The following is a 57,671-nucleotide window of genomic DNA, read 5'->3' as shown; positions in this document are numbered from 1 at the left end:
CCGGGTTGAGCGACCGGGCGAACGTGGTGAGGCCGAGGACGGTGTGCCGTGCCCGCATCGGTGCGGCGATGAGCGAGTGCAGCCCGAACTCGCGGAGCCGTTCCGCCCGCTCGGGTTCCCGGGACACCCACAGGGCGTCGGACGGATCGAGGGCCGGGATGAGCAGCGGATCGCCGTCGATGAGCAGGTTCACGTCGTGGGGCGGCGGGACGAAGTCGACACTGTCGCCGATCCCGGCCACGGCCTCGGGACAGCCTTCCCGCACCGAGCGCAGCGCGGCGCGGCGCATCAGCAGCCGGGCGGGCGTGGGTCCCCCATCGGTCGGCCACACCCCGTGCTCCTCGGTGCTGAGCACCGGTTCCAGCAGGTCGACGATGACGAAGTCCGCGAAGCGGGGAACGGCGAAGTCGGCGAGTTCCTGAGCCGTCCGCATGACGTCCAGCGTCCTGCCGATGTTGGTGCCCGCCTCGTTGACCAGCGACAGCAGCTGCCGGGCGTTCCAGCGCTCGGTGACGTCCAGGACCATGTAGCAGACGCCGGTGATGGTGTCGTCGGCGTCCACGAGAGGGAAGAACGACGTCGAGTAGGCGTGCTGGCGGTGCGGGTCGGCCCAGCTCCACCCCACGTACTCGTAGTCGGTCACCGGTACTCCGGTGGCGAGCACCTTGCGCATCAACCCCTCCAGGGTCTCCGCCTGCAGGCCGGGCAGCAGCTCGCTCAGCCGCCGCCCCAGCCGCTGCTCACGGGGAACCCCACCGAACCGCTCAAGGGTGTCGTTCAGCCAGACGTAACGCAGCTGGGGGTCCAGGACGGCCATGCCGACGGGCGAGCGGGTCAGGAACCCGTCGAGGACGGACTGGCCCATCGTCCACCACGGCTTCTGTTCACGTGCCGACACCAGGAAGCACTCGTCCTCGCCGATGCGGAAGGACGCCGAGACCCGCAGATGGACCTCGATGCGGCGGCCGTCACGGTGTCGTACGGTGATCAGCCCGCTCCAGCCGTTCCCGGCACGGCACCGCTCCGCGATGCCCGCGACCCTCATCGGATCGTCGGACATGGCCGGCAGACGCGCGACGGAGCCGCCGACGACCTCCGAGGCCGGATAGCCGAACAGTGCTTCGGCGCCACGGGTCCAGCCGACCACGACGCCGTCTCCCGACACCACCGCGGCCGCGTCGGTGGACGCGTCGAAGAAATCACCCGGCCCCTCGGACGGGGATGCGGCGGTACCGTTGCGCGCAGATTCCATCAGCTCCACCCATACACCACTATGGGCCCGATAGGGCTTATGTTCCTGATGTACATGTTCCTCATGTGCGGGCTCCGATGTTGTGCCTGATGCGGGCGTGGCTGACGTGCGGTGTGCCGAGGGCAGCGCCGGGTTGGGTCGGCGCAGCGACGGAGGGAGCATGGAGGGACCGGTCCTCAGCACGCAGACGCGCGGCCAGGGCGACGTCGACCCGCGAGGTAGGCCGACCGGCCGGTGGAGGTGGATCCGGGATGGCAGTGGACTCCTTCGAGACCGGCCATGACGGGAAGCGGCCCGAGCTGCCCCGGCCGACCGGCCTGCTGGACGTGCTCAGCGTGGCCGCGGTGGCCCTGGACACCCGTGGGCGTGTGGTCTTCTGGTCCCCGCAGGCCGAGGAACTCTTCGGCTACTCCGCCGAGGAGGCCCTCGGCAAGCACGCGGCACGCCTGCTCGTCCACCCCGAACACCTACAGGCCGTGATGAGCCTGTTCGAGGAGGTGCTGGAGACCGGCCGTGGCTGGGCCGGTGCGTTTCCCGTGCGGCACAAGGACGGCAGCAGCCGCCTGACGGAGTTCCGCACCATGCGGCTGCTGGACGACCTCGGGGACGTCTACGCCCTGGGCATCGCCGCCGACCACACCTTGCTCCAGCGCGTCGAGACCGACCTGGCGCTGTGCGAGCGGCTCATCAACCAGTCCCCCATCGGTCTGGCCCTCATGGACCCCGACCTCAACTACCTGCTGGTCAACCCGGCACTGGAACGCATCGACGGCATCCCCGCCGAGGACCACATCGGCCACCACCTGAGGGAGACCCTGCCCTTCCCGGACGTGGACACCGTCGAGTCCGCCCTGCGCCAGGTGCTCACCACCGGCACGCCCCTCCTCGACCAGTACCACGTGGGCCGCCCCCCGGCCGATCCCGAACACGAGCACGCCTGGTCGCTGTCGTTCTACCGCCTGGAGGATCCCGGTGGCCGGACCCTGGGCGCGGCCGCCTCGGTGGTCGACGTCACCGAACGCCACCGCGCGGCGGGCGAGGCCGACCGGGCACGGCGGCGCCTGGCGCTCATCGCCGAGGCCTCCATGCGGGTCGGCACCACGTTGGACGTCCAGCAGACCGCCGACGAACTGGCCGAGATCACCGCCCCGGCGCTGGCCGATGTGGTGGCCGTGGACGTCCTCGACTCCGCGCTGGCCTGCCGTCGGCTGCGCACACCCGACAACGGCCCGGAGATCTTCCGGGCTCTCGCACTGAAAGCCGCCCACCCCACCGTCGCGCTGCGCGCCGCCGACCCGCCCGGAGACCTCGCGGCCTACGAGGGCGACCGCCTGGTCACCCTGTGCGTCCACACCGGCCGGCCGGTCATGGTCCGCCATGTCGGGGCACGCGATCTGCCGCGCATCGCCCGGGACGCCGAGGCCGGCGCCCTGCTGGCCCGCGCCGGCGTCCACTCGTACCTCGTCGTGCCCTTGATCGCCCACGGCGAGGTGATCGGTGCGCTCGATCTCAAGCGCACCCGCAACCCGGCGCCGTTCGACGAGGACGACGTCATCCTGGCCGGCGAACTGGCCGGCCGTGCCGCCGTGGCCATCGACAACGCACGCTGGTTCCAGAGCGTCCGCAACACCGCGCTCACCCTCCAGCGCAGCCTGCTCCCCGACCACTCGCCGCACCACACGGGTCTCGAGGTCGCCTCCCGCTACCAGCCCGCGCAGGCCACCAGCGAGGTCGGCGGCGACTGGTACGACGTCATCCCGCTGGCCGACGACAAGACCGCCCTGGTGGTGGGTGATGTCATGGGCAACGGCATCGACGCCGCCGCCACGATGGGCCGGCTGCGCACCGCCACGTGCGCCTATGCCGAACTCGACCTCGCGCCCGGCGAGGTGCTCCAGCACCTGGACAAGGTCACCTGCGATCTGGAGCACTACATCGTCACCTGCCTGTACGCCGTGTACGACCCGCGCACCAGGCGGTGCACCATCGCCAACGCGGGACACATGCCGCCCGCCCTGGCGCGCCCCGGCAGCGCGGCCACTCTCCTCCAACTACCCACCGGGGCCCCGCTGGGCGTCGGCGGCATCCGGTTCGACGCCACGACGGTCGAACTGCACCCCGATGATCTGCTGGTCCTCTACACCGACGGCCTCGTCGAGACCCGTCAACACCCCATAGACGACCGCCTGAACGTCCTCCTCAGCTTCCTCGACGAACCCCACCGGCCGCTCGAGGAGACCTGTGACCTCCTGCTGCACGGCCTGCGCCATCCCGACGACCACGACGACGTGGCCCTGCTCATCGCACGGGCGCTGTAGGTGGACCCGTCACGGCACGAGGACAGAGCCTTGCGGGGTTGCGAAACGGAGGTGGCGTATCACGGCGCCCGGCCCGGGCAGTAGGCTCCCTTTCCGTGGTCGTGGACATGGGGCGGGACGGAAGACAGGACATGGTCGAGCTGGTCTACCGGCCGACGCGCGCCGACGTCCTCGCGGGCGTCCGGTTCCGTGAGCGCCGTCGGGGCCTCCACCTACTCCGGTGGGGCCTCACGGGGCTGTTCGGGGTCGGCGCCGTGCTGGCGGTGACCGCCCCGGAGATCTCCGCGCTGTCGTGCGTGACGGCCGTCTTCTGCGCCGTCCTGATCTGGTCGCTTCCGCGGCTCCAGGCCCACCACGCGCTGCGCACGGTCTCCTGGCAGGGCGAGTACCGCACGTCCGTGAGCGAGACGGGGATCACGGCCGAGACCGCGCACACGACGCTCGTACAGCGCTGGTCGGTCTTCCGCGGATACCGCGAGACCCGCGACCACGTGGTGCTGCTCAGCCGGGACCCCAACATCCTCCTCGTGGAGGTGCTGCCCAAGCGCGGGCTGCGCTCAGCGCCGGACGCGGAGCGGCTGCGGGCCCTTCTGAGCCAGCATCTCCCCCGCGTCTGACCCTTTCCGGGACGTGCGGGGCACGCCGTGCGCGGAGCCGGCGAGCCCACGGAGCCGTCCTGAAATGATGCGCCGCGATCTCTTGACGGCCCACCCCAACTCTCATACGTTGCCACCGCATCAATCGATTGAAACGTTTCAATTCAGCTCGGCCGTTCTACTTCGCCCGTTCCGTGTGAAGGAGTACTCCGTTGGCCCGTCAGACCACTCCCCCCACCCCCGACTCGCCCGCCCCGGACGACCGACACCCGCTCAGCCGACGCCACTTCCTCGGCGCGGGATCGGTGCTGGCCGCAGGTGCCCTCGCCACGGGAGCCGTCGGCGCGTTCTCCGGCCGTGCCCAAGCGGCCACCGGCACGCCGCACATCGAGCCCGTCGGTCTGTCCCCGGCCCACTGGATCTGGTACCCGGAGGGGAATCCGGGCCGCGACGCCCCCGCCGGACACCGCTACTTCCGCAGGAGATTCACCGTCGCCGAAGGCGAGGTGACGGACGCTCAGCTCGTCGTCACGGGCGACGACACGATCGACGTGTGGCTCAACGGGAAGCCCCTGGCGGCGTCCCCCAGGGTCGCCCACTCCTGGCGCAACGCCCTGTATGTGGACCTGCGGCCCGCCTTGCGGCCCGGCACCAACACCATCGCGCTGGCGAGCCGTAACCGGGGCGGCTCCGCGGGGGTCATCGGGCGGATACGAGTCCTGACCTCCGGCGGCACGACCGACGTGGTCACCGACGCCGGCTGGTCGGCGGGCAAGGCGGTGCCCGAGGGATGGGAGCAGCCCGCCTTCGGCGACGGCAGCTGGCCCGCCGCCCGGGACCTCGGCGCCTATGGGACCGCCCCCTGGCACACCGGGGTCCTCGCCCCCGACCTCGCGGCCGCCTCACCGCTGAGCGTGGCGGCCCGCACCGTGGAGCACCGCACCAGGCCGCTGGGGGTCGACGCCGCGCGGCCGCGGTTCGGCTGGAAACTCGACTCGACGGCGCCGCAGCAGCGGCAGGCCGCGTACCGGATCCAGGTGTCGTCAACGGCCGACGGCACCGGCGACCTGTGGGACAGCGGCCGTGTCCCGTCCGACCGGCAGATCGACATCGCCTACGGCGGCCGCCCCCTGGCGAGCCTGACCCGCTACTTCTGGCGGGTGCGTGTCTGGGACACCCAGGGCCGGGCCGCCTCGTGGAGCGCACCCGAATGGTTCGAGACCGGGCTGCTGGCGGCGGCCGACGAGTGGCGGGCCGCGTTCATCGGCCGGCCGCCGGGTCCGGACCTGTCGGGGGCCGGCTGGATCTGGTACCCCGAGGGTGATCCCGGGGCAGGGCGTCCCGTCGAGACCCGCTACTTCCGGCGCACCTTCACGCTGACCGGTGCGCCGGCCGCCGCGACCCTGGTCGTCACCGGGGACGACACCGCGGACGTCTGGGTCAACGGAACCCCGGTGAGCACCTCGCCACGGGTGACCGACTCGTGGAAGAGCGCCGCCGTGGTCGATGTCACCGCCCACCTCACGAGTGGCGGCAACACGATCGCGATCGCGAGCCGGAACTCGAGCCAGTCCCCGGCCGGAGTCATCGCCAAGCTGACGGTGACGGGTGGCCCGACCGTGGTCACCGACGCGTCGTGGAAGTCGTACCAGGACGCGCCGTCCGGCTGGCAGACCTCCGGGTTCGACGACGGGGACTGGCCCGCGGCGCGTGCGGTCGCCTCGTACGGCGGTGGCCCGTGGGGGTCCGGCGTGCGCGTCGTCGGGCCCGCGCCGCTCCTGCGCAAGAGCTTCTCGGTGCGCAAACCAGTGGCCTCCGCCCGGCTGCTGACGACCGCGCTCGGACTCCACGAGACCCGGCTCAACGGTGCGAAGGTCGGCGACGACGTGCTGGCTCCCGGCTGGACCGACTACACCAAACGCGTGCAGTACCAGGTCTTCGACGTCACCGCACGGATCCGGCAGGGAACGAACGCGCTCGGCGCCTGGCTGGGCAACGGCTGGTACTCCGGCAACCTCGGCTTCGCCGGCAGCCAGCGGTACGGCACCCAGCCGTGGTACGCCGCGCAGCTGCTCCTCACCTTCACCGACGGCACCACCCAGCTGGTGACGACGGACGGCAGCTGGAAGACGAGAACGGGCGCGATCACAGCGGACGACCTGTACCACGGCGAGACCTACGACGCGCGTCTGCACATCAGCGGCTGGGACGGCGCCGACTTCGACGACAGCGGCTGGGCCGCGGTGGCCGTCCGCGACGGGACCGCACCCCACCTCGTCGCCCAGGTCGACAACGGTGTCACCGTCCAGCACGAGTTCCGTGCCGTGTCGGTCACCCAGCCGCAGCCGGGGGTGTGGATCTTCGACCTGGGGCAGAACTTCACCGGCTGGAACCGCATCGCGCTCCGCGGCGACGCCGGCACCACGGTCAGCATCCGGCACGGGGAGGTCCTCAACCCCGACGGCACGCTCTACACGACCAACCTGCGGGCCGCCCAGGCCACCGACCGATTCACCCTCGCCGGCACCGGGGACATCGAGACGTACGAGCCCCGGTTCACCGTCCACGGCTACCGGTACGTCGAACTCACCGGCCTGCCGGCCGGCTTCAAGCCCGGCCACGGCACCGTCACCGGTCGCGCGGTGTGGACGGACGCCGCACAGCCGGGCACGTTCCACACCTCCGACGCGCTGGTCAACCGGCTCCAGCACAACATCGTGTGGGGCGAACGCAGCAACATGCTCTCCATCCCCACCGACTGCCCCCAGCGGGACGAACGGCTGGGCTGGACGGGCGACATCGCCGCCTTCTGCGCGACGTCCACCTTCAACCTGGACACCCACACCTTCCTCGCCAAGTTCGCCGACGACCTCACCGACGCCCAGCAGGCCGACGGCGCCTTCACCGACGTGGCGCCCGCGGTGATCAACGGTGCCGGCACGGCCGGCTGGGGCGACGCGGGAACGATCATCCCGTACACGCTGTGGCAGCGCTTCGGTGATCTCGCCGTCATCGACCGGCACTTCGCGGCGATGGCGAAGTGGGTCGACTACCTGCACAGCACCGCCGGAAGCGACCTGATACGCGATCAGCAGACCTTCGGCGACTGGCTCAACGTGAACGACAACACCGCGCAGGACCTCATCTGCACGGCCTACTTCGCCTGGTCGGCCCGTCTGGTCGCGCGCATGGCGGCGGCCACCGGCCGTACGGCCGAGGCCACGTCGTACGGGCGGCTCGCCGACCAGGTGGCAGCGGCCTTCACGGCCCGCTTCGTCACGGACGACGGCACCGTCCGCGGCAACACCCAGACCGGTTACGTCCTGGCCCTGGCCTTCGACCTGCTACCCGCGTCCCTGGTCCAGCCGGCCGCGGACAAGCTGGCCGCCAAGGTCGCCGCGACCGACGGGCACCTCAGCGTGGGCTTCCTCGGCGTCGAGAACCTGCTGCCCGTGCTGGCCGACCACGGCCACGCCGACACCGCGTACCAGATCCTGCTGCAGCGCGGCTTCCCCGGCTGGGGCTACATGATCGACCACGGTGCCACCACGATCTGGGAACGCTGGGACGGCATCCGTACGGACGGCTCCTTCAACGACCCGGGCATGAACTCGTTCAACCACTACGGTCTCGGCTCGGTCGGCGACTTCCTCTACCGTGAGGTCGGCGGACTCGGTCCCGCGAGCCCCGGCTACGCCTCCCTGCGCATCGCACCGCGTCCCGGCGGCGGGCTGACCTCCGCCGACAGCAGGTACGACACGCCCTTCGGCAGCGCGGCGAGCGCCTGGTCGATCTCCGGCACACGACTCACCCTGCACGTCACCGTGCCCGTCAGCACCTTCGCCACCGTCACCGTCCCCACCTCACGGCCGCAGTCGATCGTCGCCCCGGCCGAGGCCGTTCCGGCAGGTCCGGCGAGCTATCACCTGCCCGCCGGAAGCTACACCTTCAGCGCGCCGATCTGACGACGGCCGAGCGTCGGCCGCCCACGTCCCGGCAGCGCTCCGTGCCGCACGCGGCGGCGCCGGGGCCGAGTGGATGCCCGCGGGGTACGGTCACACGGCCGTGCCCCGCTCCGCGCCCGGTCAGGCCTGCTCGGGCAGCCCGAAGACCGCGCATGTGGTGGTGGCGTGGGCGTTGACCTTTGCGGCGGCGGTGCCGGTCACCCTGGCCCCGGCGGTCGCGGTGGCGCGGCCCGCCTGGAGCACGGTGCCCTCGCCGCGCAGGGTCGGGGCGGCCCACCGCGGCCGGGGCGCGCCCGTCGCCTGGGCCCGTACGGGCACCTTGCTGCTCGCGGGAGCCGGCATGGTTCATCCAGGACCTGCGCGTCGAACAGGCCACGAGATCGCCGACGACCGCGACCTGCCGGCCGAGGCCCGCGGAGCGTGAGCTGCTGGCACAGCTCAACCGCTGGCCGCGCCAGTCCGCGTCTGCCCCGAGGCGGTGCGCGAGATCGATGAGGTCGGCCAGTCGCAGCACCCGTCGGACGAACCGCCCCGAGGGCGCACCTCCGGCGTTGCGCGTCAAAGGTGCGCCGGCAGTCGGCTGCCGTTCCGCGAAGTCGCCTACACCGCGAGCCAGGCCGCGTGGTCGGGTGCCAGCAGGCCGTCCTCGACGGGTCCGCTCGACAGCAGGAGCGAGGTGTGGGCGGGCAGCCGGTACGCCTCGGCCGAGAGGTTGACCAGGCAGACGAAGCCGGGGTCGCGGCGGAAGGCCAGGACTCCCTCGGGGGCGTCCAGCCAGGTGAGGGTGCCGTCACCGAGCGCGGGATGCTCACGGCGCAGGCCCAGCGCCCTGCGGTACAGCGCCAGCATCGATGTCTCGTCCCCCTCCTGCGCCTCGACGCTCAACTGGCCCCACTCGGCGGGCTGCGGCAACCAGGGCGCGGCGGTGGCGTCCTCGGGGCTGAAGCCGTACGGCGCCGCCTCTCCGGACCACGGGATGGGCACGCGGCAGCCGTCGCGGCCCCGGTCGGTGTGCCCGGACCTCTCCCAGACGGAGTCCTGGAGCACGTCCTCGGGGAGGTCCTCGACCTCCGGCAGGCCCAACTCCTCACCCTGGTAGATGTAGGCGCCGCCGGGCAGGGCGAGCATGAGCAGGGCGGCCGCGCGGGCACGGCGCGTACCCAGTTCGAGGTCCGCGGGGCCCTCGGGACGGTACGGCTCGTTGGCCGTCCATCGCTTGACCGCCCTGCGGCCGTAGCGGCTCGGGTGACGCATGACGTCGTGGTTGGACAGCACCCAGGTGGCCGGCGCGCCCACCGCGCCCAGCATGGCGAGCGAGTCGTCGATGACCGCACGCAGGTCCTTGGCGTCCCAACCGGACATCAGGAAGTCGAAGTTGAAGGCAGTGTGCAGGCCGTCCCGGCGGACGTACGCGGCGAGCCGCTCAGGTGTGTCGGCCCAGGCCTCGGCGACGAACGAGCGGTCGCCGGGGAACTCGTCGGCCACCTTGCGCCAGGCGCGGTAGATGTCGTGGACCTCGTCACGGTCCCAGTGGGGGTGATCGATGTGCTGCCGGGGCCGCTCGTCCGCCGCGTCGCGGGAGAGCAGGGGGCCGAGCACCGCCGGTTCCTGGCGGGGCGGCAGGTCGGGCAGTTCGGGGTGCTTGACGAGTCCGTGGGCGACGTCGATGCGGAATCCGTCCACCCCCCGGCTGAACCAGAAGCGCAGGACCGACTCGAACTCGGCGCGCACGTCGGGGTGTTCCCAGTTGAGGTCGGGCTGCTGCGGTGCGAACAGGTGCAGGTACCACTCCCCGTCGGGCAGCCGGGTCCAGGCCGGCCCGCCGAAGCAGGAGACCCAGTCGTTGGGCGGTTCGGCGCCGTCGCTTCCACGGCCGGGCCGGAAGACGTACCGCTCGCGTTCCGGGCTGCCGGGACCGGCCGCCAGCGCGGCCTGGAACCAGGCGTGCTGGTCGGAGGTGTGGTTGGGCACGATGTCCGGGATGACGCGGATGCCGTGCCGGTGCGCCTCCTCGATGAGTTGCTCGGCCTCGGCCACGGTGCCGAAGAGCGGGTCGATCGCGCGGTAGTCCGCCACGTCGTAACCGTGGTCCGCCATCGGCGACTTGTACCACGGGTTGATCCAGACGGCGTCGACGCCGAGCGACTTGAGATACGGCAGACGGGAACGGATGCCGGCGATGTCGCCGACGCCGTCTCCGTCGGCGTCGGCGAAACTGCGGATGTAGACCTGGTAGATGACGGCGCTGCGCCACCACGGTGCGGTACGGGACATGGTGTGGAGTGAGTCCTTCGAGAGTCTGGGACGGTACGAGAGTCCGGAAGGGTGCGAGAGTCCGGGACGGTGCGAGGGTCCAGGACGCGCGGTGTCTATTTGGCGGCGCCGGCGGTGAGTCCGGCGACGATACGGCGCTGGAATAGCAGGACCATGACCACCAGGGGGACGGTGACCAGGACGCCGGCCGCCATCTGGCTGCCGAACGGGGTCTCGAACTGGGTGGCGCCGGAGAACTTGGAGATGGCGACCGGTGCCGTCTGCATGGCGGACTTGTTCGTCATCGACAGGGCGATGAGGAACTCGTTCCAGGCGGCGATGAAGGTGATGATCGCGGTGGTGAAGATGCCCGGTGCCGCGAGGGGGATGATGACCTTGCGGAACGCCTGGCCACGGGTACAGCCGTCGATCATGGCCGCGTGCTCCAGCTCGTCCGGCATCTGCCGGAAGAACGTGGTCAGGTTCCACACCGCCAGCGGCAGCGCGAACGACATGCTCGGCACGATCATGGCCTGGTAGGTGTTGATCCAGCCGATGTCCGTGAAGAGCTTCAGCAGCGGAACCACGATCGACACCACCGGGAACATCGACGTGGCGATGATCAGCGTGAGGATCAGCCGCTTGAACCGGAACTCCAGACGGGCCATCGCATACGCGGTGAACGTGGCCAGCGCCAGCGCCAGCACGGTCGTGACGCCCGCCACGATCAGGCTGTTGAGCAGCGCCCGCGTGAAGCCCTGGGAGGGGTCGAACACCGCCCGGTAGTTCTCGAACGACACCGGGGCGGGAAGCAGCGAGGTGTCGAAGATGTCGGAGGTGCGGCGCAGGCTGGAGACCAGCATCCAGTAGAAGGGGGCCAGGCAGTAGGCCACCACCGCGGCAACGCCCACGTACAGCAGCCGGCTGCGCCATTTCGCCGTCAGGGTCATGCCGCCGCCTCCGCTCGTCGCGGCGCCGGGATCCACCGGCGCCTGCTGGTGCACGCTTTCCTGCCGTCGCGGTCGCCGACGAGGTCCGCGCCGAGCAACCGGACGAAGGCGAGCGCGATGAGGAGGACGTAGAGGAAGAGGATCACGGCGTAGGCGGAGGCCGGTCCGAAGCGGACGTTGGATGCCTCGTTCTGCGCCAGCATGGACAGGGTTTCCACCGAGTTCTTCTGCGCGCCGACGAGGATGTAGGGCAGGTCGAACATCCGCAGCGCGTCCAGGCACCGGAACAGCACCGCCACCAGCAGTGCCGGTTTCACCAGGGGCAGGGTGATGTGCCAGAACTGGCGCAGGGCGCCGGCTCCGTCGATGCGGGCGGCCTCGTAGACCTCCTTGGGGATCACCTGCAGGCCGGCCAGGACCAGCAGCCCGATGAAGGGGGCGGTCTTCCACACCTCGGCGACGATGACGGCGATCTTGGCGTGGAAACCCTCGGTGGTCCACAGGATCTGGTGGCCGAGGACGGCGTTGGCGATGCCGTTGCTGTTGAAGATCCACCGCCACAGCAGGCCGGAGATGGCGGTGGGCACCGCCCAGGGGACGAGGATGCCGGCCCGGACCAGGGCCCTGCCCCGGAACGCCTTGTGCATGATCAGTGCCATCGCCACACCGATCACCGTCTCCAGCCCCACCGTGACGACCGTGAAGAAGGTGGTGTTCCAGAAGGCGTTCCAGAACCGCTCCCCGGCGGCGCCGAAGACGTCGGCGTAGTTCCGCAGCCCGACGAACGGTTCGCTGGTGCTGATGAAGCCGGTCTTCGCATCCAGCCCCTTCGGCCCGTACAGCGACTGCCGCAGCGCCATGAGGGTCGGATAGAGCACCACGATCGTCAGCACCAGCAGCGTCGGGGAGACCAGCAGGCCCGCCATCCGGCCCGACCCGGCGGTCGACCCGGTCCGGTGGCGCAGACGCACCGGTGTCGGTCGCCGCCCGGAAGCGGTGCCGGGTTCCCGCACCGGGGTGTCGGGCGGAATCGTCGTTTCGGCCATCGCTCCGCCCTCACTGCGCCGTGGACTTCTGCAGGGCGCCCTGCAGGTCCTTGAGCGCCTGCGCGCTGCTCTTGCCGCCGGTCAGCGCGGCGTAGGCCTCCTGCTGGACGGCCGAGGTCACATCGCCGTACTGCACGACCCGCGGACGCGGCACGGCACGCAGGACGGACTGCTTGAGGACGGGCAGGTACGGATACCGCTTCACCAGCGACGGCTCGTCGTACAACGCCGCGTACGGCGGGGCGAGGGAGGCGTCCTTCAGGAACGTGCTCGCGCTGTCCTCGCTGCTGAAGAACTTCATGAAGTCCAGTGCCGTGGCCTTGTTCTTCGCGGTGGACGACAGGGCGAGGTTGTGGCCGCCCAGGCTGGAGGAGCCGGGTCCGTTCAGGCCGGGCAGCGGAGCGACCGCGAACTTCCCCGCCAGTTGGCCCTTCTCGGCCAGGGCGTACACGTACGGCCAGTTGCGCAGGAATATCAGCTTGCCGAACTGGAAGGCCTGTCGGCCGTCCTCCTCCTGGTAGGTGACGGCCTCCTTGGGGATCGTCCCGTTCCTGACGGAACGAGCGAGGAAGTCCAGGCCCTTCCTGGCTTCGGGAGTGTCGACGTCCGGCTTGCCGTCGGCGTCGGTGACGACGCCGCCCGCGGAGTTCACGGCCTCGGCGAAGTTGACCGTCAGGCCCTCGTACTTCTGGAACTGACCGGCGTAGCAGGACATGCCCTCCGCCTCGGGCAGTTTCTTCACCTTGGCACAGTCGGCCGTCATCTCCGCCCAGGTGCCGGGAGGTTCGGCGATGCCGGCCTTCTTCAGCAGGTCGGTGCGGTAGTACAGCAGTCCGCCGTCCGAACTGGCCGGGGCCGCGTACAGATCGCCGCGGTACTTCGCCGTCTCCACCACGGGCTTGAGCATGCTGCGCAGCGGGAACTGCTTCTCGGGCAGGCGGTCGATCCACTGGTGGGCGGCGAACTCCGACGTCCACACGACGTCGAGGGAGAGCACCGTGTAGGCGTCGGACTTCGTCTCCGCGTTCTGGATCATCTGCTGCCGCTGCGAGTCCGCGTCCGTCGGCAGCTGCACGAAGGTGACCTTCTCCTCGGGGTGCAGCTTGTTCCAGCGGTCGATGACCTTCTGCACGACACCGGTGGCGTCCTTTCCGGCCACGTAGGTGATGGGTCCACGGCCCTCGAAGGACGTGCTCCCGGCCTGCTGCCCGGAGCCGCTGCCCCCGGTCGAGCCGCAGGCGGTGAGGAGCAGCCCGGCGGCGACGAGCGTCGCCGAGCACCGGAGGGCTCTGATGGTCCTGGTCTTCACTGTCTCTCTCCTGGTCGTGCGGAACCGAAGGCGCGGCTGGCTGCCTGTGCTGAGACTGTGCTGTCACGACGGCCTGCTGAACGAAAGTGCAGGTCAAAGCCTTGAGTGAGAGATCGGCGGTGACGACTTCCGCCCTGTCGAGACAACGCTTGCACGCTAGGAGTGCAACTAGGGGAAGTCAATCCGTAACTTGTCGGTAGCTCGAACAGAAATGGATGGCTGGTACAGCTCGTTTGCGGTCATAGAGGGGCCAATAAGCACATGCATGACGCTGTGATAGCGCTGTCATGAAAGCGTGGAGCTGAGACATGAGCCGTGCTAACTTCCCCTCATGTCACCCGCGCAACGGCACCCCACGATGGCCGACGTCGCCGAACGGGCCGGCGTCTCCCCGTCCACCGTCTCCCGCACCCTGCGCGGCCTGCCGACCGTCTCGCCGGAGGTCCGCGCCCGAGTCGAACAGGCCGCCCGTGAGCTGAACTTCGCGGTCTCGCGGCAGGCCGCGAGCCTCGTCACGGGAAAGACCGGGGTCGTGGCGGTGCTCGTCCCCACACTCAACTCGTGGTTCATGGGATCGGCGCTGTCCAGCCTGGGCCCCCTGCTGCGCGCGGCCGGCATGGAGCTGAACGTCTATGTCATCCCGGACCTGGCCGAGCGCACCTCGTTCTTCGAACGTCTCCCGGCCCGCCGGAACGCCGACGCGCTGCTGGTCTTCGGATTCGACCTCACCGCCGAGGAGACCGCACGGCTGGACGACCTCGGCATGCCGGTCATCTACGTCAGCCAGCACGCCGAGGGCCGACCGAGCGTGTACGTCGACGATGTCGCCGGAGCCTTGAAGGCCACGCGGCACCTGCTCAACCTCGGGCACCGCCGGATCGCGTTCGCGCCGACCACGGGGGCCAGTGGCTTCAGCTTCAGCTCGCGCGAGCGCCTGCTGGGCTACCGGCAGGCGCTCACCGAGGCGGGCATCCCGGTCGACGACGAGCTGGTGGTCACGATGGCGGCCGACGACAAGCGCGGCCTCGTCGCCGGAATCGGACAGCTGCTGAGTCTGCGGGAACCGCCCACCGCACTCTTCGCCGAACAGGACGAGCTGGCCGTGGCCGTCATCCACACCCTGCGCCAGGCGAGGATCCAGGTGCCGGAACGGATGTCCGTCATCGGCTTCGACGACCACCAGGTGGCCGAGTGGTTCGATCTGTCCACGGTGGCCCAGTCACCGTCGGACATGGGTCGGCTGGCCGGAGAACTGGCTCTGCAGCTCATCGACGACGCCGAGGCGGAGACCACGCGGCACGTCGTGCTGCCCACCCAGCTGATCCCGCGGGCCACCACCGCCCCGCGGGCCGCGGCCCGGGAGGACGAGGAGACCGCGCAGCCCTCGTAGAGACGTCTGCCTCCTGAACCCCCGTCGATGTCACAGGGCGCCGGGCTGTCTCGTCCAGATCCCGGAAACCGACTTCGGGATCAGGAAGGTGATGGTCATGCGGGTGTTCGTGGCAGGCGGGAGCGGGGTTCTGGGCCGGCGGCTGGTGTCGCAGCTGGTGGCCCGGGGCCACCAGGTGACGGCCACGACGACGAGTCCGGCCAAGGTGGAGCTGCTGACGCGACTGGGCGCCGAAGGGGTCGTGATGGACGGGCTGGATGCCGTCTCGGTCGGTGAGGCGGTGGCCGGGGCCCGGCCGGACACGATCGTGAACCAGATGACGGGCCTGTCCCAGGCACACGCCGGCAAGCCCGACCCGCGGAAGGCCCACCGCTTCTTCGCCGCCACCAACCGGCTCCGCACCGAAGGGATCGACCATCTGCTGGCCGCTGCCGAGGCGACCGGCGTCGACCACGTCGTCACGCAGAGCCACGCCAGCTTCAACGGGATCCGCGAGGGTGGGTGGGTCAAGACCGAGGAGGATCCGCTGGAGGTGGTGGAGGGGACCAAGGCGATCGGCCACCTCGAGGACGCCGTCGTCAGGGCCGGTGGTGCGGCCCTGCGCTACGGCGCGTTCTACGGGCCGGGTGCCGACGACGATCAGGTCACGATGGTGCGCAAGCGGATGTTCCCGCTCGTCGGGGGCGGCACCGGCTACACCTCCTGGGTGCACGTCGACGACGCGGCGAGCGCCACCGTCCTGGCCGTGGAGCAGAAGGCCAGGGGTGTGTTCAACATCGTCGACGACGAGCCGGCACCGGTCAGCGAGTGGCTTCCCTACCTCGCGCGGTGCGCCGGGGCCAAGCCGCCGCGCCGGCTCCCGGCGTGGCTCGCCCGGCTGCTGGCCGGCGAGATGGTGGTCGGCATGATGACCGAGGGGCGCGGCTTCTCCAACACCAAGGCCAGGCGGGAGCTGGGATGGGAACCGCGGTTCCCGTCGTGGCGCCAGGGGTTCCGCGCGGAGCTGGGCCGACCCGCCGCGACCGCCGTCGGGCAAGAGACCGACGCGGCCCGGCGACAGGGGACGCCCGGCCGTACGTGACCGTGTCGTGGCGTCCGGCACGGACGCGGCCGACTGCTCGGGCGGGGGGGGGGGGGGGGCCCGGGCCGCGGGGGCGGGGGGGGGGGGGGGGCCGGAAGGGTGAAGGGGGGACACCCCGCGGGCCCGCCCCCGGGGGTTACCCGCGCCCCCCGGCGCGGGCGCCGCGGCGCGGGACCGCGGGGTGGGGGGCGGGGCCGGGGGGGGGGGCCGGGGGCCCCGCCCGCCCCCCCCCCCCCCCCCCCCCCCCCCCCCCCCCCCCCGGCGCCGGGAGGAGCACTCCGGGATCGCGAGGCCACCCTGGTCGGCCCCCTGTCCAGTGAACGCGCCCCGGAAGGGCTGCTGCGGCAGATCGAGGACGCGAAGGCGGTGGGAGCACGGATCGTGCACGGGGGGTCACCGCGTCGACCGCCCCGGGATCTGCCGCGTCAGCGGCGAGTGCGCCACCTGGCGAGGAGCCGCTGAGCCTGGGCGCGGCGGCGCGGGTCGGACGCGGTGCGGCGCACCTGGTCGATCGTGCGCCGCCCCTGTGGGCTCCTCGCGAACTGCTTGATCCGCTCCAGTACTCCGGACACGGCACTCCTTCCCCTCCGGGCTGTCCCCGGCTCGCTGCCGGAACTCCGTCCTCCTCCGGCTACCCGGCGGCCGGGGGTTCAGACCGTGGTCCGCGCAACGCCCCGTCACCGGCTGACGCCAAGGTGCGCCTCCGTGATCGCCAGGGAGGCCGCCATGATGGTCAGCTGAGGGTTCACCTGCGGACAGCTGGGGAGTACCGAGGCGTCCGTGATCAGTACTCCGTGTACTCCGCGCAGACGTCCCAGCGGGTCGGTGGGGAAGTGCTGGGGGTTCGCGCCCGCGGCGACCGTCCCGGTGGGGTGGTAGGCCGACAGGTGGAGCTCTCGTGCGCGGGTGCGCGCGAGGACGGCCTCCAGTTCCGTGAGGCTGTGGACGCGGGGCGCGCGGGGGACGCCGGTGAGTACTTCCTCGGCGCCGGCGGCGAACAGCAACCGGCCCATGGCGCGGACCGCCCGCATCAGACGGCCTGCGTCACGGGGGTGCAACTGGTAGTGCGGCAGCGTGCGGTGGCGGCCCAGGACACGGCCCGAGGGCCGGTCGGCGATCATCGCGCCGAGTGTGGCGAGCCGGTCGGCGCTGTCCAGTTCGTGGCGCAGTTCGGCGCCGAGCCCGGGGAGGATGAAGGAGCCCATGCCGGGCGGGGTGGCGGTGGCCTCGATGAGGATCCCCTCGGCGTGGTGTTGCTCCACGCCGACGCTCTGCAGCACGCCCTCCCAGGCCGTGACCGGTGCGGCGAAGCGTCCGGCGACGCTCGTGGCCGGGTGGACGCTGAGGTTGCGGCCGAGGCGGGGGTGCCGGCCGAGGCCGGAGCGGCGCAGCAGGGGCGGGGACTGCAGGGCGCCCGCCGCGACCACGACCAGCGGCGCGAGGATCTCGAACCCGCCGTCCTCCTCCCGCCGTACGCGCACCCCCGCGGCGCGTGGTCCTCCGGGGCGGTCCGTGTCGACGATGATGCGCTCGACCCGGGCCTCGGTGACGATGCGGGCGCCGGCGGAGCAGGCGTCGGGCAGTACGGAGAGCTGAACGCTCTGCTTGGCGCCCGTGGGGCAGCCCACCACGCACTGGCAGGAACCTTGGCAGCCGGGCGCGTTGCGGCGCAGGGGTGCGGCCTGCCAGCCGAGCCGGCGGGCGCCGGTCAGCGCGATGCGGCCGTTGCTGCCGAGGACGTCCAGGGGTTGGGTGGCCACCCGCAGAATGCGTTCGGCCTCGTCCAGGTGACGGTCGAAGCCGTCGGCGCGGCCGGGCTCGCCACGCCAGCGGGGCGTGAGGAACGTGGCGGGCTCCTCCCGTCGCGGGAAGCGGAAACCGGCGAGGAACGGCAGGAGTTGCGTGCCGAGCGGAAAGCGCAGGGTGCCGGTGCCGATCCGCGCGCCGTCCTCGTAGAGGGTGTACGGCAGTACGGTCATCGAGGTGAGGGGCCTGCGCAGGGTGACGGACTTCCAGCCGTCGAGGGTGAGCCGACGGCCGTCGGCGGTGAACGTCACGCGGTAGCGGATACGGCGTCGGGCGAGTGGTGAGATCTCCAACTCGCCAGCGGCGGACGGATCGTCGGCCCATCCGGTGATCCGTACCCGTCCGGTGGCTCGGGCCTCGGTCGTGCCGAGCGGTCGTATGATGCGGTCGGCCGAGACCGTGAGATCGAGGCGGACCCGGCGGGTGCGGGGTTCGTCGTCCAGCCGCAGGGTGCCGAGCATCGTCTCGCCGAAGACGGTGCCGCGAGCGGATGAACCGCTGCCCGGGGCCGTGCGCGAGGTCGTCATCGCGCTCATGCCAGACCCTCCAGCATGATCCGTTCGGTCGCGGTCAGATACTGCTCGGCCGCCCGCCGGGCGCCGGCCTCGTCACCGGCCTCCACCGCGGCGACCACCGGCTCCAGGCGCTCCCGGGCCGCCTGAGCGTCCGTGAACGGTCCCCTGAGTGCGGCGCGCACGGGCAGGTAGGCGTTGAAGAGCGTGTTGGTCAGCAGGACGTAGACACGATTGCCGGTGGCGCGGGCCAGGGCCCGGTGCACCTCGATGTCCGCGAGCTGGACGGCATCGGCGTCCGCCGCGCCCCCCACGGCCGTCAACAGGCCGCGCAGCTCGGCGCGTTGCCGGTCGCTCGCCCGGGCCGCCGCGCGCTCGGCGATCAACGCTCCGATGCTGCGCCGGACTTCGAAGACCTCGCCGATCCAGTCGGGGCTGTGCCGTACCAGCATGGGCAGCAGGTCGGCACCGCCCAGGCGCAGGTAGTCCCGTACGCGGGTGCCGACGCCGTGGCGGGTCTCCAGCAGCCCGGCCTGCATGAGCCGCCCGAAAGCGTGTTTGAGGGTGGTGCGGGTGACGCCGTAGCCGTCGGCCAGTGTGCGTTCCGGTGGCAGGTAACTGCCCGCCGGGTGGCGCCCGGTGAGGATGTCCTCACGCAGACGGCCCTCCAGGACATCGACGATGGTTTCGCGGGGCAGTGCCTCCATACCGTCCCTCCAAGTGGCTCAGTGGATGAGCCACTCAACCAGCGTGCCGTCGCGGCGTCAACGGCCGGGGCGCGCACAGCGTGTCCCGGCTCGCTGCCGGCACCTCGGGAGGCGGGCCGGCAGCGAGTCGGTACGGGGACGAGACGGGTGCGGGGCTACGGCGTGACGCAACCGATCGAGCCGACCGGGAGGTTGTTGCCGGTCGAGGTGGCGGTGAAACCGAAGGTGACGCTGCCGTCGGCGGCTATGGTCCGGTTGTGGTCCACGTTGTGCACGGTGACCGTGCCGTCGGTGGCGGTGGACAGCGAACCGTTCCACACACTGTTGATCCTGGTGCCCGCCCCGGGCTTCCAGGCCACGGCCCAACCGTTGACCGGCGAGGTGCCGTGGTTCATGACCTCGACGGAGGCCTGGAATCCGCCGCTCCAGGAGTTCACCACGGAGTACACGGCCATGCAGGAACCGGTGTGCGGATCCGTCGGGGTCGGGGTGGGGGTCGGCGTCGGCGTGCTGCCGGAGTCGCGGATGCCGGTCACCTCACCATGACCGCCGTCGAAGACGATGTCGGAGCAGGAGAAGAAGTTCTCCTGGCTGTCGGAGCGCACCCACTGGATGAAGAGCAGGGCGTCACCGGAGCGACCGGAGGGAAGCTTCAGGTCCCAGTAGTAGTGGCCGCCGTCGGTGCCGGGCGAGCCCGCTTGCGGCGGATTCGTGACCGTCTGGATCAGGTCGAGGTCGCCCCAGGCCGGCGGTGAGGTGGGAGACCAGCCGGGCTTGGTGAGATAGACCCGGAAGTCCCCCGGGTGCGCCGCCCAGTTGCTGTACTGCGCCTGGATCGTGGCACCGCTGGTCAGATGGGTTCTCGGCCAGTCCGAGCGGGCCGCGTTGTAGGCGGAGAAGTCGTACGGCGACCGGTCGCCGGCGCTGCACAGGGTACCGTCCGGGACATAACCGGCCCCCCGCCCACCGGCGTTGGAGTCGAGGACGGCGAACCAGTTGTACAGGGCGCTCGGCCCGCTCTTGGCGAGCGCGTCCCGGCATGCCGGGTTGGTCGGGTCCAGCCCGCCGGTCGCGGTGCGGGCGTCCAGGTAACACAGGTAGGTGCGGGAACCGGGCAGCATCGCCACCCCATGGGCCTGTGCACTGCCCTGCCCCAGGAGGGCCAGACCGAGTGCCGTCAGCAGTGTGGCCAAGGCGGCCACCACCGACATGAGTGTGCTGCGTCGTGCCATGTGTACTCCCTTTCTGGTTCTTCCCTTTGGGCGCGAGGTCCTCTTCTTCCCTTTGGGCGCGAGCGGCGGGGCCGTGCGGGCAGGCGCCGTCGGTCGCGCACACCGCATCGGGTACGTCACGCGGTGGTGCAGGCGGTGCCGTTCAGGGTGAAACCGGCGGGCTTGGCGAAGGTGCCGCCGTAGCTGCCCTGGAACCCGAAGGACACGTGGCCGCCGGGCGCGATCCGCGCGTTGTAGCCCACGTCGCTCGCCGTGACCGCTCCCGAGGACGGAGTGATCCCCGCGCTCCAGGCGCTGGTGATCCGCTGGCCCGCCGGCAGGGTGAACGCGAGCTTCCAGCCGTCGACCGGGGTGGAACCGGTGTTGGCGACGGTGACGTCCGAGGTGAAGCCGCCCTGCCAGACGTTCGTCGTGTACGCCACCTGGCACGCCGTAGAACCGCCAGGACCGCCCGGGTCACCGTCGCCGGTGTCGACCGTGGAGAAGAAGGAGGTCACCGCGAGGCCCGTGCCGTTCTGCCAGGGTTCGAAGCCGGCCTGCACGCTCGTCAGGTACCAGTCGCGCTGGGCCAGTCCGCGGGAGACGGCCTGGTCGACGAAGTCCATGACGTCGAAGTTCCAGCTGGTGATGGCCGACGGGGCCACGAAGGACAGCACGTCGTTGGAGCCGTTGCTGCCGGACCACACCTGCCACTGGCGCCCGGCCACGGTGGCGGTGCCGACCTGCGAGCCCACCGGCTGGATGGAACCCACCCGGTTGAACCAGACCATGATCTCCGTACGGTTCACACCGTCGGTCCGGGGCGTGGGGTCGAGCCAGATGTCGTACGCGGCGTCGTACACCGCGTCGCCGACGTAGGAGTACGTGATGCCGGTCGGCGCACCGGCGACGGTGCTGAGCCGGGCCGGGAGGCTGGTGCCCGGCGAGCAGGTGGCGTAGTGGCAGCCGTTGTAGACGGACGGGTACGACTTCGGGGCCCCGTCGGTCGGTACCGACCCGTCGGCCCGGGTGATCCGGAAGCCGGAATCGGTGGCGGTGATGCACTGGGGGTCGCTGGTGCCCCAGCGGTTGTTCTGGACGACGTAGCGGTCCTGGATCGTCGTCGATCCGAAGGGTTCGCAGATCGTGGTGTCCGCCCGCGCCGCCGAGGCGGTGGACACAAGCGCGGCCAGTGCGGCGAGGGAGGTGAGCAGTGCGCCCAACAGACCACGGACACTGCGGGCATGGTGCTTTGACGGTCGCATGCGGGTCCTCTCCGGGGGAAGGACGGGGCAGTGCGGGAGCGCTCCCACGATCACGGATGGGAGCGCTCCCATCCATCGCGTTCGGCACGGACTGTAGGGATGGCTCATGTCCCTGACAAGACTGTGGACGCACATACGTCGAATCGGTTTCGAAGAGCCAGGTAAGGGGTGGGGGCGCTCGCCCGGTGCGGCTGGGCCTGCCGGGCGAGCGGGACGGCGCCGAAAAAGTTCACGTACATGAACAATGCACATGTGGGTGTACGCGATGGCGTCTGCCGTGCCAGACTCGCTCAACGTCCTTGCGGCACTGATGAGTTGGAGGACAATCATGAGCATTTCCCGGCGTACCGTGCTGGCCGTGACAGCTGGTGCCACGGCGACCGCGGCCTCACCGGCACGGGCTGCGGAGGCATCCGGGGACCACGACCCGGCGTCGGCCGCCCGGGTGCTCCGTGCGGCGGCCGACTACGCGGTGGAGAAGTTGCGCGCTGTCGCGCCGGGTGTGAGCGCCTTTCCGGTCGGGACGAAGTTCGAGAAGTGGGTCTACTCCCAGAACGGTGACTGGGTGGGGGGATTCTGGCCCGGCACGCTGTGGATGGCGTATCTCTACAGCAAGGACGAGGCCTTCCGGACACTGGCCCTGGACTCGGCCCGCAAACTCGCTCCGCGCCGGTACGACACCACCACCCACGACCTCGGTTTCCTCTTCTATCCGTCATGGGTCACCGCCTGGCGGCTGACGGGCGACGACAGCTGGCGCGCGGGCGCCGTGCAAGCGGCGCAGTCGCTGATCCAGCGATACAACCCGCGCGGCCGCTTCATCCGGGCATGGGGCGCACTCGACGACCCCCGCAACGCGGGCCGCGTCATCATGGACACGATGATGAACCTCGATCTGCTGGCCTTCGCCGGCCGGCAGACAGGTGACGAGAAGTACCTCCAGATCGCCGTGGAGCACGCCAGGACGGCACAACGGGTCTTTCCCCGCCCGGACGGCTCGACCCCCCACGTGTACGACTTCGACCCCGACACCGGCGTACCGATCGGGCCGAACACCGTGCAGGGCTACAGCCCCACCTCCTGCTGGTCCCGCGGGCAGGCCTGGGGCATCTACGGGTTCACCACGATCTACCGCCGGACCGGAGATCAGCAGTTCCTGTCCACAGCACGCAAACTCGCCGACTTCGCGGTGGGAGCACTGAGCGCGGACCACGTGCCCGTGTGGGACTACCGCGCACCGCAGCAACCGCACGACATCAAGGACGCGTCGGCGGGCGCCGTCATGGCCTGCGGCCTGCTCGACCTGGCCGCCGCGACCGGCAGGCGCGAATACCGCCGGACCGCGCTGCGGATCCTCACCGCGCTGTCGGAGACCTGCCTGACGAGGACATCGGCTCGCGCGGAGGCGGTCGTCGCCCGCTGCACCCGCAACCGGCCGGCCGAGGACGGGATCGAGATCTCCCTCCCCTACGCCGACTACTACTTGCTCGAAGGCATCCTGCGCGTGCTGCAGCCTCAGGACATCGACCGGGCCATCGACCTGTCGACGCTCTGACGAACGGCGCCGCGCAGGGTCGGTGCCACCGGGCGGACGACGGCTGTCGTCGAGCGTGAGGGCCCCTCGGGGCCTCGTCCGAGAATTTCGTCGGCGACGACACGGTGCGCGTCGCGTCCACACGTCACGAGGACTGGCTCCGGCATGACCGGGGCCCGTACTCGGACCGTGTCCGTGTCATCCCTGTGTCACGGGCGGCCGGTGAGCCTGCGGGCCGATCGCTCGTACGCCCTCAGCTTGTCGGGCGCCAGCACCCAGTAGAGCCCGTCGATACCGTCCGGTCCCACGGTGACGCTCACCAGGGCGACGGCGGCCCCGTCCTGCACGATCAGGAGGCTGGGCCGGCCGTTGGCCTCGACCACGCCGTACCCGGCCCCGGGGAAGAACTTGTGGGTGAAGGCGCTGATCCTGGCCACGCGCTCGGCCCCCACGACCTCCAGCCGTGCCACGCCGCGCATGCCGTTCCCGTCGGCGTAGGAGGCGACGTCGGCCGACAGCACGTTCTCGAGTGCGGCGACGTCCCCGTGCTGCGCGGCGGCGACGAAGGCTTCGAGCAGGCGTCGGTGCTGTGCCGCCTCGACGGGTTCACGGCGCTCGGAGGACAGGCGTTTGCGGGCCCGGCTGACGATCTGCCGCGTGTTGGCCCGGCGCAGTTGCAGCATGCTCGCGATCTCGTCGTACGAGTAGTCGAACGCCTCCCGCAGGACGTAGGCCGCCCGTTCCACGGGATTCAGCTTCTGCAGGACGAGGAGCACCGCAAGCTCCAGCGCCTCGCCGCGCTCCGCGCCGACCTGCGGATCGACGCTGGTGTCCACGGGCTCCGGCAGCCACGGCCCCACGTAGGCCTCGCGGCGGACGCGCGCCGACTGGGCCACGTTGATCGCCAGACGGGTGGTGATCTTCGCCAGGAACGCGCGGGGATCCAGCACCACGCTGCGGTCGGTGCCCTGCCATCGCACCCACGCGTCCTGCACCACGTCCTCGGCCTCGGACACGCTGCCCAGGACGCGGTAGGCGATGCCGAACAGCCGTGGACGCAGCCGCTGGAAGGTGTCCGCCGCCTCGTCCAGCGAGTCGTCGGTGAGCGGCTGTGGCTCGTCCATGGTGCCGATGCCTTTCACAGGTCGACCGTCGTGCCGTCGGACCGGCGTACCTCCGGCGCACGGACGGCCCGCCACCTGTGATCCTACGGCGGTCACGCCGGGAGGACCGGGTGTGCCCTGCCTCATGGCCGGCGCGGGTCACGTCCAGCGGGTGAGGTCGCGCAGGACGGCCTGTCCCGCCGCGCGGTGCTGAGCGGCCCCGGCCGGATCCGTCTCCTCCAGCACGGCCGCGATGCCTTCGTGGGCCAGCGCTTCCTCGTACCGGTTCCCCAGCCTCGGGGCCGGCTCGAGGGCCTGCCGGTGCAGTCGTAGGGCCTCGTCGGGAAGGCCGGCAAGCCGGCAGGTCTCACGGAGAGGCACCATGTGGCCGACGTCCTACGCCCTGAAGGAGCTGACCGCCGCCGACGAGGCGCGGATCGGGGCGCTCGTGAAGACGGCTGTGGGCTGAGCCCCGTGCGGTGCCGTTCGGGAGACAGGGGCTGAGGTCCGTCGGCCGGCCGGGCGCTCACGGCACCTCACCGGGTCAGCAGGACCGCGGCGCCCAGCATGACGAGCACGGAGGCGCCACAGAACACGAGATGTGAGCGCGGGTAGTCGTACCGCTCGCGCGTCACTCCCTTGTTGATCTCCTGCGCCCACACCGTGAACAGCTTGCGGGTCGGGTACATCCCGATCGTCAGCCCGAGGAGGGCGAACGAGCACAGGACGAGCATGTCTGCCCGGGCGAAGCCGCGCCATTCTCCGAACGCCACCGCTCCGGTGCCGCACAGGACCCAGATGAAGGGATACGCCCTCCAGAACTTCTGGACCGGTATCCATGTCGCCATGGCGGAGCAGTGGATCACGAGGGCCGCGACAGCCAGCAGCCACCACCACTCCGTGGCAACGGACGTGAGCACGAACTTCCCCCCAAAAGTCTTTGGTTCGCAGAGATTAGCAGCGGGTGAAGGCGTGATGCGCTGCCGTCCCCGCGCTGTCGCTTCGGCGGAGGCCGGCCCCCACCCCTTCGGGGAACGTCGTCCTTCCGACGTGAGGGACCGCCCTGACGTAAGGGACCGCCCGTCGCGGCCGGAGATCGTCCGGCGGGGCAGCGCTTCTTCCGTGATTCGAGACGGGCCATCCACGCTTCGGTACGCGAGGCCTCGAGACAGTGGGAGCGGCCGGTGGGTGATGTGGGGGTGCAGTGGCAAGGTTCGCAGGTCAGGCCGGTGCCGTCGCGGTCCGAGATGCTGGGTGGTCGAAGGGCGGCTAGCGTGTGAGGAAAGGGCCGCGTTCCGGGGGGTACGCCCGCCGCCGCAGGCGAGGGCCCTCTGCATCGGGTCCGACAGCCCGCGTAGGCGAGCCGTACTTCCCGAGACACGGCGACATCCGTGACCGTGTCTTCCCTGTGCGGCCCCGGCCATGCCCCTCGTCCCCTTACCCCCCACGAGGGGTGGAAAGAAGGTAGGCCCATGAAAGGTCAGCGCGTGAGGCGTCTCTTCGCCGCGTCCGCGGTCGGCGTTCTCATGGCCGGTGGCACCGCCATCGGTCTGGCAGGCACGGCCTCGGCAGCCACCCCGGCGAACGCCCCCACCAACAACGGCTGCTTCTATCGCGGTGGCTGGTGGAACGGCTACTGCGACGGCTTCGGCAACCGAGGCGACCGTGGGGACTTCTACCGCAGTGGCTTCCTCAACGGTGGCGTCGTGGTGATCGTGGTGGGCTGAGGGAAGTAGGAAGGAACAGCAGCGGCACCATGTCCGCCCTCGCCGGGCCGCACGGCCACTGCCGACCGGCCCGGCGGGGGCGGCGACCGCTGCGCTGACGCGAGCAACGGCTATTCTCAGCGGTTGTCGCCGAGCTCCTGGTGCAGCCGCGGCCGATGGTCCCGGGCCCGTCGAGGACACCCCCGCCCAGCGCGAGGCAGTTGCGAGAAGTCCAGGCCCGGTTTGAGTGTTCCGATGGTACGGAACCGTCCGTCGACCCCGTCGCCCCCCTGGTTGTCGATGAGGCCGGACACGAGCGTGTCGGCGGCCGGGTCGCCGGTCTGGCCCGCGGCCTCCGTCCCGGCTTCCGCGTTCCCAACTGTCAAGGCCACAGCGTCACACCGTCCCTACGCGATGAGGGTGGCCGCTCCACACCGATGATCTTCCCTGTCTCTCTGCCGGGGCGCCCGGCGGCGATGGGACGTGGCTGAATGCCACAAAGGGGACATCATGGGAGCACAGAGGTGTCCTGGGAGCAGGGAGTGCGGCATGACGGGCGGCAAGGCGCGGTTCGACGACATCTACCACCGGCCGGACCCGCGCGCGTACTTCACGCGGTTGGCCCCGTTGGAGTACGAGATCCCGCACCACGCACAGCCGGTCTTCCGGCAGGCGGCCGCCGAACGGGCCGCACTCGACGACGGCCTGCCCGGTCGGCCCGTGGTGCTGGACGTGTGCTGTTCGTACGGCATCAACGCCGCCCTGCTCAATCACGACGTGACGCTCGCGGAGCTGTACGAGCGGTACACGTCCGAGGCGGCCCGGACGATGTCGACGGCTGAACTGGCCGCGTGGGACAGGGAGTTCTACACCCTGCGGCGGCGGCCGGACGCGCTGCCGGTGTACGGCCTCGACGTCGCCGCGCCCGCGGTGCGCTACGCCCAGGAGGCCGGTCTGCTGGAGGACGCCTTCACCGACGACCTGGAGCAGGCGCCGACCGGCCCTCGGCTGAGCCGCGCGCTGCCGGACGTCGGACTGATCACGCTGACGGGCGGCGGCAGCTATGTCACCGAGCGGACGTTCACCGCGCTGCTGAACGGTGCGCGGCGCCCCGTGTGGGTGTGCGCGTTCGTGCTGCGGACCGTGTCGTACGAGCCGGTGGTAAGGGCGCTGGCCGCGCATGGTCTGCGCACCACCGTGGACACCTCCCGCACCTACCCGCAGCGCCGGTTCACGGACGAGCGGGAGCGGCGGTTCGCGATCGAGGCGGTGCGGGCACTCGGCGGTGATCCGGCCGGCCGGGAGGAGGCCGGGCGGTTCCACAGCGTGCTGTACGACTCCCGCCCACCGCGCACGTCCGCCGGACCCTGAGCTGAACCCTTCGAGTCTCGTCCCGTGCCGCGTCCGCGAGAGCGGCACCCCGGCGCCCCTGCCTCCCACTCGGGTCTGCGGGCTCCGCGGTCGAGGAGGTCAGCGCGTCGGCACTGGCCGGCAGCCGCAATCCGCCATCCTGTCGGTACGCGGGCCTGTCCGAGTCCCGTGCGCCGGGGCCGTCGGCGTCTGTCCGGCCGACCCGGCGGTCTCTACGGTGGGGAGTACCGGCCCCCTCGTGCGACGCCGCTGCGGACCGCGCGCCGCCATGGACCTGCCCGGGAAGGAGAACGGTTGCATGACATCTCGCCCTGGGCCTTGGCACAGCACGGCGGACGCCGCCCCGTCCCCTCGGACACCCGTCGCCACCGCCGGCCCGTCCCTCCTCGACGAGGCCCGCCGCCTGGCCCCCGACGCGGTCGCCCTGCGCCGCGCACTGCACAGCGGCCCGGAACTGGACCTCGACCTGCCCGGCACGCAACGCCTGGTGCTCGACGCGCTCGACGGCCTCGGCCTGGAGGTCCGTACCGGGCGCACGTTGTCCTCCGTCACCGCGACCCTCGCCGGAGCGGCCCAGGGTCCGACGATCCTGCTGCGCGCCGACATGGACGCCTTGCCGGTGACCGAGGAGACCGGCCTGCCGTTCGCCTCGCGGACCCCCGGGCTGATGCACGCCTGCGGGCACGACGTCCATACGGCGATGCTGGTGGGCGCGGCCCGGCTGCTCGCCGAGCGGCGCGAGAAGATCGCCGGCCGCGTGGTGTTCATGTTCCAGCCCGGCGAGGAGGGCCGTCACGGAGCCCGCCGCATGATCGAAGAAGGGGTGCTGGAGGCTTCCGGAAGCAGAGCCGACGCCGCTTTCGCCCTTCACGTGCATCCGAACCTTCCCGCCGGTGCGCTGCGGTTGCGCCCCGGCCCGCAGATGGCGGCCTCCGACCGGTTCCAGGTCGTCGTCCGTGGGCGCGGCGGCCACGCCTCGGCGCCGCACACCGCCTGCGACCCGGTGCCCGTGCTCTGCGAGATCGTGCTCGCCCTCCAGACGACGGTCACCCGCGGCCTGTCCGCCGACGACAAGGCCGTCCTCAGCGTGACCCGTCTGACCGCGGGCACGGCCACGGGCGTCATCCCGGACACCGCGGAACTGTCCGGCACCCTGCGCACCCTGTCCGAGCCGACGCGGCAGAAGCTGCACGAGGCGATCACCAGGGTCGCCCACGGTGTGGCGGCGGCCCACGGAGCGACGGCGGAGGCCACCGTCGAACCCGGGTATCCGGTCACCGTCAACGACCCCGGTTTCACCGACTTCGTGCTGCGCACGGCAGCCACCACGCTCGGCGCGGAGGCGGTGGACGTCCTGACGGCCACACAGATGACCGCGGAGGACTTCTCCTACGTCCTCCGGGCCGTCCCCGGCGCCCTCGCCTTCCTGGGCGCGTGCCCACCGGACCTGGCACCGGACGAGGCCCCGTCGCTGCACTCGCCCCGGATGAGCATCGACGAGGACGTGATCGCCAGAGGCATCGCCTGCGAGGCGGCCGTGGCCCTGGCCTTCCTCGCCCAGGGCGGACCACAGCCCGCACGATGACCGACCCCGGCACACGAGCCGCCCGTCCCGGGGGACCGGCAGAGGGGGGGGAGCCTGCGGCTGGAGGCGGGCCGCAGGCCGGCCGGGGGCACCCCGCGTCCGCGCGCCAGGAGGGACCTCGCCGCGCGCCTCTCGCCACGACTGGCGCGGCAACTGGGTCAAAGCTGCCCGGACTTGGGTCCGCACACCCAGGTCGAGGGAACCTACGCGGTGTGATGCCGGATGGTCCCAAGCCGGTGCCCCGTGCCTCGTACAGAGCCTGAGTGACAGCAACTGCCCGTACAGGTAAGCGTGTTCACCTCTTGACGTGATTGGTTCAGACCTTCTACGTTCCAGGTCCCGGAACCGGTTTCCCCACAGCCCGGTGGTTCGGCCCTGTAGCTCGGCCCTGGGTTCGGCATGCCTTCCTCGCTCATTCATCGACCGCGAAAGGCTGTGATCCCCGACCGTGACCGTACAACCCCCCACGCGCTCCGCCCCGTTGAAGACCGTGCTCGCCGCCGCCGTCACGGTGTCGGCCGCACTGTTCGCCGCTCCCCCGGCACCAGCGGCCGCCGGTGCCGTCACCGGCCCGGCCGATCAGTGCTGGGCCACGCACTACGGCCCCCAGCCCCCAGGTGCCCTGACGGCCAGCGGTGAGGTGTTCGACAACAACGCCGACACCGCCGCCACATCGCTCAGCCGCCGGCCGCAGTTGCCGTTCGGGACCAGGATCCAGGTGACCAACGTGGCCAACGGCAGGTCCCTGGTGGTCCGTGTCAACGACCGAGGCACCTTCACGCAGACTCCGCAGGAACCCAAGTGCCTCGACCTGACCGACGGCGCGTTCAGCCGTCTCGGCGGAAGCCTGAACCCCGATGCCGGCCACATCGTCGTCACACAGACCGTCCTCGACTGACGCCGGTCGCGCCACCTCCTCCCCGCCCCGCCCGTATCCGGGCCCGCTCACCGGAACAGGAGCGCTCGATGGTCAACTCTCGTGTCAGACAGTCTTCTTCCGGCCGCCTCCGGCTCGGACGGTTCGTGGCCGCAGCGACGGCGGCGCTGTTCGCCACGCTGTGCGCCGTCACACCGGCTCAGGCCGCGGACGGACAGATCACCGGCCTCGCCGGGAAGTGCGTCGACGTCGCGGGCGCCGCTGGCGCCAACGGCACGCCGGTCCAGCTCTACGACTGCAACGGCACCGCCGCCCAACGCTGGTCCAACCCGGGTGACGGCACCCTCCGGGCGCTCGGCAAGTGCCTGGACGTCGTGGACCGCGGCACGGCCGACGGAGCCGCGGTGCAACTGTGGGACTGCTCCGGCGGCACCAACCAGCAATGGGTGGTCACCGCGGCTCATGACATCGTCAACCCGGCCGCGAACAAGTGCCTGGACGTACGCGACAACAGCTCCGCCAACGCGACCCGTCTGCAGATCTGGAGCTGCACCGGCGGGGCGAACCAGAAGTGGAACGCTCCGGCGAGCGGCGGAGGCGGCGGCACCCCCTCGGGATTCGTCGTCTCCGAGGCGCAGTTCAACCAGATGTTCCCGAACCGGAACTCCTTCTACACCTACAGCGGCCTGACCGCCGCCCTGAACGCCTATCCCGCGTTCGCGAACACCGGCAGCGACACCGTGCGGAAGCAGGAGGCCGCGGCGTTCCTGGCCAACGTCAGTCACGAGACGGGTGGCCTCGTCCACGTCGTGGAGCAGAACACCGCCAACTACCCCCACTACTGCGACTGGGGTCAGCCCTACGGGTGCCCCGCGGGCCAGGCGGCGTACTACGGACGCGGCCCCATCCAGCTCTCGTGGAACTTCAACTACAAGGCCGCCGGTGACGCTCTGGGCATCGATCTGCTCAACAACCCCTGGCTGGTGCAGAACGACTCCGCGGTCGCCTGGAAGACCGGGCTGTGGTACTGGAACACCCAGTCCGGACCCGGCACCATGACCCCGCACAACGCGATGGTGAACGGCGCCGGATTCGGGCAGACCATCCGCTCCATCAACGGCTCACTGGAGTGCGACGGCAAGAACCCCGCGCAGGTGCAGAGCCGCGTCGACGCCTACCAGAGGTTCACGCAGATCCTCGGTGTCAGCGCCGGCGGCAACCTGTACTGCTGACGCGGGCGACGCGCACTCCTCACGGCGGGGGCCGGCATGCGGCGCCGGCCCCGGCTGGTCCGGCCACCGTGCGGACGCCGCCGAGCAACGGCTTTACTTAAGTCTTGACTTAACAGTGAGGCGTTGCTTGGATCCACGGATCGACAAGACAGGAGACGCTGTGAGCCGTTCCCTCACCGCCATCACCGCCCTCACGGTCACGACACTGACCGCGCTGCTCGGCACGGGTCCGGCCGCACACGCGGACAGGGCGGGGACCGAAGCGCACGGACCCGGGCAGCTCGTGACCGGCACCTACTCCACCGGCGGCGCACAGGCCTGGCGACCGCTGCCGAGTGTCCGGATGACGGCCGACGCGGGCGGCACCGCCGACGCCACCGTCGTCGTCGACCCCCGTGCGGTCCGGCAGCGGTACGCGGGCATCGGCTTCTCCCTGGACGAGACGAGCGTCTCCAACCTGTGGAAGCTCACTCCCGCCAACCGTGAGAAGGCCATCCGGCTCCTGGTCGATCCCCGGCACGGCGCGGGGCTCGACCGGTTCCGGCTCACGATCGGCAGCCCCGACCTCATCGAGCACCTGCCGTTCTGGTCGGAGGACGACCTCCCGGCCGGTGTCGACGAGGACTTCGGCCTGAAGCACTTCTCCGTCCACCGGGACGTCGACCTGCACATCATCGACACGATCAAGCTCATCCAGCGCTACAACCCGAAGGCCACGTTCTTCGCCTCGGCGTGGAGCGCACCGGCGTGGATGAAGACGAACGACCGGTTCACGGGCGAGGTCGCGCTCAAGCCCGGCAGCACCACGGACTACTACCAGGTCGGCAAGTTGCGGGACGACTGCATCGACGTCTTCGCGCGCTACTACGTCAAGTTCGTGCAGGCGTACGCCCGGCACGGCATCCGCGTGGACGCCCTGACCCTGCTGAACGAGCCGGGTATGGACGTGGTGTACCCCGCCATGGACATCAGCGTCGCCCAGCAGCAGAAGCTGGCCCTGGCGATCAAGCGGGAGTTCCGCGCCGCCCGGCTCGACACCCAGCTGTACGTCCATGACTTCAACTTCTGGGACTGGCGCGACCCCAACAGCACGGCGACCAAGAACTACCACCGCATCTTCGACGACGCCCCCGACGGCTCGGTGACCGGCAAGCAGGTCCGCGGCGCGGCGGACGGCATCGCCTTCCACCCCTACTGGGGCGACCCCCAGGTGATGCGGGACGCCTACGAGCAGACGGGCAAGCCGGTCCACCTGACCGAGACGAGCGACCTGTCCCCCGCCACCGTCCTCGACGACTTCCGGCTGGACGCCGGCTCCTACATCCTGTGGGCCCAGACCACCGATCAGGACGGCGGGACCCTGCACTGGACGCCCGCCCGCGACAACACCATCGACTGGGAGAAGGTCGGCGCCACGACCAAGTGGCCGAACCGGCTGGTCACCGTGAACACCACCACCAAGGACTTCACCGTCCGCGACGAGCTGTACCCGCTGGGCCAGTTCGCCCGATACCTCTCCCCCGGTGCCGTACGCCTCGAGTCCAGCGCGGCGGAGCACGGCGTCAGCAACGTCGTCTTCCGGTCGGGCACCAACTCCTACACCGCCGTCGTCGGCAACAGCGCGGACGCCGACCGCAGGGTCCGCGTCGTCGTCGCCGGCCAGTCGTTCGTGGTGACCGTCCCGGCGGGCTCCTTCGCCACGTACCGGTGGAAGGGACGCCCTGCCCCGGGCCCCCACCACCACTCCCCCTCCTGACCGTCCACCCCATCCACAAGCCGGCGCGTCCTTTCTCGTCCCCCCCACCTCCGTACGACAGGAGAGAGACACATGCACACTGGCAGAGCGTCCTCCCCCCTCCCCTCCCTGTGTCTGCGGCTGCTGTTCCTGATGGCGGTGCTGCTCGGCCTGGCCGGAGCACCGGCACAGGCCACGCCCCAGGTCGCCGCGGCGCCCTTCAAGGTGCTGGCCCTGTACAACGGCACCTGGGACGCGGCGCACATCAGCTTCGTCAAGGAAGCCAACGAGTGGTTCCCGCGGCAGGCCGCGGCCAACGGGTTCACCTACACCGCCAGCAACGACTGGAACCTGCTCGCCAACGGCGGCGTGAACGCGTACCAGGTCGTCCTCTTCCTCGACGACCTGCCGCAGACAGCTGCCCAGCGCTCCGGATTCGAGCAGTACATGCGTTCCGGCGGCGCCTGGATGGGCTTCCATGTCTCTGCGTTCACCACGAACGCCGCCGAATGGCCGTGGTACCACAACCAGTTCCTGGGATCAGGTGACTTCAGGTCCAACACCTGGGGCCCGACCACGGCCGTGCTGCGTGTGGAGGACCGTACCCACCCCGCGACGCAGAACCTTCCGGCCACCTTCACCTCGTCGGTGAGCGAGTGGTACAGCTGGTCCAACGACCTGCGGCAGAACCCCGACATCAGGATCCTGGCCTCGATCGACCCCAGCAGCTTCCCCCTCGGCACCGACCCCGACCAGACCTGGTACAGCGGCTACTACCCGATCCTGTGGACGAACACCAAGTACAAGATGCTGTACGCGAACTTCGGCCACAACGCCATGGACTACGGCACCAACACGCCGCTGTCCTCGACCTTCGCCAGTGAGACACAGAACCGGTTCGTCCTCGACGGGCTGAAGTGGCTGGGCGCGGCGACGCAGACCCAGCCCCCGTCCGGGCCCATCTCCGAAACGGCCTGGTACACGCTCCGCAACAGCGGCAACGGCACCTGCGTGGACGCCCGCGCCGCCGCCACCGCCAACGGCACCGTGGTCCAGCAGTACACCTGCAACGGCACGACCGCCCAGCAGTACCAGTTCCGCTCCACCGACAGCGGCTACCTGCGCATCTCCAACCGCGGCAACCCCCAGCAGGTCATCGACGTCACCGACCGCTCCACGGCCGACGGCGCCCCGCTCCAGCTCTGGTCCTACTCCGGCGGCCAGAACCAGCAGTGGCGTGCCGTCCAACAGTCCGACGGCGCCTACCACTTCGTCGCCCGGCACAGCGGCAAGTGCCTCAGCGCCGCCGCCACGGCCGCCACCGGCGTCCAGCTCACCCAGCGCACCTGCGACAACTCCGCCGCCCAGAGCTTCGGCCTCAGCGAACAGCCCTGACCCGGCCCGGCCTTGCGCCGGTCGGCGGAGCGGGCCTCGGCCGAAGCCCGTCGCGCCGACCGCGACGGCCTCCTACCTCAGCGGTTCGCTCAGGTCGATGGCGCGCAGGGCCGCCGCCAGAGCCCGTTCGTCGCCGACGTCCAGCGCCGTGTCGGTCAGCTTGATGACGTGTTCGTCGCCGTGTGCCAGGGCACGTTCGACGACCTCTTCGGGGATGAGGGTGCCCGGTGGGGTGTAGGCGACCGGGGCGTCGGGGGCGTACATCGCGGTCACCGCGGCGGATGCGGTCCAGGCGGCGTGCAGGCTGGGCACCCACAGGGCGTGCGGCAGCGCGGGCAGGGTCCGCAGCACGGCGTTGGGGGCCGTGGCCGCGTGGACCAGCATCGTCTCCTCGCCGTGGCCGTGGGTGGCGTACCGGTGGGTGGCCGCCCGCACGAGTTCGGTCAGGCGCCGGTGCGCGACGTCGGGTTCCGTGACCGCCGCCGCCCACTCCGGAAGGCGCCTGACGTGAGCGAGCCGTGCGGGGAACCCGCCCTCCCGTGCGGCGATGGGCGGCACCGCGTCCAGGGCGTCGGTGGCGCTGTCGGCTCCGGGCAGGAGGGCGATGTCCGTGACGGGGCGGTGGCGGGCGGCCCAGTAGCCGAGGCCGTGGGCGAGTTCGGTCAGCCGCGGCCCGGTGCTCTCGCCGTTCAGAAGCGTGCGCACGGCATGGCCGACCCGGATCACCGGATGCGTCGAGCCGCCGTACATGCCGGGCAGCAGGCGGGGCCACCACTGCGCGAGCACGTCGCGCCAGGGACGCTCGGCGATCTCGCGGCCGAAGAAGGCGATCCAGTCGGCCGCGCGGCGGGGATCGCCCAGTGCGAGGCGCCAGTTGGCGGCCGTGACCGGCTCGACGCCGGACGGGAACTCCTCGAGCTTGCGCGCGTACAGATCGAGCCACGGGTGCACGGCCCGTGCCTGTCCGCGCGCGGCGAGGGCCTCGACGGCCATCGGAGCGTGATTGGTGAGCCGCCCGAGTCGCTCGGGTCCGGAGCCGTGCAGTCGTTGGAGTGCCTCGTCGAGGGTGCCTGTCGTATCCATGGCGGGGACGGTAGGCGGGAGATCGCGGCGGCGTAACCGGCCAGGGGCTTAGGTCCTGACCTAGGTCACGGTCCCGGCGCCGACCCGCATCGCGCCCCGGTGACGGCGGACACCGTCGGCTCGGGCGCCGAGACGGGCCTCTGCCCCCGCGCCGTCACCGGTGAGTGGCGACCCGGTCCGTCACCGCTGTCCATGGCCCGCCGCGTAGTGCAGTACGAGCAGTGCGATGTCGTCGGTGCGCTGACCGCCCGGGCCGGCCTTGCCCACGAGGGTGTCGATGAGCGCGTCCAGGTCCCGGTCGTCGGCGTGGGCGAGATGGTGTGCGAGGTCGGCGATGGAGTCGTCGAGGTCGACTCCCGGCGTTTCGATGAGGCCGTCGGTGTAGAGGGCGAGCATGAGTCCGGGGGTGAGCGGGATCTCGGTCACGGGAAAGACGGCGTTCGGGTCGATCCCCAGGAGCGGTCCGGGTGGCACGTCGAGGGGTCCGGTGTCGCGGTTGGGCAGACGCACGATCGGTGGTGGGTGTCCGGCGCTGGCCAGGATCGCGCGGCGGCCGGTGAGGTCGAGGTGGGCGTAGAGGCAGCTCGTGAACAGGTCGGTGCCGAGATCGATCAGCAGCCGGTTGGTCCCCGAGAGCACCTGGTCCGGGGGCGTGCCCAGCGCCGAGTGGGCGTGGACGGCGGTACGGACCTGCCCCATGAGAGCGGCGGCGGCCGCGTCATGGCCCTGGACGTCGCCGATGACGGCCGCGACGACGGTGTCGCCGAGCGGGATGAGGTCGTAGAAGTCTCCGCCGATGTCCATGCCCCGGGTGGCCGGCAGATAGCGGGCGGCGACCCGCAGACCGGAGACCGCGGGCAGGGCACGCGGGAGCAGCGCCTGCTGCAGACCGTGCGCGAGGTCGTGCTTGGTGTCGTACAGGCGGGCGCGGTCGAGGGCCTGGGCGATGAGGCCGGCGAGCGAGGTCATGACGGCGCGGTCCTCGGCCGGGAAGGCGCGGGGTCGGTCGTAGGACAGGATGCAGCAGCCGACAGGGCGGCCGGAGACGATCAGTGGCAGGAAGGCCCAGGCCTGCTTGCCGCTGACCATCGGGGCCTCGGGGTAGACGCGCCGCATCTCCTCCGCGTCGGCGAAGAACGCCGGAACGCCGCTGGCGAGGACCTGCCCGGCCGGGGTGAAGCCGGTGTCGAGGGGCAGGCCGTCGAGACGCTCGACGGTCCCGGGGGCGTAACCGCGATGCCCGGTGATCCGCAGGCGACCGGCCTCGGCGCTGGACAGGACCAGGCCCTGGGCTCCGAACCCCGGCATGATCTGGTCGGCGACCAGATCGATGACGTCCTGGACGCTGACGACCTCGGTCAGCGCGGCGGCCAGATGCGTGAGCTGGTAGAGCCGCCCCGCGCGGGCCGGTGTGGCGGTGCGGCTGGTGTGCCGGGAGGCCGGTGTGGGCGGGGCCTGCGCTCCGCTGACGACGATCCGGACGCTGATGCCGCTGGCGTCCGGGTACATGTGGAAGTCCAGCCAGCGGTCCGGCGGGCGGCACACCGTGAACGCGACGGGCTCGCGGCTGATCACCGCGGCGCGGTAGCGGTCTTCGTAGATCGGGTCGTCGAGCCAGCGCAGGGACTGCCACGGAAGGGTGCCGAGCAGATCACCGGCGTCCCGGCCCAGCAGCTCGCAGGCGCCTGCGCTCAGGTAGGAGAAGCGGCCCTCGAGGTCCAGCGCGCAGCTGCCGCCGGGCAACCGCTCGATGAAGTCGGCGGCGGCCATCGCCGGGCTCGCGGCGCGGCGACCCGTGCCCACGGGGAGGACGCGCGGCCGGTCACCGGGCACCGGCGGCGCTCCGTTCTCCAGGGCTTCCTCGATCAGCCTGGCGAGCTGTCCGCAGCTGGCCGCGATGTGCCCTCGCTCCCGCTGGGTCATGTACGGCGGCCGGGTGGCCGGCCACATCAGCAGCAGGGCTCCCCACCGCCGGACGCCGGTGACCGGTGCGGCGACCAACGCCAACGGGTAGGGCAGCGCCATCGCGGTGCGCGGATAGGCACGGGCCAGTTCCTCCTGGCTGCCGAGCCACACCATGCGGTCGTCCCGTACGGCGTCGGACACCGGCGCCGGTGCGGTCAGCGGAATCGTCGCCCACGGCACCGCGAAGTCGGCCGGCGCCCCGCACAACACGTCCAGCAGCAACTGCTGCTCATCGGGTGTGAGCAGGTACAGGACGCCGATGGAGGCGCCCGTCCGGCGCATCGTCTCCACGAACGCGGCATCCCGCGCGCTCGTGGCCGTGGCCGAATCACCCGCTCCGGTCACGCGGCACCTCCAGCCTGGCAGGGGCGATTCCCGGCACCCGTCACACGAGTCCCGGGCCCGCACCGCCCGCTGCGACCGTGTCCGACGCACCCGACCTCGCTCATATCGGGACGCTACGCCCCTACGCGGCGCTCGGCACGCGGTCCCGCCCGGGTGCGCCACGGGGGGTGCCCGAACGCCGAGGGGGAGGAAGGGCCGGAGATGATCACACCGAGCACCGCCGGGTCTCGTCGCGGCACCACCGACCTGGCCGGCCATGTCGCCTCCGAGCGGTTCCAGCGCACCGGCACGGGCCTCACTTCCAAAGGGCGCTGTCGTCGGGGTGGCGGCCTGGGCCCTGCCGAGGCCGCTCTGCCGTCGGAGGTGAGGTACCGCGGCCGTCACCGTCACGGCCGTCGCGCCCGGCAGCACGTACCGCTCGATCGGGGGGAGACGGGCGCGGTCGCGTTGCCCGCCTGTCGCACGGGCGTCGCCGGTGGCGTGCGGGCGTGGGTGTGTCGAGGTTGTCAATCCGCTTGCAGCCGCGCATGGTTGACCGCATGGCGATGGGGAACTGGCGGCGCGGGGACGTCGTCCTCGGCCTGTACGAGGTGCTCGATGTCCTCGACGGCGGCGGCATGGGCCTGGTGTACCGCGTCCGGCACCGCGGCTGGAACACGGAACTGGCGGTCAAGGTGCCGCGCCCCGAACTCGTGGCCACGGCGGCCGGGCGCAGCGGCTTCGAGTCCGAGGCGGGTACCTGGGTCGGTCTGGCCCTGCACCCGCACGTCGTCGGATGTGCGTACGTCCGCCGGGTCGAGGACCTGCCGTGCGTGTTCGCCGAGTGGGTCGAGGGCGGCTCGCTCGCCGACCTGGTGCGGAACGGGCGGCTGTACGAGGACGGCGGGACCGACCCGGTCGGCGTCCTCGCGCGGATCCTGGACATGGCCGTACAGATCGCCTGGGGCATCGACCACGCCCACCGTCAGGGCCTGATCCACCAGGACGTCAAGCCGGCCAACGTCATGGTCGACACGGGCGCCGCCTGGACGGCGAAGGTCACCGACTTCGGTCTCGCGGGTGCCCGCGCCGCGGCCGGTGAGCGCCCGGTCCTGCCACCGCAGAGCAGTCTGCTGGCCAGCTACGGCGGGATGACACCGGCGTACTGCTCGCCGGAGCAGGCCGAGGCGAGGTACGGCGCGGGGGTCTCGCTCACGCGTGCCACCGACGTCTGGTCCTGGGCGTTGTGCGTGCTGGAGATGTTCGTCGGCTCCCCACCGTGCCGGTACGGGCAGACGGCACCGGAGGTGTTCGCGAGCTTTCTGGAGTACGGGCGGCCCGGCCCGGGGGCGCCCCCGCTGCCCCCGGCCCTCGCCGATCTGCTCTGGCGGTGCTTCGAGGTCGACCCGGCGCGGCGCCCGCGCCGCCTGGACGAGCTGGCCGGGACCGTGGCGCGGCTCTACGAGGAGGTCGTCGGCGCGCCGTACCCGCGAGTGGTGCCGCAGGAGGCGCGCCTGCTCGCCGCCGGTCTGAACAACCAGGCCCTGTCACTGCTCGACCTCGGCCGGACGGAGGAGGCCGAGGAGCTGTGGGCGACGGCCAAGGACGTCGACCCGCACCATCTGCCCACGGTCTACAACTGGGCCCTGCACCGCTGGCGGCGGGCCTCGCTGTCCGACGAGGACGTCCTCTCCGACCTGCGGACGACCCGGGACCTGCACAGCGAGCCCGCGCAGGTGGACCAGCTGCTCGGCCTGGTCCATGTCGAGCGCGGCGACGACGAGGCGGCCCGCGGGCTGCTCGCGGACGCACCGGATGTACCGGAAGTGGCGGCCGCGCGCGCCGAGTTGGCGCGCCGGGGGTCCGGTCATCCGTGCGAGCGGCTGAAGGGACACCAGGGCTCGGTGCGGGCCGCCGCCGTGAGCGCCGACGGCTCGGTGGCGGTGACCGGCGGGGAGGACGGCCGCCTGTGCGTGTGGGAGCCGGCCGGCAACCGCCGCCGGTACGTGCTGCCGCCCGAGCCGAGCGACGAGGCGCGCGCGCCGGTCACCGCCGTCGCGCTCGCTCCCGACGGACGCACCGCGCTGGTCGGGCACCGCACGGGATCCGTCGAACTGTGGGACGTGGCGGCCGGAAGGCGCCTGAGCGCGTTCGGCGGGCGCCGCTCGGCGGTCGTCGCGGTCGCGCTGAACGGCTCCGGCGGTGCCGTGGTCGCTCGCGACGGCGGCCCGATCGAGGTCTGGGACCTGAGGTCGGAACAAGCGGGGCCGGGCGGACGCGTGGTGTGCGAGCTGGAGCACCCGCCCTCGACGTACCAGAGACTCGACCCCTCCACCCGGCGGATCCTGCCCGAGATCCACAGCGAGCCCTCCGTCGTCTCCGCCGTCGCGCTCACCGAGGACGGGCGGGTCGCGGTGTCGGCGTCGGACGAGGAGGGCAGCGTGGTGTCCTGGGAGGTCGCCACCGGCCGGCCGCTGAGCCGCCTGGTGAAGTCGGCGGACATGCACAGCACCGGGATCAGTCTGATCGCGCTCAGCACGGACGGCACGTACGCACTCCTGAGCGGCCGCCTCCAGGCCAGCGTGCGCATCTGGGAGACCCGGACCGACCGGGTCCGCGACACCGTGCCCGACAAGCTCGGCGCCTACTGCCGGGTGGCCCTGAACAGCGATGCCACGCTCGGCGTCTCGATCCCGTCCGGATCCACCGACCAGCCCATGCGCGTCTGGGAGACGCGCACCGGCCGCTGCGTCCGCACCGTCCGACCCGAGGTCCTGGTCGAGCCCATGACGGGGATGACCCTGCCGATACACCTCGACTGTGTGGCGGTCAGCGGTGACGGCCGGGTCGTCGTGCTGGGCGACGAGTGGGGCGGCGTCCAGTTCCACCACCTCGCCCCGCCCGGGTACCGGGCCCCCTGGAGCTACGCGCGCCCGCGCACCGCGGTCGCCCTCACGGACGACGAGACGCGGGTCGACGCCATGGTGGAACGCGCGGCGGAACTGGCCGAGCAGGGCAGGGTGAGGGCCGCCGCCGAACAGGTACGGGCCGCACGCGCCGTTCCGGGCTTCGAACGCCACCCCGAACTGCGGGAGATCTGGGCGCAGTTGGGCCGTTCGGCGGGCAGGCGCACGGACCTGCTGAGCATCTGGCAGCGTTACGACCTCAGCGGCGGTCTCGTCCTCACCCAGCAGGTGAGCCTCGGACTGAGTCTGGACGGGGAACTCGCCGTGACCGGCGGGTCCGACGGGCGCGTGCGGGTGTGGGAGCTGCAGACCGGTCAGCAGGCGCACGTGTTCCCGGAGCGGGTGGCCAACACCCACACCGTGCTGGTCGCGGAGGACTGCCGCCTCGCCGTCACGGCCGACTGGGGCGGGGCCGCGCACGTGTGGGACTTCGAGAGCGGCACCAGACGCGCCCAGTTGTACGGCGACCAGGGGCACGTGAAGGTGGTCGCCCTCGACCGGAAGGGCGAGCACGCGCTGGTCGGCGACCACGGCGGGGCCCTGTGCCTGTGGTATCTGCGCGGGGGCGGACAGGATCGTACGGCCGTCTCTCCGCACCAGGGCCGCACGATGCTGGCGCACGACGGTCCCGTCGGGGTGGTCCGGCTGACCGCCGACGGGCGGTTCGCCGCCTCGGCCGGGCTGGAGGACCGCACCGCACGGCTGTGGGCGACGAGGACCGGCGTTCCGCTGCTGACGTGCCCGCTCGGTGGGGTCGACCCCGAGGTGAGGTTCTCCCCGGACGGCAGCCGGTTGTTCGTCAGCTGTGTCGGCACCCTGTCGGCGTGGGACGTACGCACCCGGCGGCACCTGTACGACCGTGAGACCGGCCCCGGCCCGCTGGCGCTCAGCGCGGACGGACGCATCGCCGTCAGTCCCGGCCTGTTGAAGGTGGAGGTGTGGGACACGGGATCAGGGAGAACGGTGTGTGAACTGCCCGAGCGACATGCTGCGTTCGACGTGAGCCCCGACGGTAACTACGTCGTCACCGCCGGCCATGACCGGAGCCTGCGGATGTGGGACGTGCGGACGGGCCGGTGCCTGCACACCCTCGAAGGCCACCCCGAGTCCGTCACCCTGGTGACCTTCACCGCCGACGGCCGCAACCTCGTCTCCGCCGACCTCCGGCCCGGCATCCGCTTGTGGGAGCTGGACTTCGACTACGACTTCGCCGGCGACGACCCCACGGACCACCCCGTGCCCACGCGGGAGGAGGCCGAGGACCGGTGACCGCGCGGGTGACCGTCTCCGTGCACACGCGCACGGGGGTCATGGAGTACGGCTTCGGCGAGCCGGTGACGTGTGAGGTGGGTCGGTCGGCAGAGTGCCGGATCCGCATTCCCGACGGTCACCCTGGCGTGTCCCGACGGCACTGCCGACTGGACGTGGACCCGCCGCGGCTGCGGGTGCGCGACCTGGGCAGCAGCTACGGCACCCACGTCAACGGCGGCCGTCTGGGGCCCCTCGTCGAGCAGCCGCTGGCGGACGGCGACGAGATCCGCATCGGTGACGTACGGCTGCTGATCACGGTCACCGGGCCGCCGGAGGCCACGACGGCGGCCGGCCCCGAGGAGCCGGACCGTCGCCCGCCGGTGTCGATCCCCGGCTACGAACTCCTCCGGGAGCTGGGGCGCGGTTCCCAGGGAGTCGTCCACCTGGCCCGGCATCTGGCATCGGGGGAACTCGTCGCGCTCAAGCAGATGCTCGCCCCTCAACCGGTGGACGACAACGCGCGTTTCGCCTTCCGCCGCGAACTCGTCGGCATCCGCGCCCTGCGCCATCCGAACATCGTCGCGTACCGCGCCGACGGCGACGAGATGAACGCGTTCTATTTCGCCACCGAGTACTGTCCCGGTGGCAGCCTCGAGGACTGGGCCGCCCGGTACGCAGGTGCGCTGCCGGTGGATCAGGCCCTGGCCGTCGTCCGGCAGGTGCTCTCCGGCCTGTCCTACGCCCACCAGGCCGAGCTGCCTTCCCCCCGGCAGTCCGACGGCACGGTCACGTCGGCGCGGGGCCTGGTGCACCGGGACGTGAAGCCGGCCAACATCCTGTTGGCGGGGACGGCCGCCGACGGCCACCCTCTGGTCAAGCTCGCGGACTTCGGGCTGGCCAAGGCGTTCGAGCGTGCGGGCCTGTCCGGGCACACCCGGACCGGCGCCCTGGGCGGGACGATCCCGTTCACGGCTCGCGCCCAGCTGCTCGGCTACAAGTACGCCGGCCCCGAGGTCGACGTCTGGGCCACGGCGGCCTGTCTGTACTGGATGCTCACCGGTGCCACACCGCGCGACTTCCCGCCCGACCGCGACCCGATCGCCATCGCCCTGCGCGAGCCGGTCGTCCCGGTCCGGGACCGCGTCCCGTCGGTGCCGCGGCGCCTGGCCGAGGCGATCGACACGGCACTGGTCGACACCCCGGACGTCAGGGTGCGAACGGCGGCCGCACTGGCCCGGTCCCTGGAGGAAGCCACCTGACGACCGGCGGCGCCCCACCGTACCCGGGCCCGAGGTGTCTCAGCCGCCGCTGTCCCGGACGTGGGCTCCGCCGACGTTCATGGTGAATCCGGTACGGCCCAGTTTCTCGAACCCGCCCTTGAACGTGCTGGCCCGCAGGGCCTCGTCGTGCACGGCCCGCTGCCTGGCCGAGAATCCGCTCCTGTCGATGTCGAGTGTGGGGATGACGGGCGCCACGGCGTGCCGGAGGTCCTCGGGGAACCGTGCCAGGTTGGCCTCGTAGTCGGGGTCGTCCGGGTAGCTCAGCGACACCGTGAGGGGCGGTTCGGCGCCGAGCCGGTCAGCAACGGCGCGCAGGGAGTCCGCCAGCTTCTCGAGAGCCATCCGGAGCGCTCCGCTCAGGTCCATCTCGCCGGGGGCGCGCACGTACACCGGCGGCGCGGCCTCCGGCACGACATAGCGCACCACGACCCTGCTGTGCGCGAACCGCACCAGCAGGGAGGGCCAGGGCCCGCCTCCCTCGACCGTGAACGCGGGGCGCTCAGGGTTGTGGTACAGACGCAGCATGACGTAGTCGATCGTCTCCGTCGCCTCGGGCGGCAGGTTGTCCGGCGTGTACGGTCCCCGGCTGCGCCGCCGCAACGCGGTGTCGTCCATCATGGCGACCATGCGGGCGGTATCGGCATCGACCTCCAGCATCAACGGGTCGATGGCCAGCTCCAGCATGAGGTGACAGGCGGCGTCGATCCGTGACGACACCGACGGTCCGGTGCCGTCCGTCCCGTTCCCGCGGAGCCACCTCATTCGGCCAGGGCGACGTAGAGGGGGCTGCCCAGGAGGACCGCCCTGTCCTCGCCGGGATACAACTCGGGGTACGGGCAGGGGCCGTGGAGCATCCGCTTGGCCACGAACTCCACGAGCTGTACCGGTCCGCGCAGCGCGGAGTTGGCCCGGACGACGGCGCCCAGTGCGTCCGGGTCGGGGGCGTCGCCGCCCGAGGCGAGGGTGGCCAGTTGCGGCAGCAGGGCCGGCATGAGCGAGGGGCTCATCCGGTGCCCGGCCGGTGTCTCGCCCGCAACCGTGCTCAGGACGTGTGCCGTGGAGCCCCCGAGGCCGACGATGGTCCGCGCGGTGTGCCCGCCGAAGTACACGGCGTCCCCGTCGCCGATGGGACCCCACTGCATCGGAAGCACCCCCTGCACGTACTGGCCGGGCTCGTCCACGTCTCCCAGGTCGCCGTGGTCCGCCAGATGGTGCAACACGCGCTCCAGACGCGTGAAGCGGTCCGGGCCCTCGCTCTCGACGCTGTGCTTGGCGCCGACCATCTTCAGGCCGACACTCAGCTCCGTGACGCTTTTACGCGCCCACTTCGGATCGATCTGTGACAGCAGCATGTCGACCTTGACATCGCTGACGTACAGGTAGTAACGGAAGGACACATCCGCCCCTCTCCCCCGTGCCGAGTGCCTAGATGCTACCCGTCCGACCGGTCGGGTGAGCGCGCTATCGGCCCGCCACCGGACCCGGTCGACGTTCCGCGCCCGACCGCCCGCTGCGCGGTGGACCTCCTCAGGGTTCTCCGCGCTGCGGGCCCCCGGCAGGCTGTTCGAGGATGAGCGCCTTGCTGTAGACCGTGGAGCTGCGTCGGACCGTCATGCCGATCCGTTCGTAGAGCGAGAGCGCGCCGGTGTCCGTGTGCGTCCACAGCGTGCAGGTCCGCTTCCCCTGGTGGTAGAAGGTGCGGAACGCCTCCCGCAGCAGCGTGCGGGCGATGCCCCTGGTGCGGTGGTCGTGCCGTACCGCGACCCGTTCGACGTACCCTTCGTCGCTGCCGGGGACGTCCGAGGACAGCACCACTCCGACCAACTGGCCGTCGGCGAAGGCCAGGGGTGAGGCGGCCGGTTCGAACGTGGCGCCTTCGACCGTGAGGCGGGCCCACTCCGCGTAGGTCTTGCGCCGCTGCTGCCACTCGTCGAACGCGTCCTCGGTGACCTGGTACGCCGCTTGCTCGTCACCGGGGCGGAAGGGCCGTACGGTGATGCCGGACGGCGGCTCGGGCACCTCCGGTTCGACCGGCATCGTGATCGCCAGCAGCCACTCGGTGACGAGCGGAACGTACCCGCTGGACCGCAGGAGCGCGCTCGCCGCGGGATCGCTGTCGGGAACCGACTGGGACAGCCGGTCGCTCCCCAGTTGCCGGCCCCGCGCCTCGGACCAGTCCAGGAGCGAACGGCCAAGGCCCCGCCCCCGGTGATCGGGATGGACATGGATCCGGGTCCGCCGCCCCCGCACCCGGCCCCAGCCGACCAGGTCCCCCTGGCAGTCGTGCACGAGCACCGTGTCCGACTCCGGTTCCTGGTCCGGCAGGCCGAGATCGGCCGCGATGCGATCGATGCCGGTCACCGCGCGGCCGAGCAGCTCGCGCTCGCACGCGGCGACCAAGCGATGAACCGCCTGCACGTCGGCCGGGGTTGCCGACCGGCTCCGGTAGCCGACCGGCCACGGTGTGGGGAGATCAGACATGAGGTGAACCCTGCGCCATTCCGGCTGCCATGTCGACCTCATTGAACTGAGAGTCGGCGGCGCCCTCCGATACATCGGATGTGTGCCAGGGTCTGGCCGAATTCCACCCGCTCCTCGCGATTGACAGGTGCATGATCTCTGCCTACGTTCGCCGATACACCCGATGTTTCGCGTACCGTTAGGCATGGAGGAAGCTGATGACCTCGCAGCCGGAGAAACGCTCACCGGTGGCTCGCAGAACCGTACTCGGCACCGCGCTGGGCGGAGCGGCAGTGGCGGCACTGCCCGGGACCGCCCAGGCCGAGCAGTTCTTACCAGCGGAGCCGGCCGGTGGTGCCGCGGCCGGAGGCGGCAGAAGCCCGTGGACACTGCGCGACACCATGACCACCGACGCTGCCTGGGCAGGGTTCCTGCGGGGTCAGGACCTGCTCTGGAGCAGGCTGCCCGCCCTCTGGTACGAGGGTCCGTTCCTCGGTGACGGACTGCTGGGCAGCATGATCTACCGGGAACCGGGCGCCGACCGGATCCGCTTCACCGTCCAGCACGGCGCGTCCGGGACCACCGGCCCCGGTTCGGCAGCGGCTGGGGCACCTGCCGGCTGCCGGTGGGGCACCTCACGCTCGAACCGGCCGGCACCGTCACCGCCGTCGACTGGCGGCTGAGCCTGTGGAACGCCGAACTGACCGGCACCGTCACCACCACCGCGGGCACGCTCACCCTCTCCGCCCTCATCCACGACGAGGTACTGGCCGTCCGCGTGACGGCCGACGGCGGCGAGCGGGTCACCTGGACGTTCCACCCCGAGGAGGCCGTCAGCCCCCGGCGCATCAGCGAGGCCCCGCCCTCCGGATACACGGCCCACCCGCCCTGGACCACCCGCACCTGCGCCGACGGCACCGAGCAGGTGCTCCAGTCCCTCACCGGCGGCGGCCAGACCGCCACCGCGTACCGCCGCACCGGCGACGAGCTGCTCGTCAGCGTCGGACACAGCTTCCCCTCCGGCACCGCCGCCGAGGCCGCCTCGCTGCGCAACCTCAGACGCGCGGCGTCGTACAGCGCCCTCAGGCGACGGCACACCCGTTGGTGGCACGCCTTCTACCAAAAGAGCTTCGTCTCCTTCCCCGACCAGCGGCTGCAGAGCTTCCACTGGATCCAGCTCTACAAAGTCGCCTCCGCCAGCCGCGCGGGCGGCCCCGTCATGGCCACCTGCGGACCGTGGCTGGAACCCACGCCCTGGCCCGCGGTCTGGTGGAACCTCAACGTCCAGCTGGAGTACTGGCTCATCCATGGCTTCAACCACCCCGAACTCGACTCCCTGGCCACCACCCTGCGCCAGAATCAGGAACAGCTCATCGCCAACGTGCCCGCCGCCTATCGCCCGGACAGCTCCGGCGTCGGCCGCAGCTCCGACATGTTCGCCAACCGCGGCGTGGGCGAGCCGGGCACCGGTGCCGAGACCGGCGACCTCACCTGGGCGCTGCACAACGTGTGGCTGTCCTACCGGCACTCCATGGACAAGGCCCTGCTGCGCGACACGATCTACCCCGTGCTGCGCCGGGCGATCAACTACTACCTGCACTTCCTCACCCCGGGCAGCGACGGCGGACTCCACCTGCCGAGCACGCTCTCGCCCGAATACCCCGTCGTGCCGCCGCAGGACACCAACTACGACCTGGCGCTGATCCGCTGGGGCTGCCAGACGCTCATCGAGTCCGCCGAACTACTCGGCCTGGACGACGAGTTGCGGCCGCGGTGGCAGGAGGTGCTGGCCAGGCTCACACCGTACCCGGTCGACGACAACGGCTTCATGATCGGCGCCGGCACACCGTACGCGCAGTCCCACCGGCACTACTCGCACCTGCTGATGGTGTATCCGCTGTACCTCGTCCACTGGGACCAGCCCGAAAGCCGCGACCTCATCGCGAAGTCGGTGGCCCACTGGCACGCGCTGACCGGCGCCCACCGGGGCTACAGCTACACAGGGGCCGCCTCGATGTATGCGATGACCGGCGACGGAGACACGGCGCTCACCTACCTGCGGAAGTTCTTCGACCCCACGACCCGCTACCCCTGCCGGGCCAACACCCACTACACGGAGGCCGGTCCGGTCATCGAGACGCCGCTGTCCGCCTCGCAGTCCCTGCACGACATGTTCTGCCAGAGCTGGGGCGGGGTGATCCGCGTCTTCCCGGCCGTCCCGGCCGCTTGGGCGGACGTCACCCTGCACGATTTCCGCACCCAGGGCGCCTTCCTGGTCAGCGCCGTCCGCAAGGCGGGTGCGACCCGGTTCATCCGCGTCAAGAGCCTGGCCGGGGAGCCGCTCAGACTCCGGCACGGTCTCAGCGGGGCCCTCACCGTGCTGCTGGACGACGGGAGCCCGGCCCGCACCCGTGACCTGGGCGACGGCACCCTCTCCATCGACCTGCCCAAGGGCCGCGAGGTACTCGTCCACTCCGGCGCCCGGCCCGGCCTCGTCATCGCACCCGTCGCCCTGACCGAACCGGGCCCGGCCTGGGGGCTGCCCTAGGTCGTGTCCGCAATGTCAGGGCAGCCAGAATTGCAGAGTTCACCGCCAGGGTCGCTGTCTCAGGCAGGGTCGACCAGGCGGTAGCCGATCCCGCGGACGTTCCGGATCGGGTCCCGGGACCGAGTCGACGGCGGAGTCGGCCGAGCAGCGCGTCGACCGCGTGGGATTCCGGCTGGTGCCGTACGCCGGCGCAGCACTTGGCCGGTTGGTCAGGGGTGACCAGCGCGCCGCCGGCCGGCATCAGGGCCCTGGAGGACCACAGCCTCCGTGACGGTCAAGGACAGCGGTACCCCGGCGCGGGTGTACCGGCCGTCGCCTCGGCCCCGCTCCAGGTCGCCGACGCGCGGCCGGGAGGCCTAACCACGGGGGCGCGGGCGAGGTTGGGCATCCGGGTGGCCGGTTCGGGCCGTGCTGAAGGGCTTGACCAGGTAGTCGTTCCGCGCCCTCCTCGACGAGGGCCGCCGGTTCGGCGTGCGAATCGAGCGCGGTGAGCATCAGGACCGAGCGGGTTCAGCGGCCCGGCGGTGGGCGGCCACCAGGCGGAGGACGTCTCCGTCGGGCGCGCCCGGTCGGCGACAAGGCCGTGACAGGCGATGCCGCCCGACTTGAGGCCGGCGTCGGTGAGGCCGGCGGCAGGCCGGTAGCCGAGTTGCTCGGTCAGTCCGCGGCCTGCCATGCGGAAGCCACAACCTCACCGGCCATGACCTGGGGAGGGTTGGGAAGCAGTGACGCAAGGTGGTCCCGGACGAAGTCCGTCGCCTTCGAGATCGATTCCTCGGCACCGGCCCGGTCCTGGAAGACGCTCGTCGAGACCATCACCCCGTCCCCGGCATCGAGCCAGTAGTAGGCCACGAAGCCGGAGACCTCGCGCATGAGCGGCACAAACCTCTCGTTCACGACGCGTCCCGCCTCGGCGGGATCGGTCACCCCTTCGTACCGCCGGACTGCAGCGTACATCGCCAAGCTCCTCACGGGGTTCTGGGTTCGTCCTCTGCTGAGACGTCGTACCCCTGCCCCCGCTGCCTGGCTCGAGAGGCGTCAGGCAATCACCTGAAGGGCCGCCTCGGGTGATCCGAACGGCGGCTTCCGCCCGGACAACCGGCCCTGCCCACCGACTTCGTCCCAAGGGCCCGGCAGGGACTGCGGATCCGCTCCTCCTCACCTGGGCTGCGGAGCCGCCCGGTGCCGCAGTCGGCTCAGTTCCTCGTCGCTCAGCGGGACCGACAGCCGCTCCGCGTTCTCGGGAATGGCGTCCGTGGCTTCCAGAGGCACCACCCGCACGTGCGGGGACGTCACCGCCACGCCCTGCGCGTCCAGCCACGCGCGTACCGAGGCGGTCTCCATGCAGGTCAGTTCGCCCACGGCGGCCGGTGGCAAGCCCAGTTGCTCGGCCGGGTCCTCCACGAGAAAGAGATAGGCGTCGTCGGTCATCAGCCGCTCCTCGTGACAGCTCGTCTGCCCTTCGCCGTTCCGGTTACCCCGTCCGCGTCCTCCTACCGCCCGCGCACCCCACCGTCGTACCGCGCGTGCCGCCCGATCGCCGGTCACAGGATCACGGGAACCGCTCCCGGCGCGGCCGTCAGCCTGGCGCGCCCGCCGTGACCGCAGTGGACGATCCGGTCGCCGAGTCCGAGTCTGTCGGCCTCGGCGAGGAAAGCGGACAGAGGCGAGCGCATCACCGTGTAGTCGTGGTAATGCACGGGCAGGATGTTGCGGGGCCCGAGGCGCCGGGAGAGTTCCGCACCCTGCGCGCCGTCCATGGTCACCACGAACCCGCCGGGGAGCCGGGTGCCGCCCAGGTGCAGGACGGCCAGGTCGGCGGCGGGAAAGCGCTCGGCGATCTCGTCGAGGCCGTCGTACACGAGCGTGTCGCCCGAGATGTAGAGCCGCAGCCGAGGTGGACGCCCGACGGGGCCGAACTCGATCATGCTGCCCATCACCGGAGGCAGCAGACCTCGAAGCACCCGGTGGCCGGCGTGCCGGCCGGGCAGTGCCGTGACCCTGGCCTCCACCCCGCCCTGCGCCAGGGTGAGCCCCCGCCAAGTGCGCAGTCCCGCCGTCCGGCCGAAGCCGTGGATCACCTTGAGCCGACGCGCGGCATGGGGTGTGGTCAGCACCGGAACGCCGCGGTCCAGGTGCCGGCGGGCCTGGCGGTCCCAGTGGTCCCCGTGCAGATGGGACAACACCACCCCGTCGAGGCGGGGCAGCTCCCGCGGTCCGACGGCCGGCTCGGTCAGGCGTCGGCTCACCAGGCCGTAGCCGAGGTAGGCGTACTGGCCGCGGTGCAGGAAGTTCGGGTCGGTGAGCAGGGTCAGTGGGCCGTAGCGCAGGAGCACGGTCGCGTTGCCGATGAAGTGGATGTCGAGCGCGTCGGCGCTGGTGTCGTCGCTGGTCCCGGGCATGGTCACCCGCCCTTCGCCGGAGCCGGAGGCACCACCGCCGCTCCCGGGGGGTGCTCTCTTCGCAGGGGTGGGGTACCCCTGGGCGGGCGGAACCACTCCCCCGCGGAACCCCAGGCGGTTTCCGGCTCGCCGGGTGGGCGGTGCCCAGGTGCGTGCGTGCGCACCGCACGCGAACGGCATATGGCCGAGGGTGGTACGGCGCTGCGGCCGGGGAACTGGTAGTTCCTCATAGGGACGGCCGACGCCGACGGAGACGAGGGTCATGACAACCAGCGTGAGCGGAACGAGGGCCGAGACCGCGCCGACGAGCCTTCAACTGCCCGGGATCGTGCTGGGTGTGGGGCTGGGCGGGTTCCTCGACGGCATTCTGCTGCACCAGCTCCTGCAGTGGCACCACATGCTCACCAGCACCAACCACGATCGCATCGGCGTGAAGTACTACGACCCGCACACCGTCTCCGGGCTGGAGATGAACACCGTGTGGGACGGCGTCTTCCACACCGTGTGCTGGATCGCCGTCCTCACCGGTCTGGCGATCCTGTACTCGCGGGTGACGACCGAGCGGCGCCGGGTGTGGACCTCACGGGTCCTGTGGGGCTGGATCCTGGTCGGCTGGGGCATCTTCAACCTCGTCGAGGGCATCCTGGACCACCAGATCCTGGGCATCCACCACGTCCACGGCGGGCCGCACCAGGTGTGGTGGGACATGGGCTTCCTCGTCCTCGGGGCGCTGCTGATCGCGGGGGGCCTGCTGCTCCGGCGCGGTGGACGGCCGATCGATCCCGCGGCGGCCCCGGGCTCCGGGCGAACCGGGCGCGTCGCCTGATGCACGAGGGCACACCGCACACGCATCATCCGGCCGACGGCAGCCTGTGGGAGATGCAGATCCTGCTGCCGGCACTGGCCCTCTCGGCCTGTGCCGTCGGCTATGTGGTGCTGGCGCACCGAGCGCGACGGCGGAACCCGGTACGGGCCTTGAGCCCGTGGCGTGGCGTGGGTTTCCTCACCGGCCTCGCCCTGTTGTCGGTGGCGCTGCTGCCGCCGGTGGCGTCCCTGGCCCACAGCGACTTCCGCGGGCACATGGCCCAGCACATGCTCATCGGGATGTACGCCCCGCTCGCCCTGGTGCTCGGTGCCCCGGTCACCCTCCTGCTGCGCGCCCTTCCCGCGCCGGGCGCCCGCCGTCTCACCGCCCTCCTGCACAGCCGCCCGGCCCGTTTCCTCGCTCATCCGGCCGTCGCGCTGCTGCTGTCCACGGGCAGCCTCGCGCCCTTGTACTTCACGCCGCTCCTCACCGTCGCCATGGCCCACCCGGCCGGACACCGGCTGTTGCTCGCGCACTTCCTGCTGTCGGGGTGCCTGTTCGCCCATGCCATCGCCGGTCCTGACCCCGCCCCGCGCCGCCTCGGCGTGCGCGCCCGGCTGATCTTCCTCGGCTGTGCCATCGCCGCGCACTCCGTCATGGCCCAGCTGATGTACGGCGGGTTCTGGGTCGACGTCCACGCTCCCGTCCCCGAGGTCCAGGGCGGCGCGGAGATCATGTACTACGGCGGTGACATCGCCGAACTCCTCCTCGCCGCGGCTCTCGTCGCCACCTGGCGCCCCGAACGCCGCGCCCGGACCGCCGTGCCGGCATCAGCGTCCTGCGGCCCGGCGCGGGCCTGAGGCGCACCGCCCCGGCATCCACGGCCGTGCCGTGACGGCGGCGGTCACCGTTTCCCGGGGTCCCCCGGGGGAACCCGGCCGAGCCGAGTCGCAGAGCGGAGGACGAACATGACCGGTCACAGCGATGACGCCCGCGACAGGTACGCACGGGCGCGCGACGCCGACGAGCCGGGGGCGCATTCCGGCGCGGAGAGCCAGGCGCGGGAACGGAAGATCCCCGGTACGGCGAGCGCCGAGGAGGGCTACCAGCCAGGGCGCGGGACGGCGGCGGGAGAGCCGCTGAAGATGCGTGAGGCGCAGGAGGAGGACGCCGACGCGCAGGAGCGGAACGAGACGCGGCAGGACCGCTAGCCGTCGGCGCGTGCGGGACGGAACGCCGCGGAGACCGTAAGAATCCGCCCGCCGTGACGTGGATCGCGTCGTGGCGGGCGGGCACGTGCGTGCCGGCAGGAGCGGGCCTGTCGCCGTGCCGGAGCGACCGGATGCCGTCCGGGCGACCGCGATGTCGCCGGGTCCGATCAGCCCGCTCGGTGACCCGTGCTCTCCCTGACGTCGTTCACCAGTTTGTCCAGCAGGGCGATGAGCTGGGCACGCTCGTGCTCCGACAGACCGCTGACGAGGGCCGCTTCCCGTCCGAGCACGATGTCGACGGATCTCTCCGGCGGCAGCGCCGGCACCGTACTCGCTACGGACTTCGCCAGAGGAACACCTCGGTGCTGGGGGCCCGTTCGGAGAAGTGGCCCATCGGGGAGGCCAGGGCCAGGAGGCGGCGCAGGTCGATCTCGAAGGCCTCGCGTCGGGGGCCGAACAGATGGGGGGCCGAGTAGGACAGCGAGAACGTCCAGGCGACGATGTCGTCCGTGGTGCGCCGCAGGACCTGCCCGGCCGGGACGACATGCCGCTCGGGTCCGAGGAATCCGGCCCCGGCGAGCACCGCCGCCTCGTCCCCGGGCGTCCCGTGCGGCAGCAGGCCGCGGCCCGCGCGGCGGACGGGACCCAGGTAGCGCTTGACCAGTGCGGCGATGTCCTCGTAGGGCGCGGCCGGGTACGGCAGGCCCTCGGTCGTGCGGGTCTCGGTCTTCAGGTCGGACAGATGTATCAGTGCTCCGCCGGTACGGAGCATGCCGCGCACCGTCTGCGCCACGCGGTGGCGGTCCATCCAGTGGAAGGACTGCGCGAAGGCGGCCACGGTGAACGTGCCGAGGCCCGCCGGCAGGTCCTCGGCGCGGATCCGCACCCAGTGCGTCTTGTCGGCCACCCCTGCGGCGGTGGCCCGGCGTTCGGCCTCGGCGATCATTCCGGGGTCCGGATCGACGCCGACGACCTCGTGGAACAGGTGAGCCAGGGGGACGGTGATCGTGCCCGGTCCGCAGCCCACGTCGAGGAGGCGTCCGTGGCCGTCGGCCGGCAGCACCTCGGCCAGCAGCGGCACCAACCCGGAAGCGTACGGCAGCCTGCCCTGCGCGTAATAGGCGGCCGAGCCCGCGAACAGGGTCTCGTCCCACTCCCAGTCGGTCATCGGTTGATGATGCCAGGCCGGCGGTGCCGGTGGTACCGGACCGTGTGCCCCGACGGACAGCGGCCCTGCGGCAGGCCTCGCCCGTCAGCGTTCCCGGACGCGCCACCACCACCAGCGCCCGGCCGTCCACCCGGGCATCCGGCCGGGGTCCGGAAGCGTACGACGCTCGAACTCGGTGTCCAGGCGTCGCACCAGCCGCCGCAGATCCCGCCGGGCCCCGGCAGGCAGCCGGCGCATGGCCTCCTCCAAGGTGTCGCGCGCGTCCTCGACCTCAAGGCCGGGCTGCGGCGGCTCGGTGGCGTTCAGAAAGCGGCCCGGCTGCTGGAACGCCTCCTCCAACAGACGCAGTGCCTCGGCCACGGCATCCCGGTCCATCCACTCGTCCTCCAGGCGCCGGACGGCAGCGCGGGTGAGGGCGGAGACGCCGGGGATGCGTTGCACGGGAACGTGTCTGCGCGGCCGCCATCGCTCGGCGCGGACAGCCTTCGGACGCCTACGCGGCATCGGCCTTTCGGATCAGCATGCCGTCATCTTGCCACGGAGCGGTCTGCGGTGGCGCTGGCCAGGCAGAGGATGCCGGTGGCCAGGAGCGTGGTGCGGACGCGGTCATGGGCGAGGTCCCCGAGTTCGCCGCTGCCAGGGACTCGACTCGCCGCTTCCTGCCGGGAGGCGAGGGCCGAGATGACTGAAGATGTCGATCGCCGGCATGGTCACCGACCTCGCGGGCTCGTAGGGCAGCGGTCTTCTCCCTCGGCCGAGCTGCCGTACCCGCCGTGGTCACACGGACCGCGGGCAGCCCTTCTGCCGGCCCGAGGGCAGCGCGTCCTCGGCGGTCGCGGCCCAGCTGGCCAGGAGCTTGAGGGCGTCCGCGTCGCGCGACCCCGGTTCCGCGCTCATCGCGGAGACGGTCAGCGAGGGCTGTGCGGGCAGCTCCATGGCGTCGAAGGCGAGGGTGATGTCGCCGACGACGGGATGGTGGACCTGCTTGAAGCCGGTCTGGTGCAGCCGCACGTTGTGCTTGGCCCAAGCGGTGCGGAAGTCCTCGCTGCGGGTGACCAGTTCGCCGATGAGATCGGTCAGGGCCTTGTCGTGCGGGTTGCGGCCGGCCTCGGTGCGCAGCAGGGCGACGGTGTTGTCCGTCGCCCTCTCCGGGTCCAGGCCGAAGAACTCGCGGCCGCGCGGGTCGAGGAACTGGAAGCGTGCGATGTTGACGGGTGGGACGCGCCCGTCGGCGAACAGCGGCGCGTACAAGGCGTAGCCGAGGCGGTTGGCGGCGAGGAAGTCGAGGCGGCTGTTGCGGACGAACGCCGGCGCGTCGGTCATCGAGTCGAGGATCCGCTGGACGTTCGGCGAGACCTGGGTCTGCTGCCGGCCCGCGCGCCGCCGCCGCCTCGGTTCGGGGTTCGCGGCACGGGCCAGGTCGTGCAGATGGGCGCGCTCGGCCTCGTCGAGCCGGAGGGCATCGGCGAGCGCGTCCAGGACGGTCTCCGAGACACCGCCGAGGTTGCCGCGCTCGATACGGACGTAGTAGTCGACGCTCATGCCGGCGAGCATCGCGACTTCCTCGCGCCGCAGCCCGGGCACCCGGCGGTTGCCTCCGTACGCCGGCAGTCCGGCCTGCTGGGGGGTGATCCTGGCCCGGCGGGAGGCCAGGAACTCCTTGATCTCGTTCCTGCTGTCCACGCCTTCCAGGCTAGGTCCGCCGTGTCCCGGTCGGGGGGTACTGCCGTTACCTGGAACAGCCGTGCCTTCCGCACCCGCGTGAGCGACGGTTTCCTGGGTGGTGGCCGGTGCGAGGGGCTGGTCGCGGCGATCACCGGTCGCGGCCTTCACCCACCGGACCCGCTACGCCGGTCGGCCCAACCGACGACCGCGATCACCCGGGCCGGGTCATCGGCGTCGGCGCCGACTCCGTGCTGGAGTGCGTAGGCACCCCCGAGGCCATGCGGCAGGCTCTGAGTTGCGCCCGCCCCGGCGGCAACGTCGGCTTCGTCGGCGTCCCGCACGACGTGGCGATCGACGGCCAGGAACTGTTCTTCTCGCACGTCGGCCTGCGCGGTGGCCCTGCTCCGGTGCGGCGTTTCCTGCCGGACCTGATCGAGCGGGTCCTCAGCGGACGGATCGACCCGGGCAAGGTCTTCGACCAGACCCTGCCCCTCGGCGAGGTCGCCGAGGGCTACCGGGCCATGGACGAACGCCGTGCCATCAAGACGCTGCTGGTCCCCTGATCCGCCAGGTCGGGTACCGGTCGGCCTGGTCCGCCGCGTCCCCCGCATGAGCGCCGTACGACCGTCCGCACGGCGCGTGACGTTTGATCCGGCCCCCGCAGCACCCGGCACAGGCCCCGGGCCGCCGTACGGACGGCGGGGGCCGGCTGGGCGGGCCGAGCCGTGACCGGGGTACGGCCGCCGTCGCGTCCCCGGCGGACACGGGAGCCGCGATACGGCTCGCAGACCGGACGTGACAGCGATCCGGCCCGAACGACGGCACGTCGAACGCACGAAGCCCGCCGCTCGTGCGGCGGGCTCGTGGCCGACGGTCGTGTCACTGGGTCGTCAGCAACCCCTCCCTGAGCCGCTTGAGCGTGCGGGAGAGCAGGCGTGACACATGCATCTGGGAGACGCCCAGGCGGTCACCGATCTGGGCCTGGGTGAGTTCCTCGACGAAGCGAAGGTGCAGGATCAGCCGGTCCCGTTCGTCGAGTTCGGCGATCATCGGTGCCAGCGCGTGGAAGTCCTCCACCAGCTCCAGCGCCGTGTCCTCGGTCCCGATGAAGTCCTGCAGCGCCGTCTCGCCGTCCTCACTGCTGCTGATCGCCGCGTCCAGGGACGCCGAGTTGTAGCCGTTGGATGCCAGCCGGGCCTCGACGACCTCCTCCTCGGACAGGCACATCAGCTCCGACAGTTCCTTCACCGTCGGCGTGCGGCCCAGCCGGCTGCGCAGTTCCTCGGTGGCCCGCGCCAGCTGGACCCGGGCCTCCTGCAGCCGCCGCGGGACGTGCACGGCCCAGGACGTGTCACGGAAGAACCGCTTGATCTCCCCCACGATGTAGGGCACGGCGAAGGAGGTGAACTCCACCTCCCGCGTCAGCTCGAACCGGTCGATCGCCTTGATCAGGCCGATCATGCCGACCTGGACGATGTCCTCCATCTCCTCCGGCCCCCGGCTGCGGAACCGGGCGGCCGCGAAGCGGACCAGGGACATGTTCATCTCGATCAGCGTGTTCCGGGCGTACTGGTGCTCGGGCGTGCCCTCCTCCAGCACCGCCAACTGGTCGAAGAACACCTTGGACAACTCGCGTGCGTCCCGGGGAGCCACGCTCGAAGGGTCGGCGAGCTCGGGCAACTCGGCTGCCGTCCGCGTCTCCTGGTCCGCCACGGTCTGCGGTGTCATGGTGTTCCCCTCCCGGATAGGTCCGTAACTGCTGGTGTTGTCAACGAAACGCCGACTACCCCGACCTCCCGCATGCATGCCTGTCCCGCACAAGATCGGTCGCCGGTGCGCGTCCGGCCGGGACGCGCCGTCGACATGGGAGCGTCAGAACAGGGCATTCGGTTGGCCGAGCGAAAACCAAGGAGATCGTGGGCCGTTCGGCCCGACAACCGTCAAACCTGGAGTTGTCATGGCGAGTTACGGCGGTTCCTCTGCCGCTTCCTCCCGTTCGCGCACCAACGGCCTGGCGATCGCGAGCCTGTGCTGCGGCATCGTCGGTCTTTTCCTCCTGAACATCGTCCTGGGTCCGCTGGCCATCGTCTTCGGCGCCGTGGCCCGGCGTCAGGCGGCGGTCAAGAACGGCGCCGGCATGGCGAAGGCGGGCATCGTCCTGGGCATCGTCGACGTGGTGCTGTGGCTGGTGCTCTTCGCCGTCGCGGCGCACAACGGGGGCTTCAGCTGGCACGTGGGCGGCTGACGCCGCGGGGGGGGGGGGGGGGGGGGGGGGGGGGGGGGGGGGGGGGGGGGGGGGGGGGGGGGGGGGGGGGGGGGGGGGGGGGGGGGGGGGGGGGGGGGG

The 57,671-nt window shown here is 71.5% G+C and carries 45 protein-coding genes and 3 pseudogenes (1 of these 48 running past the window's edge); 21 read left to right on the top strand and 27 right to left on the bottom strand.

The annotated features are described in order from the left end of the window. A protein-coding gene (locus ACGFRF_RS37740; RefSeq protein ID WP_393747961.1) for a SpoIIE family protein phosphatase crosses the window boundary here: on the bottom strand, positions 1-1,252 show its 5' portion. It extends 1,205 nt beyond the left edge of the window; the window shows 1,252 of its 2,457 coding nt (coding positions 1-1,252); its start codon is at positions 1,250-1,252; its stop codon lies off the left edge, out of view. A gap of 251 nt (positions 1,253-1,503) precedes the next feature. Here ACGFRF_RS37740 and ACGFRF_RS37735 point away from each other — a divergent pair, with 251 nt between their 5' ends. From ACGFRF_RS37735 to ACGFRF_RS37725, 3 genes are all read left to right on the top strand, one after another. After that, positions 1,504-3,570 carry a SpoIIE family protein phosphatase gene (locus ACGFRF_RS37735; RefSeq protein ID WP_393747959.1) on the top strand — a complete coding sequence of 689 codons (2,067 nt, stop codon included), beginning with the start codon at positions 1,504-1,506 and terminating at the stop codon, positions 3,568-3,570. Between the two features lie 95 nt (positions 3,571-3,665). Continuing rightward, complete coding sequence (locus tag ACGFRF_RS37730) at positions 3,666-4,187, top strand: YcxB family protein (protein ID WP_393747957.1); 522 nt, start codon at positions 3,666-3,668, stop codon at positions 4,185-4,187. Positions 4,188-4,378: 191 nt separating this feature from the next. Then, a complete protein-coding gene (locus ACGFRF_RS37725; RefSeq protein ID WP_393747955.1) occupies positions 4,379-8,131 on the top strand; it encodes a family 78 glycoside hydrolase catalytic domain in 3,753 nt (1,250 codons plus the stop codon). Positions 8,132-8,251: 120 nt separating this feature from the next. On the opposite strand, the gene ACGFRF_RS37720 is transcribed toward ACGFRF_RS37725, so the two are convergent. The 5 genes from ACGFRF_RS37720 to ACGFRF_RS37700 form a co-directional block, all read right to left on the bottom strand. Then, the gene (locus ACGFRF_RS37720) at positions 8,252-8,473 is read right to left on the bottom strand and encodes a hypothetical protein (RefSeq protein WP_393747953.1); all 222 of its coding nucleotides are present in this window, start codon (positions 8,471-8,473) and stop codon (positions 8,252-8,254) included. A 258-nt stretch (positions 8,474-8,731) separates the two neighbouring features. Next, positions 8,732-10,405, bottom strand: a complete 1,674-nt coding sequence (locus ACGFRF_RS37715) for a glycoside hydrolase family 13 protein (RefSeq protein WP_393747951.1) — start codon at positions 10,403-10,405, stop codon at positions 8,732-8,734. Between the two features lie 95 nt (positions 10,406-10,500). Continuing rightward, positions 10,501-11,334 carry a carbohydrate ABC transporter permease gene (locus tag ACGFRF_RS37710; RefSeq protein WP_393747949.1) on the bottom strand — a complete coding sequence of 278 codons (834 nt, stop codon included), beginning with the start codon at positions 11,332-11,334 and terminating at the stop codon, positions 10,501-10,503. After that, complete coding sequence (locus tag ACGFRF_RS37705; RefSeq protein ID WP_393747947.1) at positions 11,331-12,380, bottom strand: carbohydrate ABC transporter permease; 1,050 nt, start codon at positions 12,378-12,380, stop codon at positions 11,331-11,333. Before ACGFRF_RS37705 ends, ACGFRF_RS37710 begins: the two co-directional genes overlap by 4 nt. 10 nt (positions 12,381-12,390) lie before the next feature. Beyond that, positions 12,391-13,689 carry an ABC transporter substrate-binding protein gene (locus tag ACGFRF_RS37700; RefSeq protein ID WP_393747945.1) on the bottom strand — a complete coding sequence of 433 codons (1,299 nt, stop codon included), beginning with the start codon at positions 13,687-13,689 and terminating at the stop codon, positions 12,391-12,393. Between the two features lie 331 nt (positions 13,690-14,020). Between ACGFRF_RS37700 and ACGFRF_RS37695 the strand changes: the two genes are divergently transcribed. Together ACGFRF_RS37695 and ACGFRF_RS37690 are read left to right on the top strand one after the other, a co-directional pair. Continuing rightward, a complete protein-coding gene (locus ACGFRF_RS37695) occupies positions 14,021-15,079 on the top strand; it encodes a LacI family DNA-binding transcriptional regulator (RefSeq protein ID WP_393747943.1) in 1,059 nt (352 codons plus the stop codon). Between the two features lie 97 nt (positions 15,080-15,176). Beyond that, positions 15,177-16,160 (top strand): NAD-dependent epimerase/dehydratase family protein, encoded by a 984-nt coding sequence (locus ACGFRF_RS37690; protein WP_393747941.1) that lies wholly within the window; start codon positions 15,177-15,179, stop codon positions 16,158-16,160. Between the two features lie 425 nt (positions 16,161-16,585). On the opposite strand, the gene ACGFRF_RS37685 is transcribed toward ACGFRF_RS37690, so the two are convergent. The 5 genes from ACGFRF_RS37685 to ACGFRF_RS37665 form a co-directional block, all read right to left on the bottom strand. Beyond that, positions 16,586-16,732 (bottom strand): hypothetical protein, encoded by a 147-nt coding sequence (locus tag ACGFRF_RS37685; protein ID WP_393747939.1) that lies wholly within the window; start codon positions 16,730-16,732, stop codon positions 16,586-16,588. A gap of 105 nt (positions 16,733-16,837) precedes the next feature. Then, entirely contained in the window at positions 16,838-18,502 is a 1,665-nt protein-coding gene (locus ACGFRF_RS37680; RefSeq protein WP_393747937.1) for a GMC family oxidoreductase N-terminal domain-containing protein, read from the bottom strand. Beyond that, positions 18,499-19,185, bottom strand: a complete 687-nt coding sequence (locus ACGFRF_RS37675; protein WP_393747935.1) for a FadR/GntR family transcriptional regulator — start codon at positions 19,183-19,185, stop codon at positions 18,499-18,501. The genes ACGFRF_RS37680 and ACGFRF_RS37675 overlap by 4 nt, the downstream gene beginning before the upstream one ends. 155 nt (positions 19,186-19,340) lie before the next feature. Then, a complete protein-coding gene (locus ACGFRF_RS37670) occupies positions 19,341-20,417 on the bottom strand; it encodes a lytic polysaccharide monooxygenase (protein ID WP_393747933.1) in 1,077 nt (358 codons plus the stop codon). Between the two features lie 116 nt (positions 20,418-20,533). Beyond that, positions 20,534-21,661, bottom strand: coding sequence for a cellulose binding domain-containing protein (locus ACGFRF_RS37665; protein WP_393747931.1), 1,128 nt, complete (start codon positions 21,659-21,661; stop codon positions 20,534-20,536). A 328-nt stretch (positions 21,662-21,989) separates the two neighbouring features. Here ACGFRF_RS37665 and ACGFRF_RS37660 point away from each other — a divergent pair, with 328 nt between their 5' ends. Continuing rightward, on the top strand, positions 21,990-23,216 hold the full coding sequence (locus ACGFRF_RS37660) for a glycoside hydrolase family 88 protein (RefSeq protein ID WP_393747929.1): 1,227 nt from the start codon (positions 21,990-21,992) through the stop codon (positions 23,214-23,216). A 188-nt stretch (positions 23,217-23,404) separates the two neighbouring features. Here the strand turns inward: ACGFRF_RS37660 and sigJ are convergent, their stop codons facing one another. From sigJ to ACGFRF_RS37645, 3 genes are all read right to left on the bottom strand, one after another. Continuing rightward, positions 23,405-24,319: an RNA polymerase sigma factor SigJ gene (sigJ, locus tag ACGFRF_RS37655; protein ID WP_393747927.1), complete on the bottom strand. Its 915-nt coding sequence runs from the start codon at positions 24,317-24,319 to the stop codon at positions 23,405-23,407. Between the two features lie 138 nt (positions 24,320-24,457). Next, complete coding sequence (locus tag ACGFRF_RS37650; RefSeq protein WP_393748033.1) at positions 24,458-24,682, bottom strand: hypothetical protein; 225 nt, start codon at positions 24,680-24,682, stop codon at positions 24,458-24,460. A 152-nt stretch (positions 24,683-24,834) separates the two neighbouring features. Beyond that, entirely contained in the window at positions 24,835-25,218 is a 384-nt protein-coding gene (locus tag ACGFRF_RS37645) for a hypothetical protein (protein ID WP_393747925.1), read from the bottom strand. 567 nt (positions 25,219-25,785) lie between these two features. On the opposite strand from ACGFRF_RS37645, the gene ACGFRF_RS37640 reads away from it, so the two are divergent. The 7 genes from ACGFRF_RS37640 (at position 25,786) to ACGFRF_RS37610 (ending at position 34,199) form a co-directional block, all read left to right on the top strand. Further along, the gene (locus ACGFRF_RS37640; RefSeq protein WP_393747924.1) at positions 25,786-26,025 is read left to right on the top strand and encodes a hypothetical protein; all 240 of its coding nucleotides are present in this window, start codon (positions 25,786-25,788) and stop codon (positions 26,023-26,025) included. A 528-nt stretch (positions 26,026-26,553) separates the two neighbouring features. Beyond that, positions 26,554-27,375: a hypothetical protein gene (locus tag ACGFRF_RS37635; protein ID WP_393747922.1), complete on the top strand. Its 822-nt coding sequence runs from the start codon at positions 26,554-26,556 to the stop codon at positions 27,373-27,375. A gap of 298 nt (positions 27,376-27,673) precedes the next feature. Further along, a complete protein-coding gene (locus ACGFRF_RS37630; protein ID WP_393747920.1) occupies positions 27,674-28,960 on the top strand; it encodes a M20 family metallopeptidase in 1,287 nt (428 codons plus the stop codon). Positions 28,961-29,408: 448 nt separating this feature from the next. After that, on the top strand, positions 29,409-29,858 hold the full coding sequence (locus ACGFRF_RS37625) for a septal ring lytic transglycosylase RlpA family protein (RefSeq protein WP_393747918.1): 450 nt from the start codon (positions 29,409-29,411) through the stop codon (positions 29,856-29,858). Positions 29,859-29,926: 68 nt separating this feature from the next. After that, the gene (locus ACGFRF_RS37620) at positions 29,927-31,069 is read left to right on the top strand and encodes a glycoside hydrolase family 19 protein (RefSeq protein ID WP_393747916.1); all 1,143 of its coding nucleotides are present in this window, start codon (positions 29,927-29,929) and stop codon (positions 31,067-31,069) included. 160 nt (positions 31,070-31,229) lie between these two features. Beyond that, positions 31,230-32,825: a glycoside hydrolase family 30 beta sandwich domain-containing protein gene (locus tag ACGFRF_RS37615; protein WP_393747914.1), complete on the top strand. Its 1,596-nt coding sequence runs from the start codon at positions 31,230-31,232 to the stop codon at positions 32,823-32,825. Positions 32,826-32,897: 72 nt separating this feature from the next. After that, positions 32,898-34,199 (top strand): ThuA domain-containing protein, encoded by a 1,302-nt coding sequence (locus ACGFRF_RS37610; protein WP_393747912.1) that lies wholly within the window; start codon positions 32,898-32,900, stop codon positions 34,197-34,199. Positions 34,200-34,271: 72 nt separating this feature from the next. Here ACGFRF_RS37610 and ACGFRF_RS37605 read toward each other — a convergent pair whose 3' ends face one another. Both ACGFRF_RS37605 and ACGFRF_RS37600 read right to left on the bottom strand, forming a co-directional pair. Then, on the bottom strand, positions 34,272-35,282 hold the full coding sequence (locus tag ACGFRF_RS37605) for a questin oxidase family protein (protein ID WP_393747910.1): 1,011 nt from the start codon (positions 35,280-35,282) through the stop codon (positions 34,272-34,274). Between the two features lie 180 nt (positions 35,283-35,462). Further along, complete coding sequence (locus tag ACGFRF_RS37600; RefSeq protein WP_393747908.1) at positions 35,463-37,592, bottom strand: SpoIIE family protein phosphatase; 2,130 nt, start codon at positions 37,590-37,592, stop codon at positions 35,463-35,465. 539 nt (positions 37,593-38,131) lie between these two features. On the opposite strand from ACGFRF_RS37600, the gene ACGFRF_RS37595 reads away from it, so the two are divergent. Together ACGFRF_RS37595 and ACGFRF_RS37590 are read left to right on the top strand one after the other, a co-directional pair. Next, positions 38,132-41,806, top strand: a complete 3,675-nt coding sequence (locus tag ACGFRF_RS37595; RefSeq protein WP_393747906.1) for a WD40 repeat domain-containing serine/threonine protein kinase — start codon at positions 38,132-38,134, stop codon at positions 41,804-41,806. Further along, on the top strand, positions 41,803-43,047 hold the full coding sequence (locus ACGFRF_RS37590; protein WP_393747904.1) for a protein kinase: 1,245 nt from the start codon (positions 41,803-41,805) through the stop codon (positions 43,045-43,047). Before ACGFRF_RS37595 ends, ACGFRF_RS37590 begins: the two co-directional genes overlap by 4 nt. A gap of 39 nt (positions 43,048-43,086) precedes the next feature. Here ACGFRF_RS37590 and ACGFRF_RS37585 read toward each other — a convergent pair whose 3' ends face one another. The 3 genes from ACGFRF_RS37585 to ACGFRF_RS37575 all read right to left on the bottom strand — a co-directional run bounded on the left by ACGFRF_RS37585 (position 43,087) and on the right by ACGFRF_RS37575 (position 45,549). Further along, positions 43,087-43,785, bottom strand: a complete 699-nt coding sequence (locus ACGFRF_RS37585; protein ID WP_393747903.1) for a hypothetical protein — start codon at positions 43,783-43,785, stop codon at positions 43,087-43,089. Between the two features lie 41 nt (positions 43,786-43,826). Then, on the bottom strand, positions 43,827-44,465 hold the full coding sequence (locus ACGFRF_RS37580) for a DUF7019 family protein (protein WP_393747901.1): 639 nt from the start codon (positions 44,463-44,465) through the stop codon (positions 43,827-43,829). A 130-nt stretch (positions 44,466-44,595) separates the two neighbouring features. Next, on the bottom strand, positions 44,596-45,549 hold the full coding sequence (locus ACGFRF_RS37575) for a GNAT family N-acetyltransferase (protein WP_393747899.1): 954 nt from the start codon (positions 45,547-45,549) through the stop codon (positions 44,596-44,598). 197 nt (positions 45,550-45,746) lie between these two features. On the opposite strand from ACGFRF_RS37575, the pseudogene ACGFRF_RS37570 reads away from it, so the two are divergent. After that, positions 45,747-48,076, top strand: a pseudogene (locus tag ACGFRF_RS37570) (Tat pathway signal sequence domain protein). A gap of 657 nt (positions 48,077-48,733) precedes the next feature. On the opposite strand, the gene ACGFRF_RS37565 reads toward ACGFRF_RS37570, so the two are convergent. The 3 genes and pseudogenes from ACGFRF_RS37565 to ACGFRF_RS37555 form a co-directional block, all read right to left on the bottom strand. Further along, positions 48,734-49,033, bottom strand: a complete 300-nt coding sequence (locus tag ACGFRF_RS37565; RefSeq protein WP_393747897.1) for a hypothetical protein — start codon at positions 49,031-49,033, stop codon at positions 48,734-48,736. Positions 49,034-49,243: 210 nt separating this feature from the next. Beyond that, positions 49,244-49,507: pseudogene (locus tag ACGFRF_RS37560) on the bottom strand (DUF6003 family protein); the annotation flags it as partial. 113 nt (positions 49,508-49,620) lie between these two features. Next, the gene (locus ACGFRF_RS37555; RefSeq protein ID WP_393747896.1) at positions 49,621-50,478 is read right to left on the bottom strand and encodes an MBL fold metallo-hydrolase; all 858 of its coding nucleotides are present in this window, start codon (positions 50,476-50,478) and stop codon (positions 49,621-49,623) included. A 262-nt stretch (positions 50,479-50,740) separates the two neighbouring features. Between ACGFRF_RS37555 and ACGFRF_RS37550 the strand changes: the two genes are divergently transcribed. The 3 genes from ACGFRF_RS37550 (at position 50,741) to ACGFRF_RS37540 (ending at position 52,494) form a co-directional block, all read left to right on the top strand. Continuing rightward, a complete protein-coding gene (locus ACGFRF_RS37550) occupies positions 50,741-51,304 on the top strand; it encodes a DUF2243 domain-containing protein (protein WP_393747894.1) in 564 nt (187 codons plus the stop codon). Next, entirely contained in the window at positions 51,304-52,143 is an 840-nt protein-coding gene (locus tag ACGFRF_RS37545; RefSeq protein WP_393747892.1) for a cytochrome c oxidase assembly protein, read from the top strand. Before ACGFRF_RS37550 ends, ACGFRF_RS37545 begins: the two co-directional genes overlap by 1 nt. A 108-nt stretch (positions 52,144-52,251) precedes the next feature. Then, positions 52,252-52,494: a hypothetical protein gene (locus ACGFRF_RS37540; RefSeq protein ID WP_393747890.1), complete on the top strand. Its 243-nt coding sequence runs from the start codon at positions 52,252-52,254 to the stop codon at positions 52,492-52,494. Positions 52,495-52,661: 167 nt separating this feature from the next. On the opposite strand, the gene ACGFRF_RS37535 is transcribed toward ACGFRF_RS37540, so the two are convergent. From ACGFRF_RS37535 to ACGFRF_RS37520, 4 genes are all read right to left on the bottom strand, one after another. Further along, complete coding sequence (locus ACGFRF_RS37535) at positions 52,662-52,784, bottom strand: hypothetical protein (RefSeq protein WP_393747888.1); 123 nt, start codon at positions 52,782-52,784, stop codon at positions 52,662-52,664. Positions 52,785-52,828: 44 nt separating this feature from the next. Then, positions 52,829-53,662 (bottom strand): class I SAM-dependent methyltransferase, encoded by an 834-nt coding sequence (locus ACGFRF_RS37530; protein ID WP_393747886.1) that lies wholly within the window; start codon positions 53,660-53,662, stop codon positions 52,829-52,831. Between the two features lie 84 nt (positions 53,663-53,746). Next, complete coding sequence (locus tag ACGFRF_RS37525) at positions 53,747-54,103, bottom strand: hypothetical protein (RefSeq protein WP_393747885.1); 357 nt, start codon at positions 54,101-54,103, stop codon at positions 53,747-53,749. Between the two features lie 336 nt (positions 54,104-54,439). Beyond that, positions 54,440-55,345: a helix-turn-helix transcriptional regulator gene (locus tag ACGFRF_RS37520; protein ID WP_393747883.1), complete on the bottom strand. Its 906-nt coding sequence runs from the start codon at positions 55,343-55,345 to the stop codon at positions 54,440-54,442. Positions 55,346-55,557: 212 nt separating this feature from the next. Between ACGFRF_RS37520 and ACGFRF_RS37515 the strand changes: the two are divergent. Next, positions 55,558-55,890, top strand: a pseudogene (locus tag ACGFRF_RS37515) (zinc-binding dehydrogenase); the annotation flags it as partial. 316 nt (positions 55,891-56,206) lie between these two features. Here ACGFRF_RS37515 and ACGFRF_RS37510 read toward each other — a convergent pair. Then, entirely contained in the window at positions 56,207-57,055 is an 849-nt protein-coding gene (locus ACGFRF_RS37510; RefSeq protein ID WP_393747881.1) for an RNA polymerase sigma factor SigF, read from the bottom strand. Positions 57,056-57,284: 229 nt separating this feature from the next. Here ACGFRF_RS37510 and ACGFRF_RS37505 point away from each other — a divergent pair, with 229 nt between their 5' ends. Continuing rightward, positions 57,285-57,572 carry a DUF4190 domain-containing protein gene (locus tag ACGFRF_RS37505; RefSeq protein ID WP_393747879.1) on the top strand — a complete coding sequence of 96 codons (288 nt, stop codon included), beginning with the start codon at positions 57,285-57,287 and terminating at the stop codon, positions 57,570-57,572. Positions 57,573-57,671: the final 99 nt, after the last annotated feature.

Source organism: Streptomyces sp. NPDC048521 (genome assembly GCF_043199855.1).
GTDB lineage: Bacteria > Actinomycetota > Actinomycetes > Streptomycetales > Streptomycetaceae > Streptomyces.
This window is presented reverse-complemented; position numbering and strand designations above follow the sequence as displayed.

Coding starts and splice junctions, on each gene's coding strand:
- ACGFRF_RS37735 (WP_393747959.1), top strand. CDS start 1,504: ATGGCAGTGGACTCCTTCGAGACCGGCCATGACGGGAAGCGGCCCGAG.
- ACGFRF_RS37720 (WP_393747953.1), bottom strand. CDS start 8,473: ATGCCGGCTCCCGCGAGCAGCAAGGTGCCCGTACGGGCCCAGGCGACG.
- ACGFRF_RS37715 (WP_393747951.1), bottom strand. CDS start 10,405: ATGTCCCGTACCGCACCGTGGTGGCGCAGCGCCGTCATCTACCAGGTC.
- ACGFRF_RS37710 (WP_393747949.1), bottom strand. CDS start 11,334: ATGACCCTGACGGCGAAATGGCGCAGCCGGCTGCTGTACGTGGGCGTT.
- ACGFRF_RS37705 (WP_393747947.1), bottom strand. CDS start 12,380: ATGGCCGAAACGACGATTCCGCCCGACACCCCGGTGCGGGAACCCGGC.
- ACGFRF_RS37695 (WP_393747943.1), top strand. CDS start 14,021: ATGTCACCCGCGCAACGGCACCCCACGATGGCCGACGTCGCCGAACGG.
- ACGFRF_RS37690 (WP_393747941.1), top strand. CDS start 15,177: ATGCGGGTGTTCGTGGCAGGCGGGAGCGGGGTTCTGGGCCGGCGGCTG.
- ACGFRF_RS37680 (WP_393747937.1), bottom strand. CDS start 18,502: ATGAGCGCGATGACGACCTCGCGCACGGCCCCGGGCAGCGGTTCATCC.
- ACGFRF_RS37675 (WP_393747935.1), bottom strand. CDS start 19,185: ATGGAGGCACTGCCCCGCGAAACCATCGTCGATGTCCTGGAGGGCCGT.
- ACGFRF_RS37670 (WP_393747933.1), bottom strand. CDS start 20,417: ATGGCACGACGCAGCACACTCATGTCGGTGGTGGCCGCCTTGGCCACA.
- ACGFRF_RS37665 (WP_393747931.1), bottom strand. CDS start 21,661: ATGCGACCGTCAAAGCACCATGCCCGCAGTGTCCGTGGTCTGTTGGGC.
- ACGFRF_RS37660 (WP_393747929.1), top strand. CDS start 21,990: ATGAGCATTTCCCGGCGTACCGTGCTGGCCGTGACAGCTGGTGCCACG.
- sigJ (WP_393747927.1), bottom strand. CDS start 24,319: ATGGACGAGCCACAGCCGCTCACCGACGACTCGCTGGACGAGGCGGCG.
- ACGFRF_RS37650 (WP_393748033.1), bottom strand. CDS start 24,682: ATGGTGCCTCTCCGTGAGACCTGCCGGCTTGCCGGCCTTCCCGACGAG.
- ACGFRF_RS37635 (WP_393747922.1), top strand. CDS start 26,554: ATGACGGGCGGCAAGGCGCGGTTCGACGACATCTACCACCGGCCGGAC.
- ACGFRF_RS37630 (WP_393747920.1), top strand. CDS start 27,674: ATGACATCTCGCCCTGGGCCTTGGCACAGCACGGCGGACGCCGCCCCG.
- ACGFRF_RS37620 (WP_393747916.1), top strand. CDS start 29,927: ATGGTCAACTCTCGTGTCAGACAGTCTTCTTCCGGCCGCCTCCGGCTC.
- ACGFRF_RS37610 (WP_393747912.1), top strand. CDS start 32,898: ATGCACACTGGCAGAGCGTCCTCCCCCCTCCCCTCCCTGTGTCTGCGG.
- ACGFRF_RS37605 (WP_393747910.1), bottom strand. CDS start 35,282: ATGGATACGACAGGCACCCTCGACGAGGCACTCCAACGACTGCACGGC.
- ACGFRF_RS37595 (WP_393747906.1), top strand. CDS start 38,132: ATGGCGATGGGGAACTGGCGGCGCGGGGACGTCGTCCTCGGCCTGTAC.
- ACGFRF_RS37575 (WP_393747899.1), bottom strand. CDS start 45,549: ATGTCTGATCTCCCCACACCGTGGCCGGTCGGCTACCGGAGCCGGTCG.
- ACGFRF_RS37565 (WP_393747897.1), bottom strand. CDS start 49,033: ATGTACGCTGCAGTCCGGCGGTACGAAGGGGTGACCGATCCCGCCGAG.
- ACGFRF_RS37555 (WP_393747896.1), bottom strand. CDS start 50,478: ATGCCCGGGACCAGCGACGACACCAGCGCCGACGCGCTCGACATCCAC.
- ACGFRF_RS37550 (WP_393747894.1), top strand. CDS start 50,741: ATGACAACCAGCGTGAGCGGAACGAGGGCCGAGACCGCGCCGACGAGC.
- ACGFRF_RS37545 (WP_393747892.1), top strand. CDS start 51,304: ATGCACGAGGGCACACCGCACACGCATCATCCGGCCGACGGCAGCCTG.
- ACGFRF_RS37540 (WP_393747890.1), top strand. CDS start 52,252: ATGACCGGTCACAGCGATGACGCCCGCGACAGGTACGCACGGGCGCGC.
- ACGFRF_RS37530 (WP_393747886.1), bottom strand. CDS start 53,662: ATGACCGACTGGGAGTGGGACGAGACCCTGTTCGCGGGCTCGGCCGCC.
- ACGFRF_RS37510 (WP_393747881.1), bottom strand. CDS start 57,055: ATGACACCGCAGACCGTGGCGGACCAGGAGACGCGGACGGCAGCCGAG.
- ACGFRF_RS37505 (WP_393747879.1), top strand. CDS start 57,285: ATGGCGAGTTACGGCGGTTCCTCTGCCGCTTCCTCCCGTTCGCGCACC.